56 protein-coding genes and 2 pseudogenes (1 of these 58 only partly in view) are annotated in these 57,671 nt (G+C 26.4%); 50 read left to right on the top strand and 8 right to left on the bottom strand.

The annotated features are described in order from the left end of the window. Window positions 1-275: 275 nt before the first annotated feature. On the bottom strand, window positions 276-602 hold the full coding sequence (locus tag ACEXNK_RS09125; RefSeq protein WP_373599336.1) for a hypothetical protein: 327 nt from the start codon (window positions 600-602) through the stop codon (window positions 276-278). A gap of 153 nt (window positions 603-755) precedes the next feature. Here ACEXNK_RS09125 and ACEXNK_RS09130 point away from each other — a divergent pair, with 153 nt between their 5' ends. The 6 genes from ACEXNK_RS09130 to ACEXNK_RS09155 all read left to right on the top strand — a co-directional run bounded on the left by ACEXNK_RS09130 (window position 756) and on the right by ACEXNK_RS09155 (window position 6,666). Next, window positions 756-1,523: a sugar phosphate isomerase/epimerase family protein gene (locus ACEXNK_RS09130; RefSeq protein WP_373599335.1), complete on the top strand. Its 768-nt coding sequence runs from the start codon at window positions 756-758 to the stop codon at window positions 1,521-1,523. Window positions 1,524-1,911: 388 nt separating this feature from the next. Next, the gene (locus ACEXNK_RS09135) at window positions 1,912-2,493 is read left to right on the top strand and encodes a PepSY domain-containing protein (RefSeq protein WP_373599334.1); all 582 of its coding nucleotides are present in this window, start codon (window positions 1,912-1,914) and stop codon (window positions 2,491-2,493) included. 163 nt (window positions 2,494-2,656) lie between these two features. Beyond that, window positions 2,657-3,850: a S41 family peptidase gene (locus ACEXNK_RS09140; RefSeq protein WP_373599333.1), complete on the top strand. Its 1,194-nt coding sequence runs from the start codon at window positions 2,657-2,659 to the stop codon at window positions 3,848-3,850. Window positions 3,851-4,171: 321 nt separating this feature from the next. Continuing rightward, the gene (gene cysK / locus ACEXNK_RS09145) at window positions 4,172-5,071 is read left to right on the top strand and encodes a cysteine synthase A (RefSeq protein WP_373599332.1); all 900 of its coding nucleotides are present in this window, start codon (window positions 4,172-4,174) and stop codon (window positions 5,069-5,071) included. Between the two features lie 43 nt (window positions 5,072-5,114). Next, window positions 5,115-5,630 carry a serine O-acetyltransferase EpsC gene (gene epsC / locus ACEXNK_RS09150; protein WP_373599331.1) on the top strand — a complete coding sequence of 172 codons (516 nt, stop codon included), beginning with the start codon at window positions 5,115-5,117 and terminating at the stop codon, window positions 5,628-5,630. 148 nt (window positions 5,631-5,778) lie between these two features. After that, entirely contained in the window at window positions 5,779-6,666 is an 888-nt protein-coding gene (locus ACEXNK_RS09155; protein WP_373599330.1) for a polysaccharide deacetylase family protein, read from the top strand. A 55-nt stretch (window positions 6,667-6,721) separates the two neighbouring features. Here the strand turns inward: ACEXNK_RS09155 and ACEXNK_RS09160 are convergent, their stop codons facing one another. Further along, entirely contained in the window at window positions 6,722-7,354 is a 633-nt protein-coding gene (locus ACEXNK_RS09160) for a biliverdin-producing heme oxygenase (protein ID WP_373601584.1), read from the bottom strand. A gap of 173 nt (window positions 7,355-7,527) precedes the next feature. Between ACEXNK_RS09160 and ACEXNK_RS09165 the strand changes: the two genes are divergently transcribed. The 10 genes and pseudogenes from ACEXNK_RS09165 to ACEXNK_RS09210 all read left to right on the top strand — a co-directional run bounded on the left by ACEXNK_RS09165 (window position 7,528) and on the right by ACEXNK_RS09210 (window position 17,800). Continuing rightward, window positions 7,528-8,328: an EcsC family protein gene (locus ACEXNK_RS09165; protein ID WP_373599328.1), complete on the top strand. Its 801-nt coding sequence runs from the start codon at window positions 7,528-7,530 to the stop codon at window positions 8,326-8,328. A gap of 80 nt (window positions 8,329-8,408) precedes the next feature. After that, window positions 8,409-8,819 (top strand): PH domain-containing protein, encoded by a 411-nt coding sequence (locus tag ACEXNK_RS09170; protein WP_373599327.1) that lies wholly within the window; start codon window positions 8,409-8,411, stop codon window positions 8,817-8,819. A gap of 115 nt (window positions 8,820-8,934) precedes the next feature. Next, on the top strand, window positions 8,935-9,504 hold the full coding sequence (locus ACEXNK_RS09175) for a GNAT family N-acetyltransferase (RefSeq protein WP_373599326.1): 570 nt from the start codon (window positions 8,935-8,937) through the stop codon (window positions 9,502-9,504). A 265-nt stretch (window positions 9,505-9,769) separates the two neighbouring features. Beyond that, window positions 9,770-10,447, top strand: a pseudogene (locus ACEXNK_RS09180) (ABC transporter ATP-binding protein); the annotation flags it as partial. Further along, a complete protein-coding gene (locus tag ACEXNK_RS09185; RefSeq protein ID WP_373599324.1) occupies window positions 10,437-12,491 on the top strand; it encodes an ABC transporter permease subunit/CPBP intramembrane protease in 2,055 nt (684 codons plus the stop codon). The pseudogene ACEXNK_RS09180 and the gene ACEXNK_RS09185, both read left to right, overlap by 11 nt. 283 nt (window positions 12,492-12,774) lie before the next feature. Beyond that, a complete protein-coding gene (locus ACEXNK_RS09190) occupies window positions 12,775-14,196 on the top strand; it encodes an NAD(P)/FAD-dependent oxidoreductase (RefSeq protein ID WP_373599323.1) in 1,422 nt (473 codons plus the stop codon). 2 nt (window positions 14,197-14,198) lie between these two features. Beyond that, the gene (locus tag ACEXNK_RS09195) at window positions 14,199-15,083 is read left to right on the top strand and encodes an FAD-dependent oxidoreductase (RefSeq protein ID WP_373599322.1); all 885 of its coding nucleotides are present in this window, start codon (window positions 14,199-14,201) and stop codon (window positions 15,081-15,083) included. Between the two features lie 74 nt (window positions 15,084-15,157). Next, window positions 15,158-15,637 (top strand): deoxyuridine 5'-triphosphate nucleotidohydrolase, encoded by a 480-nt coding sequence (locus ACEXNK_RS09200; RefSeq protein WP_373599321.1) that lies wholly within the window; start codon window positions 15,158-15,160, stop codon window positions 15,635-15,637. A gap of 263 nt (window positions 15,638-15,900) precedes the next feature. Continuing rightward, entirely contained in the window at window positions 15,901-17,061 is a 1,161-nt protein-coding gene (locus ACEXNK_RS09205; protein ID WP_373599320.1) for an iron-containing alcohol dehydrogenase, read from the top strand. Window positions 17,062-17,176: 115 nt separating this feature from the next. After that, window positions 17,177-17,800 carry a hypothetical protein gene (locus ACEXNK_RS09210; protein ID WP_373599319.1) on the top strand — a complete coding sequence of 208 codons (624 nt, stop codon included), beginning with the start codon at window positions 17,177-17,179 and terminating at the stop codon, window positions 17,798-17,800. Between the two features lie 163 nt (window positions 17,801-17,963). On the opposite strand, the gene ACEXNK_RS09215 is transcribed toward ACEXNK_RS09210, so the two are convergent. Next, the gene (locus ACEXNK_RS09215; protein ID WP_373599318.1) at window positions 17,964-18,377 is read right to left on the bottom strand and encodes a universal stress protein; all 414 of its coding nucleotides are present in this window, start codon (window positions 18,375-18,377) and stop codon (window positions 17,964-17,966) included. Between the two features lie 174 nt (window positions 18,378-18,551). Here ACEXNK_RS09215 and ACEXNK_RS09220 point away from each other — a divergent pair, with 174 nt between their 5' ends. The 29 genes and pseudogenes from ACEXNK_RS09220 to pelG all read left to right on the top strand — a co-directional run bounded on the left by ACEXNK_RS09220 (window position 18,552) and on the right by pelG (window position 49,450). Beyond that, on the top strand, window positions 18,552-19,058 hold the full coding sequence (locus ACEXNK_RS09220) for a DNA topology modulation protein (protein ID WP_373599317.1): 507 nt from the start codon (window positions 18,552-18,554) through the stop codon (window positions 19,056-19,058). Between the two features lie 252 nt (window positions 19,059-19,310). Continuing rightward, on the top strand, window positions 19,311-19,631 hold the full coding sequence (locus tag ACEXNK_RS09225) for a CD3324 family protein (protein WP_373599316.1): 321 nt from the start codon (window positions 19,311-19,313) through the stop codon (window positions 19,629-19,631). Then, window positions 19,624-21,522, top strand: a complete 1,899-nt coding sequence (locus tag ACEXNK_RS09230; protein WP_373599315.1) for an endonuclease MutS2 — start codon at window positions 19,624-19,626, stop codon at window positions 21,520-21,522. Before ACEXNK_RS09225 ends, ACEXNK_RS09230 begins: the two co-directional genes overlap by 8 nt. Before the next feature lie 529 nt (window positions 21,523-22,051). Further along, entirely contained in the window at window positions 22,052-23,944 is a 1,893-nt protein-coding gene (gene abc-f, locus ACEXNK_RS09235) for a ribosomal protection-like ABC-F family protein (RefSeq protein WP_373599314.1), read from the top strand. A gap of 139 nt (window positions 23,945-24,083) precedes the next feature. After that, window positions 24,084-24,323, top strand: coding sequence for a hypothetical protein (locus tag ACEXNK_RS09240; protein ID WP_373599313.1), 240 nt, complete (start codon window positions 24,084-24,086; stop codon window positions 24,321-24,323). 249 nt (window positions 24,324-24,572) lie between these two features. Continuing rightward, window positions 24,573-24,902 carry a PadR family transcriptional regulator gene (locus ACEXNK_RS09245; protein ID WP_373599312.1) on the top strand — a complete coding sequence of 110 codons (330 nt, stop codon included), beginning with the start codon at window positions 24,573-24,575 and terminating at the stop codon, window positions 24,900-24,902. A gap of 2 nt (window positions 24,903-24,904) precedes the next feature. Continuing rightward, complete coding sequence (locus tag ACEXNK_RS09250; protein ID WP_373599311.1) at window positions 24,905-25,345, top strand: permease prefix domain 1-containing protein; 441 nt, start codon at window positions 24,905-24,907, stop codon at window positions 25,343-25,345. 41 nt (window positions 25,346-25,386) lie between these two features. Next, window positions 25,387-25,719: a DNA polymerase III subunit delta gene (locus ACEXNK_RS09255; protein WP_373599310.1), complete on the top strand. Its 333-nt coding sequence runs from the start codon at window positions 25,387-25,389 to the stop codon at window positions 25,717-25,719. Between the two features lie 314 nt (window positions 25,720-26,033). After that, window positions 26,034-26,609, top strand: coding sequence for a sigma-70 family RNA polymerase sigma factor (locus ACEXNK_RS09260; protein ID WP_373599309.1), 576 nt, complete (start codon window positions 26,034-26,036; stop codon window positions 26,607-26,609). Beyond that, entirely contained in the window at window positions 26,602-27,645 is a 1,044-nt protein-coding gene (locus ACEXNK_RS09265) for a DUF4179 domain-containing protein (RefSeq protein ID WP_373599308.1), read from the top strand. The genes ACEXNK_RS09260 and ACEXNK_RS09265 overlap by 8 nt, the downstream gene beginning before the upstream one ends. 130 nt (window positions 27,646-27,775) lie before the next feature. Further along, window positions 27,776-29,248 (top strand): annotated as a pseudogene (locus ACEXNK_RS09270) ([FeFe] hydrogenase, group A); the annotation flags it as partial. Window positions 29,249-29,266: 18 nt separating this feature from the next. Further along, window positions 29,267-29,836, top strand: coding sequence for a rubrerythrin (gene rbr, locus ACEXNK_RS09275; RefSeq protein ID WP_373599514.1), 570 nt, complete (start codon window positions 29,267-29,269; stop codon window positions 29,834-29,836). 173 nt (window positions 29,837-30,009) lie between these two features. Further along, complete coding sequence (locus tag ACEXNK_RS09280) at window positions 30,010-30,654, top strand: dUTP diphosphatase (protein WP_373599307.1); 645 nt, start codon at window positions 30,010-30,012, stop codon at window positions 30,652-30,654. Between the two features lie 218 nt (window positions 30,655-30,872). Beyond that, window positions 30,873-31,574 (top strand): ABC transporter ATP-binding protein, encoded by a 702-nt coding sequence (locus tag ACEXNK_RS09285; protein WP_373599306.1) that lies wholly within the window; start codon window positions 30,873-30,875, stop codon window positions 31,572-31,574. Further along, window positions 31,565-33,976 carry an ABC transporter permease gene (locus tag ACEXNK_RS09290; RefSeq protein ID WP_373601585.1) on the top strand — a complete coding sequence of 804 codons (2,412 nt, stop codon included), beginning with the start codon at window positions 31,565-31,567 and terminating at the stop codon, window positions 33,974-33,976. The genes ACEXNK_RS09285 and ACEXNK_RS09290 overlap by 10 nt, the downstream gene beginning before the upstream one ends. Window positions 33,977-34,058: 82 nt before the next feature. After that, a complete protein-coding gene (locus ACEXNK_RS09295; RefSeq protein WP_373599304.1) occupies window positions 34,059-34,385 on the top strand; it encodes a hypothetical protein in 327 nt (108 codons plus the stop codon). Window positions 34,386-34,545: 160 nt separating this feature from the next. Then, window positions 34,546-35,226, top strand: coding sequence for a ferric reductase-like transmembrane domain-containing protein (locus ACEXNK_RS09300; RefSeq protein WP_373599303.1), 681 nt, complete (start codon window positions 34,546-34,548; stop codon window positions 35,224-35,226). Between the two features lie 114 nt (window positions 35,227-35,340). Continuing rightward, on the top strand, window positions 35,341-35,613 hold the full coding sequence (locus tag ACEXNK_RS09305; RefSeq protein ID WP_373599302.1) for a hypothetical protein: 273 nt from the start codon (window positions 35,341-35,343) through the stop codon (window positions 35,611-35,613). A gap of 77 nt (window positions 35,614-35,690) precedes the next feature. Beyond that, window positions 35,691-35,909, top strand: a complete 219-nt coding sequence (locus tag ACEXNK_RS09310) for a hypothetical protein (RefSeq protein WP_373599301.1) — start codon at window positions 35,691-35,693, stop codon at window positions 35,907-35,909. 74 nt (window positions 35,910-35,983) lie between these two features. Beyond that, the gene (locus tag ACEXNK_RS09315) at window positions 35,984-37,000 is read left to right on the top strand and encodes a hypothetical protein (protein ID WP_373601586.1); all 1,017 of its coding nucleotides are present in this window, start codon (window positions 35,984-35,986) and stop codon (window positions 36,998-37,000) included. A 28-nt stretch (window positions 37,001-37,028) separates the two neighbouring features. Continuing rightward, window positions 37,029-38,060, top strand: coding sequence for an aldo/keto reductase (locus tag ACEXNK_RS09320; RefSeq protein WP_373599299.1), 1,032 nt, complete (start codon window positions 37,029-37,031; stop codon window positions 38,058-38,060). 23 nt (window positions 38,061-38,083) lie between these two features. Further along, a complete protein-coding gene (locus ACEXNK_RS09325) occupies window positions 38,084-39,133 on the top strand; it encodes a hypothetical protein (RefSeq protein WP_373599298.1) in 1,050 nt (349 codons plus the stop codon). Between the two features lie 71 nt (window positions 39,134-39,204). Then, complete coding sequence (locus tag ACEXNK_RS09330; RefSeq protein ID WP_373599297.1) at window positions 39,205-40,065, top strand: tetratricopeptide repeat protein; 861 nt, start codon at window positions 39,205-39,207, stop codon at window positions 40,063-40,065. A 363-nt stretch (window positions 40,066-40,428) separates the two neighbouring features. After that, a complete protein-coding gene (locus ACEXNK_RS09335; RefSeq protein ID WP_373599296.1) occupies window positions 40,429-41,673 on the top strand; it encodes a S41 family peptidase in 1,245 nt (414 codons plus the stop codon). Between the two features lie 211 nt (window positions 41,674-41,884). Then, window positions 41,885-43,894 (top strand): hypothetical protein, encoded by a 2,010-nt coding sequence (locus ACEXNK_RS09340; protein WP_373601587.1) that lies wholly within the window; start codon window positions 41,885-41,887, stop codon window positions 43,892-43,894. Next, window positions 43,887-44,783 (top strand): hypothetical protein, encoded by an 897-nt coding sequence (locus tag ACEXNK_RS09345; RefSeq protein WP_373600728.1) that lies wholly within the window; start codon window positions 43,887-43,889, stop codon window positions 44,781-44,783. The genes ACEXNK_RS09340 and ACEXNK_RS09345 overlap by 8 nt, the downstream gene beginning before the upstream one ends. Further along, complete coding sequence (locus tag ACEXNK_RS09350; protein ID WP_373600727.1) at window positions 44,776-46,596, top strand: DUF2194 domain-containing protein; 1,821 nt, start codon at window positions 44,776-44,778, stop codon at window positions 46,594-46,596. Before ACEXNK_RS09345 ends, ACEXNK_RS09350 begins: the two co-directional genes overlap by 8 nt. A gap of 2 nt (window positions 46,597-46,598) precedes the next feature. Then, window positions 46,599-48,005, top strand: coding sequence for a GT4 family glycosyltransferase PelF (gene pelF, locus ACEXNK_RS09355; protein WP_373600726.1), 1,407 nt, complete (start codon window positions 46,599-46,601; stop codon window positions 48,003-48,005). Between the two features lie 2 nt (window positions 48,006-48,007). Beyond that, a complete protein-coding gene (gene pelG, locus ACEXNK_RS09360) occupies window positions 48,008-49,450 on the top strand; it encodes an exopolysaccharide Pel transporter PelG (RefSeq protein ID WP_373600725.1) in 1,443 nt (480 codons plus the stop codon). A 42-nt stretch (window positions 49,451-49,492) separates the two neighbouring features. On the opposite strand, the gene ACEXNK_RS09365 is transcribed toward pelG, so the two are convergent. From ACEXNK_RS09365 to ACEXNK_RS09375, 3 genes are all read right to left on the bottom strand, one after another. Continuing rightward, complete coding sequence (locus ACEXNK_RS09365) at window positions 49,493-50,872, bottom strand: DUF4832 domain-containing protein (protein WP_373600724.1); 1,380 nt, start codon at window positions 50,870-50,872, stop codon at window positions 49,493-49,495. 145 nt (window positions 50,873-51,017) lie between these two features. Further along, the gene (sstT, locus tag ACEXNK_RS09370; protein WP_373600723.1) at window positions 51,018-52,232 is read right to left on the bottom strand and encodes a serine/threonine transporter SstT; all 1,215 of its coding nucleotides are present in this window, start codon (window positions 52,230-52,232) and stop codon (window positions 51,018-51,020) included. Window positions 52,233-52,436: 204 nt separating this feature from the next. Continuing rightward, window positions 52,437-52,820, bottom strand: coding sequence for a helix-turn-helix domain-containing protein (locus ACEXNK_RS09375; RefSeq protein ID WP_373601588.1), 384 nt, complete (start codon window positions 52,818-52,820; stop codon window positions 52,437-52,439). A gap of 166 nt (window positions 52,821-52,986) precedes the next feature. On the opposite strand from ACEXNK_RS09375, the gene ACEXNK_RS09380 reads away from it, so the two are divergent. Genes ACEXNK_RS09380 through ACEXNK_RS09390 form a run of 3 tightly spaced genes read left to right on the top strand, consistent with a single transcriptional unit; the run spans window position 52,987 to window position 54,505 of the window. Continuing rightward, window positions 52,987-53,184, top strand: coding sequence for a helix-turn-helix transcriptional regulator (locus ACEXNK_RS09380; protein WP_373600721.1), 198 nt, complete (start codon window positions 52,987-52,989; stop codon window positions 53,182-53,184). Window position 53,185: 1 nt separating this feature from the next. Continuing rightward, complete coding sequence (locus tag ACEXNK_RS09385) at window positions 53,186-53,605, top strand: hypothetical protein (RefSeq protein WP_373600720.1); 420 nt, start codon at window positions 53,186-53,188, stop codon at window positions 53,603-53,605. Window positions 53,606-53,638: 33 nt separating this feature from the next. Further along, window positions 53,639-54,505 (top strand): pentapeptide repeat-containing protein, encoded by an 867-nt coding sequence (locus ACEXNK_RS09390; RefSeq protein ID WP_373600719.1) that lies wholly within the window; start codon window positions 53,639-53,641, stop codon window positions 54,503-54,505. Between the two features lie 13 nt (window positions 54,506-54,518). On the opposite strand, the gene ACEXNK_RS09395 is transcribed toward ACEXNK_RS09390, so the two are convergent. Both ACEXNK_RS09395 and ACEXNK_RS09400 read right to left on the bottom strand, forming a co-directional pair. Continuing rightward, window positions 54,519-55,457, bottom strand: coding sequence for a SpoIVB peptidase S55 domain-containing protein (locus tag ACEXNK_RS09395; RefSeq protein ID WP_373600718.1), 939 nt, complete (start codon window positions 55,455-55,457; stop codon window positions 54,519-54,521). A 158-nt stretch (window positions 55,458-55,615) separates the two neighbouring features. Further along, the gene (locus ACEXNK_RS09400; protein ID WP_373600717.1) at window positions 55,616-56,041 is read right to left on the bottom strand and encodes a helix-turn-helix domain-containing protein; all 426 of its coding nucleotides are present in this window, start codon (window positions 56,039-56,041) and stop codon (window positions 55,616-55,618) included. Window positions 56,042-56,434: 393 nt separating this feature from the next. Here ACEXNK_RS09400 and ACEXNK_RS09405 point away from each other — a divergent pair, with 393 nt between their 5' ends. Together ACEXNK_RS09405 and ACEXNK_RS09410 are read left to right on the top strand one after the other, a co-directional pair. Beyond that, entirely contained in the window at window positions 56,435-57,217 is a 783-nt protein-coding gene (locus tag ACEXNK_RS09405) for a LamB/YcsF family protein (protein ID WP_373600716.1), read from the top strand. Next, window positions 57,217-57,671 carry the start of an NRAMP family divalent metal transporter gene (locus ACEXNK_RS09410; RefSeq protein ID WP_373600715.1) on the top strand. 766 nt of this gene lie beyond the right edge of the window, so only the first 455 of its 1,221 coding nucleotides appear in the window; it begins with the start codon at window positions 57,217-57,219; the stop codon falls past the right edge of the window. Before ACEXNK_RS09405 ends, ACEXNK_RS09410 begins: the two co-directional genes overlap by 1 nt.

Genomic DNA, 57,671 nt, shown 5'->3' on the forward strand with positions numbered 1-57,671 from the left:
ATTTATATATAATATTTTTTCAGAGAAAACTTTTTTAAAATTAATTATTACTTATGCTTTTTAACATATTCATAAGCATCATCTATACCTTTAATAAAGTTTACATAATCTTGTTAAAGTGAAATTTATGGTTTATAACCACCTTCGTAGCCTGGAATATGATTTATATTTACGTCAGTTTCCTTTTTTATAAATAAAGGACTTAATCTTTCTTTCAAATGTAGATTCAATTAAAGTAATAGAGACGAAAAATACTTAATGATTTTTTTCATAACTTAAAAAAAGTAATCCCAGTAAATATATAGAGTAATTATAAATGATATTATTGTGTATATAAGAGATATGCAAAATGGAATGCTATTTAGAAATTTAAGAGTATATTTTTTGCTTAAATCCCAATCTATAACTAAGTATGCCCATGAATCACCTAAAAATCTATTGTGAATATTGTCGTCGGTAGAGAAAAAACCTATTAAAGCAGTAAAGAATAAACCTGTCATAAATGATAAATCAATAAAGCTAGCATTTATTAAATTACTTAAAAAATGATTTGAAAATATTAGTACAATTAAAGTTATAATAGCTACTAAAGCTTTTTTCAATATAAAACCTCCTTAAATTAATTTAATATAATTGTATTTATTTAAATATGTTTTTGCAACATAAAAAAGGTTACGAGTTTGCAAAGGTGAAATATACTAATATAACTTTAAATTGAGATATTAAAATAGATAATTTAGGGGGAGAAATAAAATATGAAAGATATTAAATTACTAAAAAATATAGTAGATATTTACAATATGAACGTAGATGAAATAAAAAAATTAAATATTGGTATTGAGCTTCAAATATTTCCGCAACATATACTAGATGATGATTATAGCGGTATAATAAAAGAATGCAAAGAGAAGTTAAGTAATATAAATAATATAATATCAATTCATGGCTCATCATTTGACTTAAACCCAGGAAGTACAGATAAAAAAGTATTAGAATTAACTAAGTATAGATATATGCAATCTATAAATATTGCAAAAGAAGTAGGGGCTAAGTTTGTTGTTTTTCATAGCCAACTAAATCCGTTAATAAGTGTTGATAAAATTAGAAAACTCAAACTTAATAATCAAATAAACTTTTGGAAAGAATTTTTAAATGACATCAGTGATGTAGATATAGTTATTTTATTAGAAAATGAATATGATGATAACTATGAAGAATTACTGAGTATAATAAAAGAAGTGAATTCAGAAAAGCTTAGAATATGCTTAGATACTGGACATACATTAGCATATTCCAGTATAAATTTAAAAGAGTGGGTAAGTGGGTTAAGTGATTATATAGAATATATTCATTTACATTATAATGATAGCAGCTTTGACAGTCACAATGAACCTAGTATTAAACAATTGATAGAGTTTAACGATATACTTAACAATGCCAACATAAATCCATATATATGTCTAGAATATGGAGTAGATGATTTAGAAGGTGGTATTAATAGAATTAAAAAATATTTGATATAAAATATAACAGGCTGTCTTAATAATACAATGTAATTTATTTATAGGTTACATATATCATTAAGACAGCCTATTTTTACGATAAAGGAATTTATGATTAACGAATATATATGAATAACTTATCGAGTATAGTCATACTAAGATATTACTGAAAGTAAAAAATGACATTTTGATCAACGTATGAAGTCGTTGGCGAAAGAAAGTAGTTCGTACACGTAGTGGATCAAGTGAAGTGACTTTTTTATAATAAATTATATTTTATTGTGAAAATAATGAAAACTTAGAATTATAGGTTACATATAGAATATTATGTAAATTGTTTTAGTTATTAAAAAGATGGTATATATAATATTGTTAAGAAAAATTAATTACTTGTACGGGAGGTATCATCATGAAGTTTAATAAATCATTAATAATAGGATTAGGGATTGTAATAGTATGTGGAGCTGGAGTAAGTTACTCTTTAGTTAAACATGATAAAGCAGAATACATAACAAAGGAACAAGCTAAAACTGTAATGTTAGAAAAAGTTCCAGATGGAAAAATATTAGAGTTTTCATATGATAATAATGATAGTTCACCAAAATATGAATCTCAAATAGTAAAAGATAATATAAAATATGAAGTAGATGTAGATGCGGAAACTGGAGATGTAATAAACTTTGAGCAAGAAGTTCTTAAAGAGAAAGATGCAAATGCACAAGCACAAAAAACTACAGATAAATTAATTAGTGAAGACAAAGCTATGGATGTAATGCTTAATAAAGTTCCAAAAGCAACAGTTAAGAGTTTTCATTTAGATAAAGATGGAAAAGATCCAGAATACGAAGGAGAACTTATAAAAGCAGATACAAAATATGAAATAACAGTAGATGCAAAAACAGGAGATATAAAAGAATTTAGTCATGAAAAAATGAAAGATAATTATGACGTAAATGATGATAAATATGGAGACATGGAATTTAATGACTAAGTAAAAAAAGTGTAGGTATCTAAAAATTTAGATGGTTACACTTTTTTTACTTACATATATAATTCTTTTTATTTGTATTTATATATATTATAATATTTAATTGTAATCATAATAATATGAAACAATTAACAAAGAATAATAGAATTATATAGGACGTAATAATATGCAAAAAAGGATAATAGTTTTGACAATTATATTTTTAATTGCACCGATATTAGGAACTTATAGTTATAGTGAAACAAAACAATTAACTAAAGAAGAAAAAATTGAAGATTTTAATTGTATGTACAATACTATAAAAAATGGATATCCATATTTAGGAGTAATAAAAAGGTGTAATAATTTAGATTGGTTAGCGAAAAAAGATATTTACATGAAAAGAATAGAAAATACTAAAAATGATGAGGAATTTACGGAAGAGTTATCTTCAATATTAGGAGAATTAGGAAATAGGCATACAGAATTAATTAACAATAGAAATAGGTATAAGCTTTTTAAAAAAGCGTACTCTAAAAATAATTGGTATGAATTTCTTGATGATGAAAAAGTAGTAAACAGATATAAACATATACAAAATGAAATAAAAATACCTGAAAATATGCTTTTGAAAAAAGAACTAATTTTAAAAGATGTAGTAAAGGGAGATATAGGATACATATATTTACCAGTTATGGCTTCGAAAAATGGGTCTATAAAGAAAGATTTAAGCATTATAAGTGACTATATTGATACACTTAACAAGCATAAAGCTCTAATAATTGATATAAGAGGTAATAAGGGTGGTAGTGATAGCTATTGGAAAGGTATCGTATCTAAACTTATAGAAAATGATATTGAAATAAATGGATATAGAATTTATAGAAATAATTGTAAACTAGTAAAAGATTATACGAAAAAAAGAGATCGAAAGTTATCACCTATTAAAAATTTACCTGAGAATGTAGTTGAAAATGCTCCCAAAGAAATATTAAGAGATTTTAGTGATTTTGAACATGTAAACTATGTTATAAAATCTGATAAAAACACAAAATTTAAAGGAAATATATATTTACTAACAGATGAAGACGTATATTCATCATCTGAAACATTTGCCATGTTTTGTAAAGATTATAAATTTGCAACAATAATAGGACAAACCACTGGAGGGGATGGTGGTGGATTAGATCCTATTTTAATTAAATTAAAAAATAGTGGATTAATCTTTAGAATGGCTAGTGGGATGTATTTAAATAAAGACGGAATTTGCAATGAAGAATACAAAACCACTCCTGATTTTAAAATAAAAAAGTATGAAAGAACACAGAATTTTAAAGGTGATAAGTGTATAAAAAAGGTTTTAGAGATAGAAGAAATATAACATAAAAAAAGTGTAATTATTTAATATTAAGTAATTACACTTTTTTTATATTTTAGCAATTATATTAAAGTGTAAATTCATAGATATACTTATTATATAAAGTTTAAAACTTAAATTCTGAAAAAATAAAAAATAAAGAAAATATAGACTATTACTATCCTTGAAGTTAATGATATAGAAAATATCTATATTTATTGAAATAGTATATTTAATTTAGTAGTATTAAAAAAATAAATTATATGGATTTTATGTGTTTTTTAGCATAAATATCTAATAATATTTATAAAATATAAAATTAACTAAAATAATACGGAGGTAAAAATGATATACAACAACATATTAGAACTTATAGGGAAAACTCCAATACTAAAATTAAATAATATACAATCAAATAGTAATAATATATATTTAAAGCTAGAAAAATATAATTCAGGTGGAAGTATAAAAGATAGAGCGGTCCTTGGTATGATTGAAGATTTAATAGAAAGAGGAGAGTTAAAAGAAGGAGATACAGTAGTAGAGGCAACTAGCGGGAATACAGGAATTGCATTATCTATGATAGGAAAAATTAAAGGACTTAATATAATAATAGTGATGCCTAGTTCTATGAGTAAAGAACGTATAGATTTAATGAAAGCATATGGGTCAGAGGTTGTTTTAACTGGTGAAGGGGGAATGAAAGCTTCTATAGATAAAGCATTAGAACTTGTAAATGAAAATGAAGACTATAAGTCATTAAAACAATTTGAGAATGAAAGTAACCCTAAAAAACACTATAATACAACTGCTATTGAAATATATGAAGATATAAAAGATATTGATATATTAGTATGTGGTATAGGAACTGGAGGAACGATAAGCGGAATTGGAAGGTATTTAAAAGAAATAAATAAAGATATTAAAGTTATTGGAGTAGAACCTGAAAGTTCACCTTTAATATCAAAGGGATATAGTGGAGGACATAAAATACAAGGGATAGGTGCAAATTTTATTCCAAAGAATTTAGATATGAATGTAGTAGATGAAATTGTTACTGTAAGAGATGAAGATGCTATGAATACTGTTAAATTACTAGGGGAAAAAGAAGGAGTTTTAGTTGGAATATCTTCAGGAGCAAATGTATTTGCAAGTATGGAAATAGCAAGAAAATATACAAATAAAAATATAGTAACAATAGCTCCAGATGGAATAGAAAAATATTTATCTATGAACATATTTTAATAAAGTATATACAATAATAGAAGTCTAAAAATAGGAGGGAAATATGTTTAAAAAGATAAATGATGACATAGAGTATATATTAGAAAATGACCCAGCTGCAAGAAGTAAATTAGAAGTATTTTTATTATATCCTTCGATACATGCGCTTATATCACATAGAATAGCACATTCTTTTTATAAACATAATATGTTTTTTATAGCAAGATTGATATCTCAAATCAATAGATTTATAACAGGTATAGAAATACATCCAGGAGCAACTATAGGAAGTGGAATACTTATAGACCATGGTATGGGAGTTGTTATAGGAGAAACTGCTATCGTTGGCAATAAGGTAACTATTTATCATGGAACAACTCTAGGTGGAACAGGTAAAGAAAGTGGTAAAAGACATCCTACAGTTGGAAATAATGTAATAATTGGAGCGGGAGCTAAAGTTTTAGGACCTATAACTATAGGTGATAATTCAAAAGTAGGTGCAAATTCGGTAGTTTTAAAAAATGTACCAAATGATAGCACTGTAGTCGGTATACCAGGAAAGATAATAAGTAAAAAGTAAGTTTAATTTGTAATTTGTGCAAAGAGATGACTATTAATTTAATAGTCATCTCTTTTTGTTAAGAAATTGTTACTCATAATTTAAAGTAGATAACATAGGTATAAAGTATATAGAGTTAAAATTTAATATTTAGTGGGAGCTAGTTAAAATGAAGTTAAATAAATATGATACAAACTATAAAAGTAAAAGACTACGTTTTTTAGTTTGTATATTATCGGTATTAGTTTTAATTTTAAGTTTTAAAATAATTAAATTAAAAACGATAGAAGAGCTTATGTGTTTTGAAACTAAAGAAAACACAGAAGATACTAAAGATAAAGAAACAAAGCCTGTCATGGGGATAAAAGAAGACTTTGTAAAATACTCATACAATGCATCTGAAGTTTTTAAAAAATTAGATACATATGATTACAGGAATCATGGAGAAAAAATAGTATTTCTAACTTTTGATGATGGAACATCTACAACAAATACACCAAAAATTTTAGATGTACTGGAAGCTGAAGGTGTAAAAGCTACTTTCTTTATAACAGGACAAACAATAGAAAAAGGAGGAGAAGAAGCTAAAAATTTGGTGAAAAGACAATTTGAAAGTGGGCATGCAATAGGTAACCACTCTTGGTCTCATAGCTATAAAAAGTTATATCCTAATAGAAAGTTAGATTTAGAAGCTTTTAAAGAAGATTTTGAGAAAACTGACAAGCTTCTAAAAGAGATACTGGGAGAAAATTTTGAAACAAGGGTCATTAGATGTCCTGGAGGAACTATGTCTTGGAAAGGAATGGATGAATTAAAAGGTTATTTACAAGAAAATAACAAAGTAGCAATAGATTGGAATGCTTTAAATAAAGATGCAGAAGGAAAACAAAAGAATGCAAGGGAACTTTATCAGGAAGCAGTTAAGACTTCAGAAGGAAAGGAAATTGTTGTTTTGTTGATGCATGATACTTATGGGAAGGAAGAAACTGTAAAAGCACTACCTAGTATAATAAAACATTTTAAAGACAATGGCTATATTTTTAAAACTTTATCATAAAAAAATAAGCTCTAGTAAATTAAATATACTAGAGCTTATTTACATTTATATAAGATTAAAATCTTATGTATTCTAATTCATTGGATATACTTATATTAAATATATATGAAAGAGAAACTTCGTTTAAGAATCTGTCTTTTTCTTCATCTGTTAGATTTATTAAATTAAGTTTTTGATGATAATACATAACAAATGCTTTTAAGTCGGATATATCATCAAACATATAATAGTTAAGACCATCATCTTCTATATTATATTTTTCTTTTACTATATTAAATATTGTTCTACCACCAAATAAATCTGCTAAATATCGAGTGTAAGCATGAGCTACTAATAAGTTTGGATCTGTTTTAGATATTTCATTCAATCTATTAACAAAAACTTTTGTTGAATCACAGATTTCTATAGAGTCTAAATTACCCTCTAGTAAAAATTTAGAATCTTTTAATAAAGATTCAGCTCTAAAAACTTCTGGAGTTATAAATTCTTTTAAAACTTCATTATCCTTATGTTTTTCTAAGTTTTCTTCAATTGCTTTGTAAACAAAATAGAGGTTATATATATACTCTCCATAAGTTTGTGTAGTGGCTTCTCCACTAATTAGTCTTTTTATGAACCCTGTATTTTCAGCCATACTATGTAATCTTTTAGTATTATTTTGAATGGCTTTTAAGAAATTCATATCCATAAAATCATCTTCTTTCTTTTAAATTGTGATTACATATTAAAAGAAATACCCAGCGTTATTGATTATAAACGTATAAGTGTGTTACAAATTTGAAATATCATATTAAGCAGGAATAATAGTATAATAAATATACTATAATCATTATAGAGTTAAATTAAAAGATAGGTGATAATGTGCAAGATTATAAATATATTAAAGTAAAGGAATTGGATAAATGGAAGGATAAGATGAAAAAAAAGCCTTCTATTGTAAATAAGGTATCAAAAGGAACTCAAAATAAAATAAATTCTATACTACCAGAAAACTATCACAATATAATTACTTCTGCTATTAAAAATATGACTAAGGTTGTTTTATTCGGATCTAAATATACTACTAAGAAGCCTATACTAGATATGTCATTAGAAGAAAGAGATAATTTAGCCTATGAAAAGATAAGGTTATATAAAAAGACTGCTATGATAGAAGGGGCGGGAACTGGTGCAGGAGGAATAATTATAGGGCTTGCGGATTTTCCGTTACTTCTTAGTATAAAGATAAAGTTATTATATGATATAGCGAGTATATATGGGTTTGATACAAAAGATTATAAAGAAAGATTATACATTTTAAATATATTTCAATTAGCTTTTTCTAGTCAAGATCATGTAAATTATATATTTAATAAAATGGAACATTTTGATGATTATAAAGATACTTTATCTAATGATATAAACGAATTTGATTGGAGAAACTTTCAGCAAGAATATAGAGATTATATAGATTTGGCAAAACTTCTTCAGCTAGTACCAGGAATAGGAGCTTTTGTAGGAGCATATGTCAACAATAAGTTAGTAGATAAACTAGGGGAGTATGCTATTTATTCATATCATATGAGATTATTAAATCCTAAAAATTATATTGTAGAAAAAGAAAGTTGGTTATCTAAACAATATAAATTTATTATTAATAGAAGCAGATTAAATAAAGAATAAAAGTTTTGAGTTTATATTTGAAAAATTTAAAAAATTATGATAATGTGTATTTAAAATTAAAATTTGGAGGAGATTATAATATGTCTTTTTTAAACAAGTTAGCTGGATATGGTTCAGTAGATAATTCTGCTGGAGATAAAATAAAAGAATATTTAATAGATGGAGAAGAAGTAATACAAGCATTTACTTTTATAAGAGATTCTGTAATATTAACAAACTATGGTATATACTTAATCGATGTTCAAGGTGTTAGTGGAAAGAAAGTAGAAGTTAAATTTTTCCCATCTAAAAATGTAAAAAGTATATCATTTGAAACTGCATCTACATTTGATTTAGATGTTGATATAAAAATAGGTGTAGATGGAAATACTACTGTAGGTCAAAATGGAATAGCATATAATGCACCTATATCATTTAAAGTTCCAAAAACACAATCTAGTGAAGCTAAAGAAATTGTAAAATTAGTAAAACAATATTATTTATCAAGATAATATGAGCTGTCTTAGTTAAGACAGCTTTTTACTTGCTCAAAAATAAAAGGATATTTATCATCTACATAGAATTAAACTTGTTTAATAATAATTTAAACAAAGGGATGTGAACTATATGAATCACAAGGGAACTAAAAGAATAGAAACAGAAAGGTTAATTTTGAGAAAATATACAATAGATGATACAAGTGATATGTTTAAAAACTGGGGTTGTGATGAAAAGGTAACTAAGTTTTTAACATGGGAGAATCATAAAGGAATAGAGGATACAAGAAAAATACTTAATATGTGGATAAATGAATATGAAAATATAGATAAATATCAATGGGCAATAGAATTAAAAAATATTAAAGAGGTTGTTGGAGATATTACGGTATTTAATTTAAAGAATAAGCGATTTTCATGCGAAATAGGATACTGCTTATCAAGTAAATTTTGGAATAGCGGAATTATGACAGAAGCACTCATAGGTGTTATAGGATATTTATTTGATGAAATTGGGTTAAATAGGATTGAAGCAAGACACAATGTTGATAATATTGCTTCTGGAAAGGTTATGATAAAAAGTAATATGAAGTATGAGGGCACTTTAAGAGAAGCAGGAAAAATGAAAGGTGAAAATCAATTTTATGATTTAGCAGTTTATTCAATTTTAAAATCAGAATGGAAAAGTTTAAAATTATAAAATTTTAATATATATTATAGTGCATTTTTAAACTATTTTAATCCATTTATAATTTTAGATGTATTATTTATGATACAATTATCATGGTAAAAAATGTATTTTTAAAATATGCAAATATAGAATTAAATAGGAGGGGCAGATGATTGAGGTTAGTAATTTATCTAAATCTTTCACTAGAGTAGTAAAAGATGATACAGATGGCAAAAAGAAAAGATTTACTAAGATAAAAACAAAGAAAGAAGACTTCTTAGCTGTAAACAATATAAGCTTTACTGCTAGAGAAGGGGAGATATTAGGTATATTAGGACCTAATGGAGCAGGGAAAACAACACTACTTAGAATGCTTGGAGGAATACTAACTCCTACATCAGGAAGTATAAAAGTAGCTGGATATGATTATTCTATTGATAAAAATGCAGCGAAAAAAGAAATAGGATATTTATCAGGAAATACGAAACTATATAAGAGATTATCACCAAGAGAGTTATTAACTACTTTTGCAAATCTTTATGAAATGCCAAAAGAGGATATAGAAAAATCTATAGATGAGGTCATAAAGATAATGGATATGGAAAAGTTTATAGATAATAGGATAGAAAATTTATCTACTGGTCAAACTCAAAGAACTTCAATAGCAAGATGCCTTGTACATTCACCCAAAATATATATATTTGATGAACCAACATTAGGACTAGATGTTATAAGTAGTAAGTCTATAATAGACTTTATGAAAAATGAAAAACAAAAAGGAAAAACAGTCCTATATTCAACTCATTACATGGAAGAGGCTGAAACTTTATGTGATAGAATAATGATGATACATCAAGGTGAAGTGATTGCTATGGGTACACCAAAAGAGTTAAAAGAAAGGACTAATACAGATAACTTAAGAGATGTATTTATAACTCTAGCAAGTGAAAGAGGTGATATCTTTGAGGACTAAGATAATAAATCAAATATTTAAGAAAGAAATTTTAGATATATTAAGAGATAAAAAGACTGTATTTATGATGATAGTACTACCTATAATTTTATATCCTGTACTTATGGTCGGTATGAGTCAAGTTATGATGATGTCAATGAATAGTATGCAACAAGAAGATATAAATATAGCTTTTAATCAAAAACCAGATAAAGTGCTATTACAGGTTATAAAAGAAAATAATGAAGCAAAAAAAGAAGATAATAGTGAAGCTGGAGATTTAAAGATAGTAGAAACTAAAGATTATAAAAAAGATTTAGATGATGGAAAAATAAATGCATATATTGAAATCCTAGAAAAAGGAAAAACTAAGGAATTCAAGGTATATATAGATTCTTCAGAAGACTCTTCATCAATGGCAACAGGAGAAGTTGAAGATGTACTAAACACATATAAAGAAGATTTAGTGAAAACTAATATTCAAAATAGTGGTCTAGATGTTAAAGCTACATTAGAACCTATTACATATGAAACTGTAGATATTGCTAAAAATGAAGAAGTAGCAGGTCAACTTTTAGGTCAAATCCTTCCATTTGTATTGATAATAGGACTTTTAACTGGAGCTATGTATCCTGCAATTGATGTTATGGCTGGAGAAAAAGAAAGAGGAACATTAGAAACATTGTTTACTTTACCTATAACAAACTTAGAACTTGTAATGGGTAAATATATGGCTGTTTCAGCTTGTGCAATAGCATCAGCAATATTAAATGTTTTTTCAATAGCTATAACAATTGGTTTCTTAGTTACATCACAAGGTATGACAAGTGAAATGGGTATGATGAATTTTAACTTATCACAAATGATATTACCATTTATTATAACTATGATATGTGTATGTTTATTTGCAATGGTAGTTTCAGCTGTAAGTATGTGTGTTTGCTCATTAGCTAAAAGTTTTAAAGATGCACAAAACTATATAACACCAGTAAGTTTATTTGTTATGATACCTTCATATGTATCTATGATACCTAATGTAAGCTTAAATAGTTTTACAGCTACAATACCAGTAGTTAATATATCTTTACTTATAAAGAGTGTACTTACATTTAATAGTGATATAAGTTTAATAGCCTTAGTATTATTTTCAAATCTTGTATTTGTTATAATATCAGTTTTATTACTTTCTAAAATGTTTAATTCAGAAGAAATATTATTTGGAAGTAGTAAAAGTTTTGCGTTACTTGAAAAAAGAAGTAATATAAAACCTGGAACTATACCATCAGTTGCAGATGGAGTTACTTTATACTCTTTAGGGGTAGTTTTATTAATATATGTAGGCAGTTTAGTTCAGGTGAAATTTGGTATGGGTGGATTAGCGCTTACTCAAGTTATGATTATAGCATTACCTTTAATATTTGCATGGTATATGAAAACTGACTTTAAAAGCACATTTAGTATAAAAGCTCCTAAGATAAGTCAAGTATTAGGCGGTATAGTGCTTTGGGCAGGTATATTTATAATAGTTAATCTTATAACTCAGTTAATACTTTACTTATTCCCTCAAAATATGAAGATAGTTGAAGGATTAAATGATGTTTTAAAACTAGACAATAATTTTATACTAAACCTATTAGTTGTTGCAGTTATGCCAGCTATATGTGAAGAAATGTTCTTTAGAGGGTTTGTATTTAAATCATTTAGTAATAATAGACAAAAGAAATCTCAAATATTAGCCGTGGTATTTAGTGGTATATTATTTGGATTTATGCATATAGACTTTATAAGAGTTATACCTACTAGTATTTTAGGGATAGGTCTTGGATATGCAGTTTATAAGAGTGGATCAATATTTATACCTATGCTTATGCATTTTATAAACAATGCTATAGCAGTTATATCAATGCATAGTACCGGTAATGACAACTTAATGGTTAAATTAGGTAATTTATTAACTTTAGATTTTAACAACTTAGACGTAGTAAAATTAATTTTAATAATAGTTACAAGTGTAGTATTGGTATTTATAGGTGCAAGATTATTAGATAGAAAAAAAGAAAAATAAAATTAAAATAATAAAGTGATGTATCAAAGTGGTTTTACTTTGATACATCTTTTTTTGTATTTAATATATTTATTAAATCAAAACTTGAATATACTTTATATGATGTATTACACTGGTATTAGACGTAATTAGACAATAATCATCAAAAAAATAAATGGATTTCATTAAATTAAAATATTTTACTTATGATTATATTCAATATATAATATATTTGAAATTGAATTTGTTAAAAAACTTACTATTAATAATAGATATTATCTCTATATTTAAGGGAGGAAATTTTATGAGAGACATTACTGTAATAGGAGCTGGCGTTGTAGGGTGCGCTATAGCACGAGAATTGTCAAAATATGATTTAGATGTAGTTGTAATTGAAAAAAATTCAGATGTAGCAGAAGGGATATCAAAAGCTAATAGTGGCATTATCCATGGAGGTTACAATGAAAAGAAGGGAACATTAAAAGCTAAGTTAAATTTAGAAGGAAATAAGATGATGGATGAACTATCAAAAGATTTGCAATTTCCTTTTAAGAGAAATGGAGCTTTAGTACTTGCATTTAATAAAATTGAACTTGAAAAAATAGAAAAATTAAAATCTAATGGAGAAGAACTTGGAGTTGAAGGGTTAGAACTTTTAAGTAAAGAAGAAGTATTAAATTTAGAACCTAATGTAAATAAAGATGTAATAGGAGCGTTACATGTAAAAAATTCAGGAATTGTAAGTCCCTATGAAATGACTTTAGCATTTGGAGAAAATGCAGTAGAAAATGGAGTAGAATTTATTCTAGGCAAAGCTGTTGAAGATATAAAAAAGGAAGAAAATAGTTATAGAATAATATTAGAAGATAGAAGAATAATAGAAAGCAAAATAGTTATAAATGCATCAGGATTAGGTGGAGAACATATAAATGACTTAGTAAGTGATGTGGAATATGAGTTAGATCCTGTAAAAGGTGAATACTGCTTGTTTGATAAAGTAGCTGGAAGCTTATATGAAAAAACTTTATTTCAAGTTCCAAGTGAGTTAAGTAAAGGCGTATTAGTTACTCCAACAGTAGATGGAAATCTTTTAATTGGACCGAATGCGACTATCAGTGATACTTTAGATACTTCAAAAGAAGGTATAGATGAAATATTAAAAAAAGCTAAAAAGAGTATACCAAATATACCTGTAGCAAGGGTATTAAATACATTCTGTGGATTAAGACCTAAAGTTTGTGGTGGAGATTTTATAATTGAAGAAATTAGAGATGCTAAAAACTTTATAAATGTAATAGGAATAGATTCTCCAGGATTAACTGCAGCGCCTGCTATCGGAGTTTATGTAGTTGATATTGTTAAAAATTTAATTAATTTAAAGAAAAAAGAAAATTTTAAGAAAATTAGAAACAAAATAGTTAGAATGAGTGAATTAAGTATAGAAGAAAAAAATAAATTAATAAAACAAAATCCAGCTTATGGAAAAATGGTATGTAAATGTGAATTTGTTACAGAAGGTGAAATTGTAGATGCTATAAAAAGACCTTTAGGAGCAACAACAGTAGATGGAGTAAAAAGAAGAACTCGTGCTATGATGGGTGGATGTCAAGGAACAGGATGTATGTTACCTATAAGTATGATATTAAGTAGAGAATTGAAAATAGATATAAGTAAAGTTAAGAAAAACTCTAAAACATCTACAGTTGTTGGATACAGGGAGGTATAGATATGAGAGAGTATGAATTAGTGATAGTTGGTGGAGGAGCAGCAGGTATACTATGTGCTATAGATGCTTACCAAAAAGGAATAGAAAACATTCTAATAATAGAAAAAGATCCAGTATTAGGAGGAGCTTTAAACTTAGGTGATTATAATATAAGTAAAAATAAAGCCATGACAGGAAAAGAGTATAAGCAAATTCTAATTGATAAATTAGATAAATGTAAAATAGATATACAATTAAATACTATGGTGTTAAAAATCGAAGATAACAATGAAGTGCTTTGCACAAGTCCTGAATATGGAATTGAAAAAATAAAGGCTAAGTATGTAATATTAGCGAATGGTGGAAAAGAAAGTTCAAGAAAGGCTTTAACTATGGTAGGTGATAGATGTTCTGGAATACTTACTGTAGGAATGGCTAAAAAAATATTTAACATGGATGTTATACCAGGAAAGAATGTTCTTATAATAGGTGACTCTACTTTATATATGATAGAAAAAGATCTAAAAAATCATAATATAGAAGTAGTAGGAATAATCAGCGATAATGCACATGTAAATGCATATGGATTAACTGATAAAGTTTATAAAGATTATAAAATAGAAGGTATATATGGAGATGGAAGAGTAAGTAGAGTTAAAATATCTAAAGGGGATGAAGAAGAAAATATAAGTTGTGATACTTTAATATTTGCAAATCCTATACTTTCAGATGGCGTAGTAGCTATGAGAAGTAATATAAAATTAAATCTACATACCACTGGACCAGAAGTTGACGATAAATTTATGACGTCTAGAGAAAATATATATGCTTGTGGTAATGGTATATACCCACACGACTTTATAGAAGATATAGAAAAAGAATGTGCCGAATTAATAAATAATTTATAAGTTTGCTTTTTATTGTTATAAAAATTTCGTTATGGTATTATAATTACTAAAGAAATTTTAAAAGGAGCAACAAAATGAAAATAAGAGGATTTGAATTAGTAAGTAAAAAAGAATTTGAAAAAGTAAACACAGATGTAAAATATGAAGAATTAGAATTACCTAAAAGAGCAACAAAATTTGCTGCTGGGTATGATATAAAGAGTACATTAAACTTTACATTAGAGCCAGGTGAAGATATAGTTATACCAACAGGATTCAAAGCATATATGCAAGTTGGAGAAATGTTAGCTTTATTTCCAAGAAGCGGTATGGGATTTAAGTATCAAATACAACTAGCAAACACTGTAGGTATAGGAGATGGAGACTACTATAACTGTGAATCTAATGAAGGTCATTATTTTATAAAGTTAGTTAATAGAGGTAAAAAAGCTTGGGAAGTTAAAGTTGGAGATGGTATAGGGCAAGCTATATTTATGCCAATACTTTTAGCTGATGGTGATGACTTTGAAAATGGTGAATTAAGAACTGGTGGATTTGGATCAACTGGTAAATAATATTTAACAAAAGCTACTGTATATTATATATAGTAGCTTTTTTACGCTTAAGGAATTTATGATTAACGAATATTTGTTGATAACTTATAGAGTATAGGCATATCAACATGTTGCTGAAAGTAAAAAAGGACACTTTTGAGCAACTGACGAAGTCGTTGGCGACAGGAGCGAAGCGACTTTTGATTATTGTCAATTTAATGTTACAAAGTTAGTTGTCTAAATATGGTATTATAGATACATATATAAATTAAGGAGTGAATTAAATGTTAGATTTTACTTTTCATAATCCAACTAAGATAGTATTTGGAAAAAATAAGATAGAAGAATTAAATAACCTTATACCAAAGGATGCAAGAGTATTAATACTTTACGGTGGTGGAAGTATTAAAAAGTTTGGGACACTAGATAATGTAAAAGAAGCTTTAAAAGATCGTGCAATATTTGAGTTTGGAGGAATTGAACCAAACCCTAGATATGAAACATTAATAAAAGCAGCAGAAGTTGTAAAAAAAGAAAATATAGACTTTTTATTAGCTGTTGGTGGTGGATCTGTAATGGATGGAACTAAATTTGTAAATTTAGCTGCAAACTATGATGGTGAAGATAAAACAGATTTATTAAAATTTGGATTTAAGCCAGTTCCAGTAACTAAAGGATTACCTATAGGAACGGTAGTTACATTACCAGCAACAGGTTCAGAAATGAATGGAGGAGCTGTAATTACATATAATGGAGGAAAATTCTCTACAAGAAGTCCACTATCTTTCCCGACTTTCTCAATATTAGATCCAACACTTACATATACTCTACCTAAAACACAAGTTGCAAATGGTGTAGTTGATACATTTATACATGTACTTGAACAATATGCAACATACCCTATAGATGCAAGATTCCAAGATAGAACAGCAGAAGGTATATTAAAAACATTAATAGAAATAGGAAAAGGAACAATTGATAATCCTACAGACTATGATCTAAGAGCTAACTTAATGTGGTGTGCTACTATGGGGCTTAATGGGCTTATAGCAGCAGGAGTAGTTCAAGATTGGACAACTCATAAAATAGGACATGAACTAACTGCTTTATATGGAATAGACCATGCTAAGACTTTAGCTACAGTACTTCCTGCATTATGGGAAGTTAGAAGAAATGAAAAAGGTGGTAAGTTAGTTCAATATGCTGAGTGTGTATGGGATATAACTGATGGAACTGATGATGAGAAAATAGATTTAGCTATAAATAAAACTCGTGAGTTTTTTGAAAGCTTAGGAATACCTACTCACTTATCCGCTTATGGACTTAAAGAAACTGATGTAGACACTGTAGTAAATGCACTTGAAAGTCATGGAATGACTAACTTAGGAGAAACAAGAGATATAACACTTGATATAAGCCGTAAGATAATAGAAAAAGCATTATAATATTATATGAAAAAGAACTATATATTTTTATAGTTCTTTTTTGTATAAAAGGATATTAGTATGCATAAGTAGAAGTAGATGAAAAGTTTGAGATAGCTACAAGGAGGTAAGGTTTTTGAAAAAAGGGCTATTGTTATTTATACTTATAGGTATATTAGGGGGAGTAGGTTGCAAAAGTGAAAAAGAAATAACCTTAAACAAAGAAGTTTTAACTCAAAAAGAAGAAATAAGGGATAGATTGAATGGTAATTCTATGGGAATTTATAGTGTTGGCAATTTAGAAAAAGGTGAATATAAAGTTAGCATTACATATGAAGAATACAATAAAGGCAAGCTTAAAAAGTCTGAAGCGATAATAATAACTGAAATCGAAATAATGGAAAATAATGAAATAGTAACAATAGGAATTAATAAAAATAACAGTGATAAAATGATATTTGATATAAGTCAACATAATAAAGATAGATTTATAGCATCATCTACATCAGCTTGGGTAGATTCAGATAATATAGATATCAAAGAAAATGGGTTCTCCTGGAATATGTTAGACGGATCATCTGAATATAATCATATTATAAAACTAGATGAAGAAATAGCTATAGCATGTTTAAATATGGGAGATGGATATGCTACATATGGAATGAACCTAGGAAATAGTTTTGTGAAACCGAATATAAATGATGATATTTTAGATAATAAAAGAGATATAATATTTTATTTAAAAATAAGTAAAATTTAAAAATAAGGAGATGTATAATGGGAATATGGAATGAAGTTAAAAAATTTGATGCACATATTCATATAATACCTAATGAGAAAAGAGAAGAGATAATATACTAGAGCATAATATAGAAAAGAACTGTTATTTTAAAACAGTCCTTTTTACATGCTATATATTAAATTTATTCAGGAACTATAATAACTGTACATTTAGATTTTTTAACCACGTGTAAAGTTACAGATCCTATTGCATCTATAAAATTATTTTTTGTTGATTTAGTCATAACTATTAAGTCAAAGTTGTCGTCTTTTGATTTTTTTATAATTTCTACGCCTGCATCTCCGAATAGAGAGTGTGTAGTTACATTATATCCTGAAAGTTTATTTTTAAAAGATTCTAAAGTCTCTTTTATTCTTTTTTCAGATTCTTTTATTTTCATATCAATAATCATTGGGTTGGTTATATTTGTTAAGCTAACATCATTTACACACATAAGTGTTATATCAATGTTATCTTTAGGAAAATTGTTTAATATAAAATCTAATGATTTTTGACTTCTATCGCTTCCATCAATAGGTACTAATATTTTTTTCATATAAACACATCCTTTTATTTTAATAATATCATATAGTAAAATATATTTAAAGATTTTTGTAAGTAAAAGGTTACTAAGTAAAAATATTGAATCTAAATAGTAATTAATTATTTTTACTTAGTATATGATTTTGAATAAATTTTGTTAAAAGTATTAATACATAGGGGTGAAGTAATGAAAATAGCTATACTTGGATTTAGTGGAAGTGGAAAATCAACAATGGCTAAAAATTTTGGCAAATACTATGATATACCTGTTTTACATCTTGATACTGTTAAGTTCTTACCTAACTGGGTTGATAGAGATAGGGAAGAAGGAAGATCTATAGTTTGGGATTTTATGAAAAATGATTCATGGGTAATAGATGGTAATTATAGTGATTTTTATCAAAAAGAGAGATTAGAACAAGCTGATAAAATAATATTTTTAGATTTTCCACGAAGAGTTTGTATGTATAGAGCATTAAAGAGGTATTTTAAAAATAGAAATACTACAAGAGAAGATATGGCTAAGGGATGTATAGAAAAAATGGACTTGGAATTTATATGGTGGATTTTACATGAAGGAAGAACTAAAGAAAAGAAAGACAGTTATAAACAAATGCAAAATGACTTTCAAGATAAAATAACTGTATTAAGAAATCCAAAAGAAGTTGAGTTGTTTATAAAAGCATTTAGCTAAAGCTAAGTGCTTTTATATTTATTACAAAATGGAAAAAATAATTATAATAGTTTTTTACATTGAACTAATAATGCTTATATGAAATAATATAAATTAAAGAAATTATGTAAAAGGAGAGTAGTTTATGAAAAATACTAATTATAGAGAGCTGGGAGTTGTACTTCTTAACAAATAAGGAGTTATACATTAGGAAAACTCCTTATTTGTTAAGTTTGTAATCATACAACTTATAAATAAAGGAGAATTAAAAAATTGAAATATAAAAATGCAAAAAATATATTACCACAAGAATTATTAGAACAAGTTCAAAAATACATCCAAGGGGATGCTATATATATTCCAAGATCAAAAGATGAAAAAATACCTTGGGGTCAAAAAAATGGAGCTAGAAAAGCTATTTATACAAGAAATAAGGATATATTTAACTTATATAAGCAAGGATATTCAATAGAGGAGATAGTAAGTATATACAATTTATCAGAATCGAGTATAAGAAAAATAATATCTAAAATAAAAAAAGAAATGAAAACTACTAAAGAAGAGTTAAATATAGGAGGACTTGCACATGAATAATACTACATTTGAAAAATTACAACTAGATGAATTAAAAGAATTAATAAAATTACACTGTGTAAGTTCACTTGGAAAAGATCTTATAGATAAGTTAACTCCTAGTAAAAGCTTAACCGTAGTTAAAAGAAAATTAAAAGAAAATGAAGAAGCTAGAAATATTTTATCAAATAGTAATCATATACCACTAGAGGGACTTTTCAATATACATTCTACAATAGAAAAAGTTGAAAAAGGTATGATATTAGACCCTATGGAACTTGTAAAGGTTCAAGATTTTTTAAGGGGATGTAAAAAGATAAAAAAATTTATGATAGATAAGGAGTTTTACGCACAAACCTTAAGTTCATATGCGCTAAATATAACTGAATGTGATTATATAGAAGATGAGATAAGCTATGCTATAAAAAACAATAAGGTAGATTCAAATGCATCTAAAGAATTAAAGAAAATAAGAAGAAATATAGAAGTTTGTGAAAGTAAAATAAAAGAAAGATTAAATAAGTTTTTAACTTCAAGTGGTAACAAAAAGTATATACAAGAATTTATAATAAGTAAAAGAGGCGATAGATACGTAATACCTATAAAAGCTTCTTATAAAAATGAGGTAGATGGAACTGTTCTTGATACTTCATCAAAAGGAACAACAGCATTTATAGAACCAAATAATGTATCTAAATTTAGTTTAGAACTTGTCAGTTTAAAATCAGAAGAGAGTATAGAAGAATATAAGATACTATCGTATTTAACTGAATTAATATTTGAAAAGATATCTAATATTAAATTAAACATAGAAATAATAGCAGAGTATGATATGGTATTTGCTAAAGCTAAGTATAGCCTAAATAATAAATGTATAACACCTAGTGTAAATAATAGAGGATATATAAAAATAGTAAATGGTAAGCATCCTCTTTTAAAGGGAAAAGTAGTTCCTCTTAATTTTGAAATAGGGAAAGACTATAGAAGCTTAATAATAACAGGTCCTAATGCAGGTGGTAAGACTTTATCATTAAAAGCAGTAGGATTATTAACTTTAATGGTTCAATGTGGATTTGACATATGTGCAGAAGAAGGTAGCCAAATTAGTGTGTTTGAAAATGTATTTGTAGATATTGGAGATAATCAAAGTATTGAAAATGCACTTAGTACTTTTTCATCACATATAAAAAACATTGCAGACATTATGAATAAAAGCAATAAATCTACACTTGTATTATTTGATGAAATAGGAAGTGGTACAGAGCCTAATGAAGGAGCATCACTTGCTATTGCAATATTAGAAGAATTTTACCAAATGGGATGTATAACAATTGCATCTACTCATTATGGAGAAATAAAAAATTTCGCAAGTATGCATAAAGACTTTGAAAATGCAGGAATGTTATTTGATAAAGAAACTTTAGAGCCACTTTATAAATTGGTTATAGGTACATCAGAAGATAGCAATGCATTGTTTATATCTAAAAAAATGGGTATAAGAGATAAAGTTTTAAAAAGAGCTAAAAAATATATGACTAATAAAGAATATAATTTAGACTTAGTAAAAACTCAAAAAGTAGAAGTAATTGAAGATTTAGAAGAAGTTGTAAAGGACATAGTTAACTTCCAAGTTGGAGATAAAGTAAAATTATTAGACCAAAATGACTATGGTATAGTTTATAAAGAAATTGATAAATTCAACAATATTGAGGTTTTATACAAAGATGAGTTTGTAAAAGTTAATGTTAAGAGAGTAGAACTTTATTTAAGCAAAGATGAATTATATCCAACAGGATATGATATTGATAGTTTATTTACTTCTTATGAAGAAAGAAAACTAGAAAAAGATATTAAAAGAGGTTCTAAAAAGGCTTTAAAAAAGATTCAAAAAGAAATAAAAAATAATAAGTAAAAGTTAAAAAATACTCCTAGGTACGTGAAATAATACTTAGGAGTATTTTTATTAATTGTTTGTTTAAAATTTGAATAAAATGACAATAATATATTAAATGGTAACTTATATACTTTATTAATATTAGAAAAATTATTTAAAATAGAATTTTGATGAAAAGGTTTTGAAATGATTTTAATATTAGGTTGAATTTTCAGAAAAATAGTACTATACTTTACTTGAAATACTATATAAAGGAGGGTTAAAAATGAAAAATTACTTTGTTGATAAAATGTTAAAAATTAGACAGTATTCATTCAATATTTCAGCATATAAAGCTGTTAATGGGATAAGTGCGTCTAAAATTCAATATTTGAGTCAATAGAGTAAGTTATAAATTTTAATCCTGATATAAATTTAATTAGAAAAAATATATCCGGGCAGGTTTATTCTTGCTCGGATTTTTTAGTATACAAATTTATAGATTAATTTGTCATGCCTCTAAACCCGAGTAAGAATTTGCTTGACGGATTTTATGGAGGTTTTAAATATGATAGAATTAGAAATAAAAAATTTAGAGAAGAGTTATGGATCAAATTTGATTTTTAAAGATATTAATTTTGATGTTAAAAGCAAAGAAAGAGTAGCCATAGTAGGAAGAAACGGGTGTGGGAAAAGTAGTATCTTCAAAATAATAGTTAACAAAGAAAATAAGGACAGTGGAGATATACTAATAAGAAAAGGTTTGAGGATAGGTTATTTAGAACAAATTCCAGAATTTGAAAATTACAAAGTAAAGGAAATATTAAACCTAGGATTTCCAGAGTTAATAGAAATAGAAGATAAATTAAGGAAATTAGAATCAAAGATGCAAAATATAGATTGTGATATGAATAATGTTCTTAAGAAATATAGTCAGTTGCAAGTAGAGTATGAAAATTTAGGTGGTTATGAAAAAGAAACAACTATAGCAAAAGTATGTACAGGATTAAATATAACTGAGGATTTTCTAGAATCCGAATTTAAAACATTAAGTGGTGGCGAAAAAACTAGAGTGATGCTTGGTAAGATTCTAGTAGAAAAGCCAGATATACTTTTACTAGATGAGCCAACAAACCACCTTGATATGAAATCTGTAGAATGGCTTGAAAATTATTTAAATGATTACTTAGGAAGTGTAATAATAATTTCTCATGATAGATACTTTTTAGATAGAGTTGTTAATAAAGTTGTTGAGATAGAGAATTTAAAATCAAAAGTTTATATAGGCAATTACTCAAGCTATCAGGTTCAAAAAGAAGAGGATTTAATATTAAAACAACATCATTATAAAGAACAGCAAAAGAAAATAAGCTCTATGGAAGAATCTATAAAAAGACTTAAAGTATTTTCACGAAATGGAGATAACGAAAAGTTTGTAAAAAGAGCACAAAATATGCAAAAAAGACTAGATAAGATGGATAAGTTAGAAAATCCTAATAAGAAAAAAGATAATATGAAAATAAACATAACAAATAGTACAAAACAATCACAAGATGTAATATTAATAAAAGATGGTAAAAAGTCATTTGAAGGTAAGTTGTTATTCGAAAATGCAGATATTTTAATTAGAAAAGGGGAAAATGTAGCATTAATAGGAGAAAATGGATGTGGAAAATCAACACTTATAAATATAATTTTGCAAAGTGAACAACTAGATAGTGGAGAATTACAAGTTGCAAATAGTTCTAAAATAGGATATCTTCCACAATATATAAAATTTGAAAATGAAGATAAAACTATATTAGATTGGTTTAGAGAAGATATAAATATATTAGAAGGAAAAGCAAGAGAATACTTAGCTAAATATATGTTTTATAAAGATGATGTATTTAAAAAAGTAAAATCTCTTTCAGGTGGAGAAAAATCAAGACTTAAGCTTAGTAAGATACTTTACTATGATATAAATTTATTGATACTTGATGAACCAACAAATCATTTAGATATTGAAAGCATAAATAATTTAGAGGATGTATTAAAAGATTTTACAGGAAGCATATTTTTTGTATCTCACGATAGATATTTCATAAATAAAATAAGTGATAGGGTATTATCTATGGAAGATAATTCAATTTATAATTGGAATGGAAATTATGATTATTATAAAGAAAAAAGAGAAGAGCTAAACTTTAAAAATAAGATATGTGAAGAAAAACAAAAAAAGAAAAGCGAAGATAAGAATACATCTCAAATAGAGTATAAATCTCAAATAGAGTATAAATCTAAGTGTAATAAAAGTAAAATAGAAAAAGAAATAGAAGATTTAGAAATAAAAATAAAAGAATTAGATATTAAAATTGAAAATATAAGTTCAGATTATGAAAAACTACAAAGTTTATATGAAGAGCAAAATAATCTTGAAAAAAGTTTAAATAAGTTACTAAATCAATGGGTAGAAATTTAATATTTAGAAAATTTGCATATATTAGAAAATTAAATGGTATTCATAGAAAATTGTAATTTAAAAAGGTGAAATTTTAGTGCTAAAATATAATTAAATAGGGAAAAGGAAGTTCTTTAATAATTTTAAGGGGGCAAAAGTTATGAATGAACTAAAGGAATGGATGGATTTTATAGATACTGAATGTGAAATTGAATTTACTTACAAAGAAGATATGTATGTAGTTAAATCTTTTAATGGAAAAAGGTATATAGCTAAAGGTGAAGACATTTTATCAAAATATTATAATAATACAGCCATATTAGAAGCATTTAATTTAAATAACACCTGCTTAAAAAAGCTTATAAAGTCTAATGAGGTAAAGATAATGACTATTTTCTAGAAATGTTAATATTTGTATAAAAAAGAGTATGTATGTTGATTGTAACTATTCAAAATACATACTTTTTTTACGTTTAAGGAATTTATGATTAACGAATATTTATAGATAGTTTATGAAGAATAGGCATACCAAAACTTTATTGAAAGTAAAAATGAGATTTTGCTTGTAACATTATAAAGTATATACTACTATTATAATATAAACTACCTCATATAATAAGGTAAGTCATAAAGCAAGGTAGGTGAACTTGTGGAATTAAATAAGGAGTTACTAAAAGGGCATATAGATACATTGATACTATCTATATTGAACAATGAAGATTCATATGGATATGAAATTGCAAAAATAGTAAGAGATAAAACTACATTTGAGTTAAAAGATAGTACTATGTATGTGTCTCTTAAGAGATTAGAATCTAAGGGTTTAATAAAATCATACTGGGGAAACAATCAAGACGCAGGTGGAAGAAGAAAGTACTACAATATAACAGAAGATGGGAAAGAGAATTTTAAGGTTAAAGTTCAAGAGTGGAATTTTATACAAGAAGTCATGAATAAATTTTTAGATGGAGGTAACTAATTATGAAAATAATTGAAGATTATTTAAATAGGATATACAAAGATGACGACAGTAAAGAAGCTCAAGAATCAAAAGAAGAGTTAAGGCAACATTTAACAACCTGTGCAAATGAGTTTATAGAACAAGGTTATAAGATAGAGGATGCACAAAACAAAGCTATTGAACAATTTGATGGAGATAGCGAATTATCAACAGAGGTAAACTCTATTTATAAGCCTAAAATAGATATAAGAAAAGAAAGAGTAAGAAAATTATCAAAATTAAGATGGAAATTTATAAATATATTTGGATGGCTTTTTGGAGCTGCTATGTTTACTGGATATATGAACGTTGAAAGTTATATCCCAACGTGGTTAATTTCATTGTTAGTATTTTTAATCAGTATATTATTAGTTTTAAGTATAGTTATATATGGACTAAATAAAAATATAGAAAAAAACTAAAGTAAATAGAATAATGATAGTATTATAAAAGGGGTGTTTATATGAGTGATTTTAAAAAATCAGTTAATCTATTTAAAGAAACAAAATGGGTATCGTATGGGACTTATATAATGACTGTTGAAGGATTTGGATATACAGAAGGGGTAGAGGAATATTCTCCTATTATGAATACCTTTAATTATAAATCAGATGCATATATAGTTAATGCAAAATATAATGATCAAAGCTATTTAATTGGAAGCAAGGAGCTATACAATAATGTATCTAAAGGCGATAAGATAGTAGTAACAATTAAATATTTTTATGATAAGGATGAAAATCTTATTCAATCTAATATCCATAAGTATCATACTTATCCAATATCTAATGATTAAATATATACTTTGTCAAAAGAACTAAAACTAGTGAAATAAGGAGAAATATTATCAATTTGTATTTCAATAATTATTGGAGAAAATTTATAGAATAAAATGAAGGCCAACAGATTGGACTAAAGAATCTATTGATTTTTTAGAAAAGTATAGTTAATTTAATACTATTAAATCTACAAATTTAATATGTTACGAACCAAAAGGGTGAGAGCTATGCTCTCATTTTTTTATAAAAAATAAAAAAATTTGCAACTAAATCTATCTTTTGTGTTTCTAATATATATAATCTAGATTGTACTAAAATAAAGGAGAATGAAATGGCAAATGTAACAATAAGAAAATACATAAATTTATTTAATAAAAATTTAAAATCTTTGTCTGAAGATGAACTAATCAAATTATCTCAAAAAGGGAATGATGATTCATTTGAAGAGCTAATGAAAATATACAAAGATTATATATATAAGATGGCATTTTTATATGTAAAAAATGAGCATGATGCACTAGATGTATGCCAAGAAACTATTCTAAATGCATATCTTGGAATATCTAAACTTAACAATACAGAATACTTTAAAACCTGGATAACAAAAATTTTAATAAATATTGTTCACAATAAAAATAGATACGATAATAGATTTCAAAATATTAGTGTAGAAGATATAACATTAGAAATACCATATGAAGATATTGAGGCAAAGTTAGATTTATATGATGTAATTGACACTTTAGAAGATAAGTATAAAACACCAATAATTTTACAATATTTCTATGACCTACCCATATCTAATATTGCAAAGATAATGGAATGTAATGAAAATACAATTAAATCTAATATAAGGCGTGGAAAAAAGAAAATGTATGAACAGCTTAAGGAGGATAAGTATGAGTAAATTTGATAATATAGAAACTTCAAATAAAATGGACAAAGTTATATCAGATGCTATAAAACAGGGGAAAAAAATAAAGGCTAAGAAAAAAAAGAAAGTTTTACTGGTTGCGTCTGCGGCATCGCTATTATTAATATCGGGAGCAACTGTTGTTGGAGTAAAAAATCCATCATTTGCAGAAAAGCTACCTATAATAGGAGATATGGTTGATTTAATACAGAATTCAATGCAAGCTGGAAATTTAACTGATAGTTATACTGATGTTAATAAATCCTATACTAAAAATGGTCTTACAATAGCTGTTGAAAGAGTAGTATATAGTAAAAATCAAATGTATATGGAATTGGAGCTTAAAACAGACAAGCCATTTGATGAAAGTGAGTATAAAGATATAATTTCGCCAGTTAAGTCAACTGATAAAAATCCAACTAATAAGTATCTTAATATGGTTAACCCAGTATTTTGGATAAATAATAAAAAAGTAGAAAGTTATGGATTTGATGCACCTGAGTTTAACTATGTGGATGATTATACTTTAAAGGGAACTATGTTAATAGATTTTAAGTCTCCCATAAAGGAAAATAATACATATGATATATTTAAAATGGAATTTGGGTTAGAGGCTTTTGTAGGATATGATGGTGACAAGAATAAGTATGAATATATAAAGCCTATAGATGGCATATGGACATTAGAATTTCCAGTGAAGTCTAATAAAGAAAAGACAAAAGAAATAAAAGTTAATAAAAAACAAGACAATATAACAGTTAAAGAAGTTACATTATCTCAAACATCGCTAAATATAATACTATCTTCAAAAAAGAGCAGTATTATAGAAGGTGTAGAAGTTAAAGATGATAGTGGTAAATTTTTAAATGGTGCTGGTGTAGCTACCTCTGATGGTGATAAATATGATGGTGACTATCATTTAAATAGTATAAACCAAAATATGGAATCTATAACGGTTGTAGTTTATACTCTTAATACTGAAGATCAAAATAAAAAAGAAGTAAAAGAGATTAAAGTTGATTTAAAATAACATAGTAAAAATAAATTAGATTTAATAAAAATTGGAAAGGTTTTACAAATGATATTAAGGGTATACATATTAAAGTCAGTATAAAACAATTAAATTATATTGACCAAATATTAAAAGAAAGGAGCTAAAGATGAGTAAACATTTATCTACAAGTATTCGTGTAGCTATAGAAAAGGACAATCCTTCAATTTGTAGAGATGAAGAAAAATGTATAAAGTGTGGTATGTGTAAAAATATATGCACTGATTACATAGGTGTAAACGGAAATTATTCACTAGAAGATACTAAGGATATTGCTGTATGTATAAACTGTGGTCAATGTGCTAACGTTTGTCCGCAATCGAGTATTACAGAAGTTTATGATTATGAAAAAGTAAAATCAGAAATAAAAGATAATGATAAAATAGTCATATTTTCAACATCACCAGCAGTTAGAGTATCACTAGGTGAAGAATTTAATATGCAAGATGGTAGCTTTGTTGAAGGTAAAATGGTTTCTCTAATTAGAAAATTAGGCGCTAATTATGTACTTGATACAAATTTTGCAGCAGACTTAACAATAGTTGAAGAAGCTAGTGAATTAATAGAGAGAATAGCTGAAAAGAATAAACCATTGCCTCAATTTACAAGTTGCTGTCCTTCATGGGTAAAATATGCTGAAACATTTCACCCAGATATATTAGATAATATTTCGTCTGTTAAGAGTCCAATTGGAATGCAAGGACCAACTATAAAAACCTATTTTGCAAATAAAATGGGAATAGATGCATTAAAAATTGTAAATGTAGCTGTAACACCATGTACTGCTAAAAAGTTTGAAATAAAAAGAGATGAAATGAATTCATCTGGAAAATATCATAATTCAGAAGATATACGTGATATGGATTATGTTATAACTACAAGAGAACTTGCACTTTGGGCAAAAGAAGAAAACATTGACTTTGAATCATTAGAAGATAGTTGCTATGATAAGTTAATGGGAGAGTCTTCTGGAGCAGGTGTCATATTTGCAAATACAGGAGGAGTTATGGAAGCAGCTCTTAGAACTGCATATTCATATCTTACAAAAGAAAAACCACCAAGATTATTTTATGAATTAGAAACAGTAAGAGGACTAGAAGAAGTTCGTGAAGCAACTTTGAAAATTAATGGAATGGAAATTAATATTGCTGTTGTTTATGGAACTGAAAATGCATCTAAGTTTATCGAAAAAATGAAAAATGGAGATAAACAATATCACTTTGTAGAAGTTATGACTTGTCCAGGTGGATGTATTGGTGGTGGTGGACAACCAAAGGATACTCAATTTAAAGGAGATTCTCTTAGAGAAAAACGTATAAAAGGACTTTATAAAAGAGATTCAGGTATGGAAGTTCGACTAAGCCATGAAAATGAAGAAATAAAAACGCTTTATGAAGAATTTTATTACAAGCCTTTAAGTAAGCTTGCAAAACAAATGTTACATACAACTTATTATGATAGAAGTGAAGACTTAGGAGGTAAAAAAATGAGTACATCAGTTAAATATCGTTGTTCAGTGTGTGGTTATATACATGAAGGAGAATTACCAGAAGGATTTACATGCCCTATATGTAAAAACCCAGCATCAGTATTTGTGAAAATAGAAGGTGAAGGATCTAAGGATAGTGAAACTACTAATAAATACAAAGGAACAAAAACAGAGAAGAACTTAATGGAAGCATTAGCAGGAGAATCTATAGCTAGAAATAAATATACTTTCTTTGCAGATGTTGCTAAAAATGAAGGATATCAACAAATTCATGATATATTCTTAAAAACAGCTGGAAATGAAAGAGAACACTCTAAGTTATGGTTTAAAGAACTGGGATATCTAGGAGATACAGATCAAAACCTACTTCATGCAGCTGAAGGTGAAAATTATGAGTGGACAGATATGTATGCTAGATTTGCAAAAGATGCAGAAGCTGAAGGATTTTTTGATTTAGCAGAAAAATTTATATCAGTTGCAAAAATAGAAAAATCTCATGAAGATAGATATCGTAAACTTTTAAATAATGTTCAAATGAAAGAAGTATTTGAAAAAGCAGAAGAAACTATGTGGGAATGCTTAAACTGTGGACATCTTGTAATGGGTAAAAAAGCTCCAGAAGTTTGTCCAGTATGCTATTATGCACAAGGATTCTTTGAAGTTAGATCAGAAAATTATTAAAATAATGACACTATTGAATAAGTATTGAGTTTGTTCAGTGGTTTTATTATTTTAATAAAATTAATATTAATAAAAAATATAGCTAGTATAAAAGCTAGCTATATTTTTACGCTTAATAAAATTATATTTAAGAGATAAAGTAATTATTTAAAATCAAATATGGAGATGATTTTATGAATGGTAGTAAAAATGTAGATGTATATATAGAATATGGTGAAGATGCAACTATACCAAAGTATGAAACTCCTTTAGCATCAGGAGCAGATTTATTTGCAGCTAGAGATATGGTTATAAGACCATTTGAAAAAGTTGCAATTCCTTTGAATATAAAATTTGCTATACCGGATAATATGGAAATTCAGATAAGAGCTAGAAGTGGATTATCACTAAATACAAACTTAAAAATATCAAACTCTGTTGGAACTATAGATGCTGATTCAGTAAGTGAAATTTGTGTAATATTAGAAAATAATTATAACATAGCTAATTTACCTTATGAAATTGCAGCAGATATAAGTAAGTTAAAAGATTTAAAAGAAAACTATAGGGAAGTTTTATTAAGAGACTATTTAGAAGAACAAGGACATGATATACAAGAGTACAAAGAATGTGAAAAAGCATATAGAAAACTTATTAAGAACTATATATATTTAGATAAAAATGGCAACCCATATGGAAGTATATATATAAAAAAAGGTAATAGAATAGCTCAAATGGTGCTTGCTAAGTATTATAGAGCTAACTTTATACACGTTTATGATGTTGAGGAAATAAAAGGTATAAACAGAGGCGGAGGATTTGGACATACTGGTTTTTAAATTAATAAAGAGTATATGTATTAATACATATACTCTTTTAAATTTACGAATATAATTAAAGTGTCAACTAGTTATGATTAATAGCATATAAATTTTAGTTCCAAATAAAATTTTATTATAAAATAAATATAGTTTTATAACTTATTTATATAGTATATAATTAAATAAATCATATATATTACATATATAAATACATACTAAATATTTAAGGAGGTATTATGTCTATAATATTAAAAAATGTAGAAAAAGTTTATAAAAGTGGGGAAGTTGAAACGAAAGCTTTAGAAAATATAAATTTAGAAATTTATGATGGTGAATTTATAGTTATATTAGGACCTAGTGGAAGTGGAAAAAGTACATTGCTAAATGTTATAAGTGGATTAGATACGCCAAGTAGTGGAGAAATATTCTACAATAATGAAAAAATAAGTGATTATAATGAAGATAAACTAACATTATTTAGAAGAAAGAACTTAGGATTTATATTTCAGCAGTATAACTTACTTCAAAACTTAACAGTAAAGGGTAATATAGAAATTGGTTCGGCTATATCTGAAACTCCACTAGATATAGATGAAGTATTAGAAGCTGTAAATATGACTAGTGAAAAAGATAAATACCCATATCAACTATCAGGAGGACAACAACAAAGAGTATCTATAGCTAGAAGTATTGCAAAAAACCCGAAGATACTATTTTGTGATGAACCTACTGGAGCACTTGATGAAAACACAGGTAGACAGGTACTTGAACTGATACAAAATATGAATGAAAAATATAAAACTACAACTGTAGTTATAACTCACAACCCAAATATAGCTCAAATGGCAAATAGAGTAGTAAAAATGAACTCGGCTAAAATAGTAGAAGTTAGTACAAATACGACTAAGAGAAAGGCAAGTGAAATAAAATGGGCGTAAGGGTACTTTTTGAGAACACTTTAAACTCTTTTAAGAAAAAGAAGTTACAACTAATAGCAATTGGAATAATTATTGCACTTAGCTCATTTTTGTATACTACTATGTTTTATGCTATAGATAGCTTAAAAACTCCACTTGAAGAATTTGTAAAAGAAACTAATCAAGAAGACTTCTCTATAAATATGATAAATGGACTTACAAAATTTGATATCAATAATATTGATGACAAATATAAAAATGATATAAGTCAAGTCTTAAATTATAAGTTAACAGATATAAAAAATTATAATAAAGAATTGTACAATGAAATAATAAATAATAGAATAGAAGCTTTTGAAAAGGAATATAAAAACTTTAATTTAGAAAGCAGAGAATTTAAAGAAATCAATTTTAAAAATAGTGGAGTAAGCAATAAGATAACGTTATTTAAAGATAATAAAGATATAAATTTATCTTATATAGAAGAAGGAAGCAAGCCTGTTAAAGATGATGAAATAGCTGTATCTAAAATATATGCAAAACACAACAATTTAAATATAGGAAGTAAGTTAAAGATAAACGGTAAGCTATATACAGTAACAGGATATGTATTATTTCCGGATAACACACTACCTGTTAGTGGAAGTGATTTTGTAATAGATAACTCAAAAATAACTATAGGCTTAGTTAATGATAAGGAATATGAAAATATAGAAGCTAAAGAAGATTTTTACCTATCAGGTGAAGCTAAAGACAATAAAGATTTAGATAACTTTACAGATGATGTTACAAAAACATATAAAGATAATGATGATTTAGATTTTATAACTAATATTACACTTACTAAAAATCAAATGAGAAGTGGTGCTATATATGAGGAATTAAAGGGTGGTCAGGCAATGACTATCGGAATTAGTGTTATTATATCCACTATAGCTGTTTTAATAGTTCTTATGATAACTTATAAGATAGTTAAAAATGAAAAAACACAAATCGGTGTTTTAAAGGCTATGGGTTATTCTAATAAAGAAATATTAAAGCCATATATCATGCTTTTAACTATAATGTCACTTCCGATGCTAATAATAGGATATTTTTTAGGTAAGTATAGTGCTTCATTTATGAAAGATTTTTATCTGGAATTTTATTTAATACCAGATGGAGTAATCAAAAGTAAAATATCAGTAATGCTTATAGCTATAGGTATTCCTATGCTTGTTATAATAGGACTTAGTTATATACTTATAAATAAAATGTTATCTAAAAAAGTTACAAGTCTTATGAAAGTAAGCGACAAAGAAAAAGTAGGATTTTTAACAAAAGGATTAAATAAACTATTACAAAATGCAAAACCTCAAACTAAGTTTAAATATTCATTTATATTAGCCAACACAAATAAATTTATAGTATTTTTTATAGGGATAGTATTTTCATCTATGTTAATAACTATGGGACTTATGATGAGTGGATTTTTTGATAAATTAATAGTTGATTATTATAATTCTACAGAATATGTTTATGAAGGTATAGTAGATTTTAGTAAAGGATATCCAAAACTTAAAGATGACCAAGAAGTATTTATAAGTTTACCTAACTCTATGTATAAAGACGAAAACATAAATGTAGTAGGTATTGATTATAATAACAAACTTCACAAGCTATATGACAATAAAGGCAATGACATAACTAATAAGATAAAGGATGGAGTAGTTATTAATCAAAGCTTTGCAAAAACTTATGATGTAAATGTAAATGATGAGATAAAGATAAATATAAATGATAAAGACTACAATAAAAAAGTAGTAGGTATCAATGAAGAATATGGTGAAAATAAGGTATATATGAATAGAAGTGTTCTAAATAACATAGTTGTAGATGGTGAAGGAGAAATTGTTTTAGATGATGGTAATTTTTATAATGGAGTATATTCTAAAGAATCTTTAGATAAAGATGATTATTTAACTGTTATTAATAAAAATGATATACTTGAACAAACTGAGCTTATGCAAGGATTTACAACAGTTAGTATATACTCTATGATTGCATCTGCAATAGGTATAGCCGTTATAGTACTTTATGTACTTACTACTATGACTATTGAGGATAATTACTATTCAATATCACTTCTTAAGGTTATGGGATATAACAAAGGAGAAGTTAATTCTATGATGTTAAGCAGTTATTTTGTATATTCAATAATATCTTATTTAATAAGTATACCTATTACTATATTTGGCTTTGGATACATGATAGATTATTTAGCTAAAGAATTTAATATGGTTATGCCTTTTGAATTTGAATTTAAGTATATGTTTATAGGTCTTTTAATAGTAGTTGTTATATTCATGTTAGGATCTTATGCTGCTAAAAAGAAAATAGAGAAAATATCACTTCAAGAAGTATTAAAAGCTTATAGAGAATAAGAAAAGAGGATGTTACCTTAGGGTAGCATCCTTTTTATTTTGAATTCTAATGTGTGTTATAATAACATTGAGGAGGATTGGGATGTTAAATATATTAGTTATATTTTTAGGGATGATGTGTTTTTACAGGGGATTGATGTTAACTAAGACCGAGAATATAGACAAGTACGGAAATGATGATCCTAAAATGGTAAAAGATAAACAAGGATATATAAATCTGTTTTCCAAAGTGTATTTTTCTAAAAGTGCTAAATTAATTTTTTTAGGAATATTTTTCACATTAGATGATTTTTATATAAATGTTTCAATAGGAGCTTTAATAATAGTGCCGAGTATATTAATTGTTTTATTTTTAGTAGAGTTTTTTATAGCAAATGAAAAAAGAAAAAAATTTATAGAGCTAAGTTAACTCTAAGAACTATCTATTTTATAGGTAGTTCTTTTTTATGATTTAAAAGTAAATTTTACATAAAAAACTAAATTTGTAAAAAATAGTTGACTTTGTTAAAAAGTTAATATAATATATATTTGAAAATAATTATCATTATAAAATGAAAAGGAGAATTGTTATGCTTTTGGTTTATTCATTAATATTTGCAGTGGTAATGTCACTGTTACTTACATCTAGCATAAGAAAAAATTCAAAATTATATTATGCAATAGCTTTAATAATAGCTTTATTAACAAGTTTTTATAAACTTTATGGAGATACATTTGGTATAGAGCTTACAGGATTTTTACTAGCATTTGAGAAAGCTTCGATGAAAGGAATTTTATCAGTAGCATTTTTTGTTTTAGTAATGTTTGCAGGTGCACTTAATAGAAAATGGGATATTACTAAAAAATTATTAAGTATAAGAGCACAATTAGCTATAATAGGTTCTATATTGATACTTCCACACGGGTTAATATATACATATTTTATATTTGGAGATTTTATTAAAAACTTTACAATACCAGGGTTATCAATGATTCATTTGACTATAGGATTGATAGCATTTATTGTTATGATTCCATTGTTTATTACATCATTTAAATTTGTGAGAAGTAAGATGAAGTATGCTAAGTGGAAAAGTATTCAAAGATGGTCTTATTTATTTTATGGTCTAACTTATTTACATATAATACTTATTCTTTTAAAGAAAGATAATATAGATACGCTAAAGATTAGCATATACACTATAGTTTTTGGTGTTTATACTATACTAAGAGTATTAAAAGAATTTAATAGTAGAAAAGCAAAATCCTAAGCTTTATAAAATCTAGTTTTCTAATTTAGAGAACTAGATTTTTTACTATTATAAAGGTTATTTTACTTAAATGTAAAATATAAATAGAATATAGAGAATAAGGGAGGGAATTTATTGGATAAATTTATAAAGCCACTAATGGGATTTATAAGTGGAGTTTCACTTATGTTAGTATTTAGTTTTTCTATGCCAATAATAGACAATATAGCAGCTAAGCTATATTCTAATGGATTTAGTTCTTTTGGGATATTGATTACTGGTATTATTAGTGATGGACTATTGGCAGTATCTTTATTAGGCATTATTATAACTATTATTTTTTCATTTAATATACTTAGATTAGTATTAAGAAAGAAATCAGAAAATAGTGATGATAAAAATAAGTGAAATATTTAAAGTAGCAAAATAGATATAAATATAATGGTTTTGTAAATTAATAAAGTTTATAAGGAGTATTATTTAAGGTGAAAAAATATATATTGATTGGATCTATGATATTAATTACTTTACTTGTAATAAATAGCTTTAAATACGATGAAAAAACAAGAGAAATTTCTATAGATTCATGGAAAGAAGATATTTCGTATTTAGATGAGACTTTAAAAGAAACACATCCTGATTTATTTAGAAATATTTCTGAAAAAGAGTGGAATAAAGATATAAGTTCTTTAAAAAAGATATAAAGAAATTATCAGATACTGAAATTTTACTAAGATTATCAGATATAATTTCAAATATAGAAGATGGACATACACTATTGCCAATGAATGAAGCGCTAACATCATTAAATAATCTAGATAATGGTAATATATTATCTTTTCCTATAATAATAGAAGAATTTAAAGATGGATATAGAGTTGTAAAATCTGATAAAGAATATAAAAATATTTTAGGATATAATTTAATTTCTATAAATAATACTAAAATAGATGATGTATTAACTAAAGTAGGTAATATAATGAGTGCTGATAATGAGCAAGGTGAAAAATCAAAATCTATAATGTGTTTTAATTCATTGGACATTTTAAAATTTCTTGAGATTATAGATAATGAAACTGCTTCATTTGAATTTGAAACAGATAAAAAAGAAAAAGTTATTATTAAAATTAATTCTAAAAAAATAAAAGATATAGAGTTTATAAGTATTGAAAGAAAAAGTTATATTACAGAAAAACGAACAGAAGGAAGAGATAAATTCTACTGGTTTGAAAATTTTAAGGATGATAATATACTTTATTTTCAATACAATCAATGCATTTCTAATAATACTATGTTTATTAATGAGGCTGAAAGAAATAGGCTTCCTAGCTTCTCGCAATTTATTCAAAGTTTAATAGATGAAATTAACAATAATGAATTCGATAAATTTATTATTGATTTAAGATATAACACAGGAGGAAGTATAGGGTTAACTCAAGCTTTATTAAGTAGCTTAGAAAATAGGACTAATATAGAAGATAAAGATATATATGTTCTTATTGGAAAAAATACATTTTCAGCAGGCGTAGTATCTGCTTACTTAATAAATGAATGCTTAGATGTAATTACAGTAGGAGAAGAAACAGGTGGAAATATAAATTTATTTACAACATTACCTAACGAGGACATAATAGAGTTACCTAATTCAAAGAAAAAAGTTCTACATCCATCTGATTTTACAAATTATACAAGTGATGAAGTCAAAGGGGTAAAATCTGACATTAATATTGTTCAAAGCTTTGAAAATTATATAAGTGGTATAGATGATTTATATGAATACGTGAGAATGAATTAGTAGTGATTAAATTTAGGGGGGAATAAATATGATAAAGGGGTTTGCAGATTTAAAGGGAAGTAGTCAGTATTTTAGCAATATAGATAAAAAGAATTGGATTTTAGAAAATGATAGGTACAAGTATTCAAAATTAGGATTAGGAACTTTTATTGGTAATTTCAGTGATGAAGATTCACAGTTATTTAGAGAAGCTATTGAATATGCATTATTGAATGGGGTAAATTTTATTGACACAGCGATAAATTATAGAGGAATGATATCAGAAAGAGATATAGGATTTGTAATTACAAAACTGATACAAGAAGGTAAAATTAAGAGAAATCAATTTATAATATCATCAAAGGCAGGCATAATTCCAGGGGATGGAGCAATTATGTTTAGACCTATTAACTATATGCAAGAAAAACTTATAGATACAGGAATACTTAATAAAGAAGATGTATATATTGAAGATACACTTTGGCTTACTATGAATCCAAGATACTTTGAATATGCATTAGAAATTAGTAGAAATCATTTAAACTTAGAAACAATAGATATATATTACATGCATGAATTAGAATTATCGATGAGGCATTACGGGCCTGATGAATTTTATAAAAAGCTTAAAGAGATTGTAAAAGTATATGAAAATATGGTAAGCGAGGGTAAAATCAGAGAATATGGAATGGCAACTTGGGATGCATTTCAATTAGATCCTAGTGATGAAATGTATATATCACTAGAAAAGGTAATGGAAGTTGTTGAAAGTGTAAGTAAGAATCATAATTTTAAGCATCTAATGATTCCTATTAATTCAAACAAGAGAGAATGTGTAGAAAATAAGAATCAAAATTATAAAGGTGAGAAACTAAGCATAGTTGAATGTACAAAAAAATATAAGATAGATGTTCATGTTAGTGGACCATTAGGACAATGGGAAGATAAAGATTATAATAAAGTTGAAAAATATTTAGAGTATTTGATTAAAGAAAGTGGATGTAATTCTTACTTTGTTGGGACGAAAAGAATTAAACATTTAAAAGAAAATATGGGTATAGTTGAAAACTTGATTAAGTAGATTATATCTTATGGAGGATAAATATGAAGAAAATAATAAGTATATTTCTAATATTTACTGTATGTTTAATTTCAGGATGTACAAGTACAAATGGAAAAGATTCAGAAATGGAAGTTAGAGGATTGACATCAAAAATTTCATTAATTACAACTGCATCTGATGTTTATAAAATAAATGTATCAATGCCTGAAACTTTTAGTGAAGAGATGTATAAAAAATCAGGAGAAGACTCACTAGATTATTACAAATGGGCAAAAGATACCTATAACTCTATGGATGATAGTCTAAAATTTAGATTAAGAAATATATTTGAAATTTATGGAGAATGGCAATTTGTAAATGAAACTATCTCTTTAGAAGATGATGCTAGTGTAGATGAAATAATAGAAAGTATTAATACTAGTGAAAATCTAACGATAAGTGAAAATCTTAAAAAAGATATAGAACTTTTCTTTAAATGTTTTTATAAAGACTATTTCAAAGAGCTAATAGATAAAAATACATCTAAGATAGACCAGTCAGTTAAAGAATTGAATGAGCTCATAAAAGAAAATGATATAGATGTATTTTCTTTTATGGAGGAAAATTCAGGAATTAAATTCTCAAATAATTATAAAGCTTTGTTTTACTATGATATAGTACCTATAGGAGCAATGGGATTTGAATATGATGGAAACAAGGTATCTACAATTCAGCCTAATACGGATAGTAATATCTTATTAAGAACACCTTTTCATGAATATTCACATGAATTATTTAGAAGTTTTACACTAGATGAAGAATTTAAAAAAATATGTGAAGAGCTTACAAAGGATGAAAAACTTTTAGACTCATATAATTCAATAGGAAGAAATGCTTATGATTGGGTAGGGTGGTGTGAAGAGAATCTAGTAAATGGATTTTCAGAATATTTATCTCATAAATATTACGGTAAAAAATCAAAACAACCTATATATGCTTATGATTTAGAGTTTTGTAATTACCTGATAGAAGAAAATTTTAATCCTAAAAATATTTCATTAAAAGATATAAGTATAGAGTTTTACAAAAACAAAATTGATAGTATAAAATAATGGGTATAAAGATGAAAATAAAAATAGTATTAAATTAATATGTGTAAATAAGGGTTAAACGAGGTGAATAAATGGAATATAAAAATTCTTTAGAACAGATAAAAGAGTTATTATGGTCAACTTGGGATACAAAAGAGATTGGAGATTCTGAGTTCAATATTATAAAAAGTAAATTAAAACAATTATATGAACAAAGTAACGATCCAGAATGTTTAGCTATAATATCAGAACTACATATACATAAGTCGAACTCGAATAAAAGGGATGCTAAAAGATATGCATTAGAAGGACTAAAACAAGATTGTAATAGTACTTTTATGCATGATAATTACAATATAGCTTCAAATGGTGTTTGGGTCGACTTTATAAAAAATAATCACAATGACATAATAGAGTATTATTATGATTTTATAAAAGATAATCCAGATGTATTTATAGCTAGAATTATTTTAGTTGAAAACTTAATAGATAATTATCGATTTGATGAAGCAAATATAGAAATAGAAAAAGCATTAAAGTTAGAAACTGAAAAAACATACTTAATGGAAATTTATAAAGGTGAGATACTTTATAAAAAGGGAAAAATAGATGAAGCTATAGAGCTATGGAATAAAATATGTGATAAAAATAAAGATAACTATAAATGTTTTATTTCTATTGCAAATCAATATGCCAATTTTGCTAGATATAAAGAAGCTATAGAATTTTATAAAATTGCTTTTGATATGCAAGAAGCTCCAAGGAAACTAGATTCTTTAGTTGCTATGGTGAAAATATTTGAAATAATTAAAGACTATAAAAGTGCCTTAGAAGTTACTAACTTTATATTAAAAACTTATGAAAGTGATTATAATATCACAGATGGAGAAGATTTAAAGCCTTATTTAGAGGATAAGAGGAAATTTGAATATCTTATAAGTGAAAACGTTTAGGAATAAATATTGATAATGCTTTTTAAAAGTGGTATGATTGTAAATATAAATAACTACATTAAAATACCTTGTTGTATCAATATGTTAGTTATGTCGTAACCTTCTATTTTGAATCGATTTTGTATTACAAAAATAACATCTTGGGATTACAAGATGTTATTTTTTTACGCTTAATGAATTTATGATTAACGAATATCTGTGAATAACTTATAGAGTATAGTCATAACAAGATCTTGCTGAGAGTAAAAAAGACATTTTGAGCAACGGACGAAGTCGTTGGAGACATGAAGTAGTTTGCACACGTAGTGGCTCAAGCGAAGCGAATTTTTTATGCTTAAGAAAATTATTTGAGGGGGATTTGTGATGAAGAAGTTAACTCTTAATGAAAGAATATATGGGGTTTCTATATTATGGAAAGAAGCAGAGTACAATTTTGCTTATTGGGATAAAGTAAAAAACTTAAATTGGGATGAGGTTTATAGAAAATACATAGATTTAGCAATCAATACAGAAGATTTTATAGAGTATTATAAGTTATTAAAAAGTATGTATGCTTTATTAAAAGATGCACATACCTGTGTGGACTTAGAGGATTATGAGAATTATGTATTTGCTCCAAAATTAGTAATAGACAATATAGATAAAAACTTATATATTAGCAAAAACTTAGGTGAGTATAATGACATAGAAGTAGGAAGTAAAATTTTAAAGATTAATGACATAGATGTTAGTGATTACTTGAAAGAATATGTATTTCCATATACATCAGCATCAACAAACCATTACTTGTGGGCTAAGGGAGCTAAAGAACTATTACTTGGATATAAAAATGATTATGTTAATCTTAAAGTATTAACACCTGATAATATAACCAAAGAAGTCAACCTAGAACGAATTATGTTAACTAGAACTGATTTGAAATTAATTAAATATAATAATTTACATAGTATAGAGTTTAAAAAATTAAATAAAGATATTGAATATGTAAAGATAAATCACTTTATGGATAAGACTATCGTAGAAAAGTTAAAAAAATATATAGAGGGGATAGTTTACTGTAATGGAATTATTATTGATATAAGAGGTAATAGAGGTGGAAACTCTAATATAGCTATGGATATTATTAAAATTTTAGCTAAGAAACCATTTAAAGAAGCGAAGTGGAAAAGTTATAAATATATACCGGCATTAAAATCTTGGGGGATTACCTGTGATTTTGAAGAAGGGGAGTTTGAGGAAATTAGTCCTATAGATTGTAAAAAAATAGATGTACAAATAGCTATATTAATAGATAATCTAACATTTTCTTCAGCTGAAGACTTTTTAATAGCATTAGATTCAATAAGCTTAGGAACTTTTATAGGAGATATAACTGCTGGAAGTTCTGGAAATTCCATTTACATTAACTTGCCAGGAAAAATGTATGCTCAAGTATGTAGTATGGTTGATTTATATCCAGATGGAAGTGAGTTTGTAGGAAGTGGAATAAAGCCACACATATATATTAAAAAAGGTATGTCAGATATAATGGGAATTAAAGATTCAATTTTAGATAAAGCTATAAATTTTATATTAAATAATAGAGAGTATAAAGATAAAACTAAATAATTATTTTGCACTTAAAGAATAAGGGGTATATAACATTTAACTGATATGTTATATACCCCTTAATTAATATTTAGATATAATTCGAAAATTTGAAATATATAGTTAATATGAAGTTTACATGAAATATATAGTAATTAGGGAGAAACAAACAAAAAGCGACTAAATGGTGATAGAATGATAAGATGGAATATATGTAGAAAGGTTGATAATAATGAAAATACTCATTGTAGGAAGAGAAGATTCTTTAATAAAGTCGATAGCTCATAGATTTTATAAAGAAGGACATAAAGTATTTATACTAAGTGAAAACAATGTAGATGAACAATATTATAAAAACTATCAATTAAACTCTGATAGTTATAAATATGATTATATATTTAAAAATACTCAATTTAATATAATCATCTATATAAACTACAGAATAAAAAGTAATATATTATTAAATATCTTAGACTCAGGTAAAAAATACAATACTTCCCAGTTTATAGTAGTAAACCTAAATGAGCGAACTAAAGAAACCTCATTAAGTCAAAGTATTTGTAAAGAATATCAAAAGCTATATGGTTTAAGTATACCTATTATAAATGTAGACAAAGTATATGGAGATATTGATAATGATAAACACTTTTTATTAAATATGCTAAGTGACATAAAAGAAGATAAGCAAAGAACTTATGATGACACTTTAAAAAGCGGATACACCCATATTTTAGATTTATCAGAAATTATATACTTAGTATCTAAAACCAAAATAGATAAAGAATATAATATTTATGGATGTGAAATAGCTACGCAAAAAGATATATACAATTTGGCAATAAGTATTAAAAACAATAAAGAAGATTATAAAATACAAAAAAATAATTCAAAAGAATTTAAAGAATTTTTAGATGATACTAGATTTAAAGAAAAGTTTAATCTAAGTAAAGAAGTAAAGAGCTTATATGGGATAAAGACTGATAAAAATTTAAATAGGAAAAGAAAAAGTAAAATAAAAGATAAAAATGAATTTATAAAGATAACAAAACCTTATGTAGAGAACATAGGGATGTTTTTAATTGTTGCTTTTATTTCTTCATTTTTAGAAAATACCAACTCAGTATTTACTATAGTAGACTTAAAGCTTATATATGTAATTATAATTGGTATGATGCATGGAATGAGACAGTCTATAATAGCAGCTACTTTATCTTGTCTATTATTAATATCAAGTCAGATGCATCAAGGAATATCAATAATATCAATATTTGTACTTAGCCAATCTTTAGTTCAAATATTAATGTATTTATTAGTAGGAATATATACAGGATATGCTAGTGATTTTAAAAATGCTCAGATAAAAGAATTAAAAAGAATAAACAATGAACAAAACAGTAAGTATGAGTTTTTAGATGATATATATAACTCAACTTATGAAGAGAAAAAAGAATTAGAACAAAAGTTCATAAGTTCTAAAGATAGCTTTGGCAAAATACACTCTTATATAAAAGAATTAGACAGCTTAAAACCACAATATATACTTAAATCATCTATAGATATTATGGAAGAATTTTTAGAAAACAAAAATATATCTATATATACTTTAAATAATAACTATTTAAGACTCAATGTAAAGTCTAGTAATAACAACTTTAATCCTGCAAAAAGTATAAAACTAGACAATTTAGGAGAAGCGAGAGAAATCTTATTAAATCAAGAAATTTATATAAACAAAAGCTTAAATCCTAATCTACCATCTATGATAGCTCCTATATTTAAAGAAGGAAAAGTAATAAGTATCATAATGGTAGATAATGTGGAGTTTTCAAAGATGAATTTATATTATCAAAACTTATTTAAAATTATAGTAAGCTTGATAGAATCTGCAATAATAAAGGCGTACAGTTATAAACAACTAACACGTAAAGAAAGATATATAAATGACACTTTAGTTTTAAAATCTAAATATTTTAAAAGTAATTTAGAAATATGTGAAGCATCTAGGAAAGAAAAAAAATCAGAGTATACTCTTTTAAAAGTAGAAGCAGATGGAAATTTAAATGATTTATCTAGTAAGATATACAGATGTATAAGAATGACTGATTTACTTGGAATTTACAATGGTAGTTTATATATAATACTTAATAATACAAATAAAGAAGAAAGTAGTATTGTAATAAATAGGTTATTAAATCAAGGCTTAGAAGCTGATATAGTAGATGGGGTAGAAGAATATGCTTAAACTATATGTAATTAACTTTATTATAAGTTTACTTATATTAATAGTTATGAAAATTTTTAGAGTAAAAAGTTCATATACAAACTTTTTATTAATGATAACTATTCCTTTTATAGGGATTATATATACACTATCAATATTTATCTTTAAAACTTTTATAAAAAGTGAAAACGGTAAAAATGCAATAGAAAAAGAGAGTGAATACGATAAGGATATAAGCTTACTTATAAGAGAGGCAGAACTTAAAAATAAAAGAGATTTGGTTCCAATAGAAGATGCATTAAATTTAAATACACATACTGTAAAAAGAAATTTAGTTATAGAAATGTTAAAAGAAGATCCATATAAATACCTAGAGTTTTTACTTAAAGCTCTTAGAGATGAAGACAGTGAAACATCACACTATGCAGCAACGGCTATAACCCAGATAAAAAGTAAACTTACTATTGCTATGCAAAGTATGGAAGTTGAATACGATAAAAATAAAAATAACAAATATATAAGTGACAGATATATAAAATCTATAAAAGATAGTATCGACAGTAAACTAATGGATGAAAAAGAAAACTTAAGATTAACTTATTCATATAAAATAGCTTTGGAAAAACATATAAAAAATATTGAAGTTAAAGAAAGCTATTTAAATGAGTTAATAAAAATATATATTCAAATTAAAGATTATGATAAGGCTATATATTTTTCACACAAATATATAAAAACCTTTAAAAAAACATATAAACCATATATGTTTTTATTAGAGGTTTACTATAACTTAGACGATAAGAAAAACTTTGATGTAGCTTTAAATTCATTAAGAAACTCTAGTATTAAATTAGATAAAGATGCATTAGATATAGTAAGATTTTGGATAGGAGGTGGCAATAATGTTTAATAAAAGATTTATAATAACTTTTACAGCATTAATCTTAGCTTTAGGATTTGCTATCTCTCTTATGAAAAATAATTATGTATTTGATAAGGTTCAAAATACTAAAATTGAGAAGTTAGATAAGAAAGTATACACATCAAGTAAATATGAAGAAGCAAGCAAAAAATATACTGAGAAGTTTTTAATTCTAAGTGATAAAAGTGAAGAATCTCAAAAAATTAAATCTAATTTTGATGAAGTTATAAAATCTATGGATAAGCAAGTTATAAATCAAAACATAAAAGAATTTAATGGAGATACAAATGGATATAGAGCTATTATAATAAACTCAGAGGAATTACAAGAATTTACTCAACTAGAAAGCCTTATAAGCTATGCAAAGTCAGGTGGAAATCTTATATTTTCACAAAGACCATTAAATAGTATAAACTTATCAAAATACTCCGATGAATTAGGAATAGAAAAAATGGGAGATTTAGTAGATGCACAAAATATGTATGTAGATTCTAACATACTTATAAAAGGAGAAGGATTAAAAAGAACTCAAGACACAGAAAATAGTTCTTTAGATATAAAATTAAGTAAAGATGCTAAAGTGCATATAAGTGCAGATGATGATATACCTTTACTTTGGGAAGAAAAACTGGGTAGTGGAAAGGTAATAGTCGCAAATGGACAATTTTTAGGTGAAAAATCTAATAGAGGCATACTAACAGGCATACTTTATAGGACTTCTGATAAATTTATATATCCTATTATAAACTCTAAAGTACTAGACATAGATGACTTTCCGTCACCAATGCCTAAAGGAAATTCTGATATAGTTTATAAATATTATCATGTAAATGATGAAAAATTCTTTGTTGATATATGGTGGCCAGATATTGTTAAAATGTGTAAGAAATATAATGCAGTTCCAACAGGATTTTTAATATACAACTACGAAGACATAACTAACAATATAGAAGATTTTAATGGAAAATCATACTCTGAAAGTTTGGTAACATTAGGTAGAAATTTACTTAAAGTTGGAGGAGAGATAGGAATACATGGATTTAATCATCAGCCTCTTACTACAAAAGAGTATACAGAAGGTAAAGAATTAGGATATAAACCATGGAAGAGCTATAGTGAAATGTTAGAAGCACAAATTGCTCTAAATAGATTTATACACAGTGTATATCCAAATTATAAAATAAAAGGTTATGTACCACCATCTAATATAATAACTGAAGAAGGTATAAAAGCATTAAAAGAAGGTATACCGAGTATAAATGTTATAGCATCATTATATGTAGCAGGTAATGATAAACTGGCTTATGAACAAGAGTTTTCAAAAGATAGTGATGGAATGTATAATTTTCCAAGATATAGTTCTGGATACGATTATGAAGAGTTTGAAAAGTGGATGATTTATAATGGAATAACTATAAATGGAGTATTTTCACACTTTATACACCCAGATGATATATTAGACCCAGAAAGAAATCATGGTATGAGTTGGCAAGAACTTAAAAAAGATTTTGAAAAACTTATGAAAGAGGTTTACCAAGATTTTAGATGGTTAGAAGCAGATACAATATCTCAAGGAGTAGAAGCTTTAGATACTTATTTAAAAACGGAAAGTGTATTTTCATATGATAAAAATACAATAAACGGATATCTAAAAAATACTTCAAAAGATGATTACTTTATATTAAGAAGTGAGAGTGATATTGTAAAAACAAATGGATGTAGCTATAAAAAAATAGATAAAGATATTTACCTTATACATGCTACTAATACTGATTTTAGTATAACGACGGGAGGTAAATAATTATGAGAATATGTTTAATAGCAGAAGGGAGTTACCCTTATGTAACTGGTGGGGTTTCAAGTTGGATTCAAATGTTGGTAAGTAACATGAAAGAACATGAATTTGTAATATATGCAATAAGTGCAAAAGAGGATGATACTCTTACTTATAAATATGAGATTCCACAAAATGTTGTAGAAATAAAAAAAATATATTTAGAAATACCAGATGACAAAAAAATAAAAGGAAAGTCTAAAGTTACACTTACAGATTATGAAAAAGAAGTAATAGGCAAGTTTATACTAGGTGATTACTTTGAGTGGGAAGATTTATTTAACTGCATCAATAGAATAAAAAATATAAATACAGTAGATATATTAATGAGTGAAGATTTTTTTGATATAGTAAGTCATGTAGCAAGCAACTATTATCCTCATATAATATTTAATCATTTTTTCTGGACTATAAGATCTATGATGATGACAGTATTTGAAGTTTTAAAAAGTGACATACCAAAGTGTGATATATATCATAGTGTATCTACCGGATATGCAGGATTAGTTGGAGCTTTGGGAAAATATTACTACAAAGATTCAAGATATATATTAACTGAACATGGTATATACACAAGAGAAAGAGAAGAAGAAATAATAAAAGCAGACTGGGTTAAAGGTTACTTTAAAGACAACTGGATAAAGTATTTTTACAGTTTATCAAGAGCAGCTTATACTTATACTGATGAAGTTTATAGCTTATTTGAAAAAAACAAAGAACTTCAAATTGAATTAGGTTGTGATAAGAACAAGATAAAAGTTGTTCCAAATGGTGTTAACATAGAAAGATTTAAAAACTTAGATACAAAAAAAGAAGATGAAAATACTATATATGTAGGAGCGATAGTAAGAGTTGTTCCTATAAAAGACGTAAAAACTATAATACATGGATTTGTAAATGCAAATGAAGAAATTGAAAATATGAAGTTATTTATTATAGGTCCTATGGATGAAGATGAAGATTACACAAAAGAATGTCTTGATTTAGTAGAATCGCTAGGTAATGAAAATATAGAATTTACAGACAGAGTAGATATATCAAAATATATAGGTAAAATGGACATGTTAGTTCTTGGTAGTATAAGTGAGGGACAACCATTATCTGTACTTGAAGGAATGGCTGCTAAAAAGCCTTATATAACTACTAATGTAGGAGCATGTAAGGAACTTTTATACGGAAATGATGATAATATAGGTGATTGTGGAATAGTAGTTCCTGTTATGGGATATGGTCAAATGGCAGATGCAATAATAAAGTTGGCAAAGGATGAGGCGCTAAGAAAAGAGATGGGCGAAAAAGGATATAAACGAGCATCGAGTTTTTACACTCAAGAGCAGTTTATAGAAAACTATAGAAAGATATATGGAGAAGTATAGTTATGGCAGGAATCGGATTTCAACTTAAAAAAATAATAGACAAAGATGGATACTTTGCAAAAACTAGAACCTATTTTATGTCGGCCTTAATCACTGTAGGACCTATGATTATATCTATATTATTGTTTTTATCAATGCAATATATATTAAAAAAGATGGGAGAAACATATTTAAATGTACAATTATTTAGCGCAGTAATAATCTATACATTCTTTATATCATATATATTTTCTAATGGTATAAGTATGTTTATATCAAGGTTTGTTTCTGATTGTATATACAAAAAAGATACAGAAGATGTATTTCCATCACTAATAGGAAGTATAATCTTATATAGTGTTTTTGCTTTGATAGTAACTAACTTATTATTTATAAATTCAAATATAGATATATATATAAAACTTTTTACTATTAGTATTACTTTAGTAATAGGAATAATATGGATAGAGATAGTATATTTATCAGCTATAAAAGATTATTTAAAAATAGTAATGGGATTTATAATCGGAACAGCGATTATAATATTTGGAACTATAATTGGGATAAAGTTTATAAACTTACCTCAAATATATATAGCATTAATCTTTACTTTAACAGGATACGTGTTTATATCAATATTATTTATGGGGTTACTTTATAAAGATTTTGGATATGAAAACTTGAATCTATCAAAATGTATGAGTTTTATACCTAGCTTAGATAAGTACCATGAGTTATTCTTAATAGGATTATTTTTAGCATTAGGAGCATATTGTCATAATCTTATAATATGGTTAACAGATAATGCAACAGTAGTTGAAGATACATTTAGAATAGCATCTTTTTACGACGTACCAAGCTTTTACGCTTTTTTAAGTGTAATACCAGCAGTTGTAATATTTACAGTAAAAGTTGAAACTTTGATATTTCCAAAATATAAAGAGTTTTATAATTTTGTAAAAGATACTGGAAGTATAAATGAAATAAAAAGAGCTAAAAAAGAACTCATTGATTCAGTTGTAATGCACATGACGCACATGATGGAATTACAATTTATAGGAAGTTTTACATTTATAGTATTTGGATTTAAAATACTTCCATATATGGGATTTATGAGTGACTCTATAGAGATATTTGGAATGCTTACACTAGGGGCACTTGCATACATTTGTATGAGTTTCTTAATTATAATGTTACTTTATTTTGATGCAAGACGTGAAAGCTTAAAAATAGCAACAGTATTTTTTATAAGTACTTTAATACTATCATTAATTACAGTATTATTAGGTAAACCATATTATGGATATGGATTCTTCTTTTCAAGTATAATATCTATGATTTACGCTTTTAGACAAATAAATAGATTCTTTAAAAGGATAGAATATCATATATTTGCAGATCAACCTATGTTTGATATTCAGAAAAAAGGTATATTTACAAAGATATATTATTTCTTCAATAAATAAAAATAAAAAACTACCTATTTCTAGGTAGTTTTTTATTATATATTATTTAATATTTATATCACAAAGTTTGAAGTAGTTTGGAATTATTTCACAATCATTTGCAAACTTTATACTAGGATTACTAGTAGCAGGATCTATTATACTTATAGCTACACTATAATCACCGCTTGATAAATCATTTGGTAAATTTATAGATGTATTAAAGTTTATATCACCAGGAAGCCAAGTTGTAATGTCTTGGTTTATATTTGTGTTATAAACTATTTTTTTATCTTTACTTATTAAAGCTATATTAACAGGCCATTTGTAATAAAATGGAGCAACACCTTCGTTTTTCATATTAATATCAAGTTCAAGAGTATCTCCTGGATTTAGTGAATCATTAAATTTTACACTATCTATAACATATCTATAACCTACAGTTTTTAAAACTTTATCAAAGTTTTCTTGAAGACGCCCTTTTCTATCAGCGGGACAGTTAGGGCCTATATAAGTTACATGAGTATCTTTTATTTGATTTAAAGTAGTTTCTATATTAGAATCTTTTAAAAATCCCATACCGCCATTTCCATTTGCAAACTCTCCACCAGAAGGAGCTGTTTTCCAAAAGTCGGGCATTGCAGGTTGATTAACTTTAGTTAACCAGTCTGTATATCCATTATTTATCCAAGATATATATTCTTTTGTTGAACGCTTATTACCAAGCATATCATTAAATAGACCCATGTTATTTTCTTTAGCAACTGTAAAAGGTCTTCTCATTAATAACTTTTTACTATCAAAGTATTCTACATAATGAGATGCATAAATGTCAGCTACTTCTTGAGAAGGAAATGGTATGAAAAAGTCATCTGCTTGATAAGTATGCCATTCACCCCAATGACCGATACTTCCTAAAGCTATAAATGCAATATCTGATGAATTATTATATCTTTTAGCAAGAGCTTCTACAGCTTCTTCGTGATACTTGATGAGTGTTTTATTTTCATAATTTGGACTAAACCCACTGCCATAAGAAATATTATACCAAGTTCCATCTTCATTCATTTCTTTATACAGCCAATCTGGTATATACTTTTTATTCTCAGTGTTTGGACGATCCAATACAAGCCTTAATATTATTTTTACGTCTTTGCTTTTCCAATAGTCAAAGTTATATTTTTTTTCGATAAAATCAAAGTCATATATTCCTTTTTGAGGTTCTAGTTCGCTTAAATATATATTAGCGTAAACTAGCTTATGAGGCTGTGTATAGTCTGTGTACATGGCATCTGGAGCCCATCCCATTAAAGGGTTGTTTAATACTATATCACTTTTAGGTGGAGTATACGTAGCTTTTGAGTCAGCTTTACATGCAACTGTAGTAACTGATATAAATAGCAATGACAATGATGCTATAATTGTTTTTAGTTTTGCGTTCATAAAGACCTCCGAAATCTATCTTTTAATTATGTTAAATATAGCATAGTTTTGATTGTAATTATAGTGGTATATTGTAAATTTACTTTGTATAAAATAATAAAGATAGTCACTAACACGTTAATGACTATCTTTATTATTTTATATGTTAATTCTTTTCTTTTCTTCTTTTTGTAAGCTCTGCAACTGCTGTAAATAATACGTCAGTTGATGAATTAAGAGCAGTTTCACAAGAATCTTGTATAACTCCTACTATAAAACCAACTCCTACAACTTGCATTGCAATATCATTTGGAATACCAAATAAACTACAAGCTAGAGGAACTAATAAAAGTGAACCACCTGCTACACCAGAAGCGCCACATGCACTTACAGCAGATAATAAACTAAGAAGTAGAGCCATTCCGATATCTACTTGAATTCCAAGGGTATGAACTGCTGATAATGTAAGTATAGATATTGTAATAGCTGCTCCTGCCATATTTATAGTAGCACCTAGAGGGATAGATACAGAGTAAGTATCTTTATCTAATCCTAACTCTTCACACAATTCCATGTTTACAGGTATATTAGCAGCAGAACTACGAGTGAAAAAAGCTGTTATACCACTAGATTTTAAACACTTAAATACAAGCGGATATGGATTTTTACGAATACCTAAAAATACTATAATTGGATTTACAACAAGAGCTATAAATGCCATACATCCAACTAATAATAATATCAATTGACCATAGCTAAGTAATGATTCAAGTCCTTGAGTTGCAATACTATTAAATACAAGCCCCATAATTCCTAGTGGTGCAAAATTTATTACCCATTTTACTACTTGTGAAAGTGAATCTGAAGCATTAAGAATTAGTGTTTTCGTAGACTCAGCTGCGTTTTTAAGTGCGAATCCAAGTATTATTGCCCAAGATAAAATACCTATATAGTTTGCATTTAAAAGTGCTGAAACAGGATTGTCAACAATATTCATAAGAAGTGATTTTAAAACTTCTACAATACCACCTGGAGGAGCTACATTTTCAGCACCTGCACCAAGTGTTAGAGTAACTTTAAATATAAAACTTGCTATAACTGCAACTAATCCAGCTAAAAAAGTTCCTAAAAGATAAAGCAGTATTATGGATTTCATATTGGTTTGTTTTCCGCTTTTATGCTGAGATATTGCAGACATTACTAAGAAAAATACAAGTATTGGTGCCACAGCTTTTAAAGCTCCAACAAATAATGACCCCAAAATCGTAATTGGACTAGCTATATCTGGTATTGTTAAAGCTAATATGATACCAATTATAAGACCTATTAATATTCTTTTTACCAAACTAAGCTGATTCCATTTGTTAAAAATTTTTTTCATATAACACCCCCAAAAGTTATTACATAAATAGAAAAATTTAGTACAAGTATTGAATCTACTAAAGTTTAACTATGATATATAATATTAAAAAAATATATTTTCTATGTTTGTCCGTACGATAAAAATATATTTTTAAATCACAAAGAGACTGCCTTAAATCTGACAGTCTTTTTTTATAATCATTACAGTTTAAAAAATATTAATTTAATCTTCTAACACTACTAATAATCCTATTCTTAAAGCTTTTAATATACTATCGATAACTTCTTTAGATGCAGGTAATCCATTAAAGGTAAGTTCATCTTTATCAAGTAATTGTCGAGTATTTTTTAATATATTTTCAACTGAATTTAAATCTTCCTCATAATGAGGGTATTCAAAATTTGTTAAACCTAGCAAATAATCTGTAGAAACGTTTAATGAAGTAGCTAATCTAGCTAAAATTGTAGCCTTGGGCTCTCGTTGGCCACTTTCGTAACGAGATAAAGCAGAAACTGTTATACCCGCTTTTTCGCAAAGCTCTCTTTGATTCAACCCTAATTGAATTCTTGAATTATGAATTCTTTCTCCAATTGTATCCACATACATCACCCCATATTATAAGTATAAGACAAATTTACCCAAAATTAAACTTAAAATAACATTATTAAGTTAGGTATATACAAATGGAAAGCACACTTGACATTGAATTTGAATATGATACCATTATATGTAAAGTTAACTTTCCGTAAAAGATAAAAGGAGTATATAGGTAATGAAAAATAGACTGGAAGAAATCAGAAAAGAAAAAAATATAACTCAAGAAGAGTTGGCAAGTGTTTTAAGTGTTTCAAGACAAACGATAAGCTCTCTAGAAAAAGGAAGATATAACCCATCTATTATACTTGCTTTTAAAATTTCTAGATACTTTGACATGTCCATTGAAGATATATTTATATATGAGGAGGAGTAAAATGAGAAATAATATTTTGTACACAGGTATAGGGTGCTTAGTAGTAGGAGCTATATATGTTTTATTAGGAATGTTTAAACAAAATTCTCCATATATATGTGGATTTGGAGGAGGATTTATAGGTTCTGGAATTATGATGATTAAAAATTATTTACATTGGTCTAAACCAGAAAACAAAGAGGCTTGTGAATTAAAGTTAAAAAAAGAATCTATAGATAGAAATGATGAAAGAAAGGTAATGCTAAGAGATAAATCAGGAAGAATTACTTATATAATTACGTTAGTTCTATTACTTATTATAAATATAATATTTAGTATAATGAATGTGGACTTATTTGTTTTAAAGACATTAGGATTATTATGGATTTCTATGTATATATGCGGAATTGTTGTTTTTAAAATCTTAAGTAATAAGTTTTAATATTTAATAAATATAAAAATAGGGGAGAAGATTATGAAACAAAAAATTAGAACATCATATAACGAAAAGATTTTTGAAAAATTAAAAATAGATTGTGAAAAGTGTTTTGGAATTTGCTGTGTTGCTTTATATTTTTCAAAAACAGAAGGATTTCCCAATGATAAAGTAGCAGGAAAGCCATGCATAAATTTACAAGAAGATTTTGGATGTAAAGTACATGCAAGTCTTAAAGATAAGGGATTAAAAGGATGTATGACATATGATTGTTTTGGAGCAGGTCAAAAAGTAGCACAACTAACATTTAAAGGTGAAGATTGGAGAAAGTCTAAAGAACAAGCAAATAAAATATTTGATGTATTTTTAGTAATGAGACAACTTCATGAAATGTTATGGTATTTATATGATGCAAAAACATTTATATGTAGCGATAACATAAAAGAAGAAATAGATTTTATGATTAAGGAAACTAATAAGCTTACAAATCTTGATACTAAGTCAATAATAAATATTGATATTGAAAATCATAGAATTAAAGTTAATTCAACTTTAAAAAAAGTAATTGAAGTTGTTAAAAATAATGTTTCTCATGATAAAAAAATTAACTCAAAGAATAAGAAAAATTTAAAAATAGGTTATGATTTTATAGGTGCTGATTTAAAAAATACAAATTTAATTGGAGCTAATTTTGCAGGTGTATTTCTTATAGCAGCAGATATGAGAAATACAAATCTAAAAGGAGCGAACTTAATAGGAGCAGATTTAAGAGATGCAGATATTAGAGGAGCGAATCTTGAAGAAGCTATGTTTATTACACAGACTCAAATTAATAGTGCAAAAGGAGACTCTAAAACAAAATTACCAAATAGCATAGATAGACCAGAGTATTGGGAAAAGGGCTAAAAATAGCCCTTTTTTAATTAATCATATTTTTTATATATATCGCAAATCCTATTGTAGGATCATTTACAGTTGAATGAGAAATTGCTCCTATTAATTGGTTATTCTGTATTATGGGAGTACCGCTCATTCCTTGTATAATGCCACCATTTTCTTTTAAAAACTCTTTATCTATAATCTTTATCATCATAGATTTATCTTTATTTTTAGATTTTTTATTTATTTTAACTATTTCAGCTTCTATATAATCAAATTCATTATTTTTATTTTTTACAACTAAATAAGCTTTAGCTTTTTTTATATCTTCAAACTCTCCTATTGTACATTTTTTACGGCCATTATTAATATAATTTGAATTAATTATGTTACCTCTAATTCCAAAATTATTGCAATTCTTTAAAATACCTACTTTCGTATTTTTATCATAGTTTTTAATTTTACCTGTTTTAGAGCGTGTAGAGAATATCTCTCCACTTTTTACTATACAATAAGGATTTTTAGGAGTTACTGTATGAGCTAGTGCACCAAAGGTACTGTCATCTTTTATATAGGTTAATGTTCCTACACTTTCCATCTGATCAGAGTATTTTAATCCAGCTAGTTCAAATTTACTAGAGTGTATTGTTAGCTCTTTTCCCTGTCTATTTACTTTAACTAATACGGTATCGTTATCAGTTAAATAGTGTGTATAAACTAACAGCATGTATGATTTAATTATTTTTTTATAGGGTTCATAGTTTTTAGATATTTTAAGTATTATATCACCTTGTTTAAAACTTTTTGTATGCTTTGGGGTCTCGTAAATTATAGGAGTATCAAAAGCTACATGTATATCTATCATATCGCCACCTAGGTATACTGATTCATTGTGTGAGTATGTAGTGTTTAAAGGTAGTAAAAATAATATCAAGGAAATTATGAGCGTTTTAACATATAATTTTAATTGCTTAGTCATTATGCATCTCCTCTATAATATATTAAAGATTTATATAATATAGTTTATGTTTTTAATTGATAATTATTAGATATGTAAATAGGTATTTATTTGAAGAAATGTTTTTTGAATTATTTTAAGGGTAGTTTTTAGATAAATATCTAAAAACTACCCAATTTTTACAATCTAATATTAGTTTTTTTTAACTTTACAAATTTTTTCTTTATATGTATTTCTTTAGCAAATCTATGGCCAACCTCTAAAGCTTGAAGCATACCAAGTAGAGATTCATCACAAGCTTGATCCCCGTCAATAAATATAGTTTTAGAGTCTAACAGCCTATCTTTTAATAAGTTTATTAACTTATCTAACTCTATATCGTTATATACATTATTTGCATTTCTTACATGACTATTACATAGTAAATAATCTACGGAAACATTAAAATAATGTGCAATTTTTACTAGCATTTCTTTATCTGGAAATCTATCATTAGTTTCATATTTAGATAAAGATGAATACGTTATACCAAACTCATCAGCTAGTTCATATCTGTTTAAATTTAACTCTTCCCTTAGTTGTTTAACTCTAGTTCCAAAATCCATAAAACCACCCTTTCGGTATAATAATAGCACAAATTGTATCAATATGGAGAATTTATTTGAAAAATTACTATTAAATTGTATAAATAACTTTATTTGAGTAAAATTAATGTATTTATTCTAGTGATTACTACGTCTATCGATATTTATGATTTGAAGAGTATTTTAAACATTTAGGTAATGAAATTTATTATTTATAATCTTGCAGTATATCCATCTGGAAATTTCATAAAATATACCTCCGGAAATATGCTATTAGTAATAAATATTAAGATGTACAAGCTTTTAGAACAGCTTGAATTGTTAAAAAATAAATATTCAGAAAAATGAAGGGCATAAAAAATTAATGTAGAAAATAGTATTTATAGATAAGCTAAATTTCAAGGGGGGATAATTGTGTTTAAAGTTGATTTAAATTGTGATATGGGAGAGAGTTTTGGAAGCTATAAAATTGGTATGGATGAAGAAATATTAAAATACATAACTTCAGCTAATATTGCTTGTGGATGGCATGCAGGGGATGCTATGTGTATGAGTAAAACTGTGGAAAGCGCAGTGAAAAATAATGTTGAGATAGGTGCGCATCCTGGGTTTATGGATATTGAAGGATTTGGAAGACGAGAGATGGTTGTTAGCAAAGAAGAAGCTAAGGCTTATGTTAAGTATCAACTTGGAGCATTAATAGCATTTGCAAACTCTAATAATATAAAAATTCAACATGTGAAAGCACATGGAGCCCTTTATAATATGGCGGCTAAAAATAAAGATTTAGCAATTGCAATTGCACAAGCTATTTATGAAGTTGATAAAGATATAATACTTTTAGGACTAGCAAATAGCGAGATGATAAATGCAGGGAAAGAAGTAGGGATAAAGATAGCAAGTGAAGTTTTTGCAGATAGAGCATATAATCCAGATGGAACTTTGGTTTCAAGAAAATTAAAAGGATCAGTAATTCATGATACAGACCTTGCTATAAAAAGAGTTGTTAGAATGGTTAAGGAAGGAAAAGTTGAAGCTATAAATGGAGAAGATATAGATATAAAAGTAGATTCCATTTGTGTTCATGGAGATAATCCTAAAGCTTTAGAATTTGTAGATAAGATAAAACAAACACTTATAGATGAAAATATAGAAATAGTTCCTATAAAAGAAGTTATAAGTGGAGGTGATATATAATGAGCTCAAAACAAGATATTAAAAAAGGTAAAAATAGTAAAAATATGACTGCACTTTTAGGGGCAGCATTCATAATGGCTACTTCTGCAATTGGACCAGGTTTTTTAACTCAAACTGCTACCTTTACAGAAACTTACAAAGCTAATTTTGGGTTTGTTGTACTTATGACAACTATATTATTTATAGGAGCGCAACTTAATGTATGGAGAGTAATAGGAGTATCGGGACTTAGAGGACAAGATATTGCCAATAAGATATTACCAGGTCTTGGATACTTTATAGCGATTTTAGTAGGACTTGGAGGTCTTGCTTTTAATATAGGGAACGTTGGTGGAGCAGCATTAGGACTTAATGTAATGTTTAATATAGATGTTACATTTGCTACAGTTGTTTGTGGAATATTAGGGATAGTTATATTCTTATTTAAAGATTCAGGCCCTATAATAGATAAATT

This window comes from Paraclostridium bifermentans (genome assembly GCF_964259345.1).
Lineage (GTDB): Bacteria > Bacillota > Clostridia > Peptostreptococcales > Peptostreptococcaceae > Paraclostridium > Paraclostridium bifermentans_B.

Coding starts and splice junctions, on each gene's coding strand:
- ACEXNK_RS09345 (WP_373600728.1), top strand. CDS start 43,887: ATGCTTAAACTATATGTAATTAACTTTATTATAAGTTTACTTATATTA.
- ACEXNK_RS09280 (WP_373599307.1), top strand. CDS start 30,010: ATGAATGGTAGTAAAAATGTAGATGTATATATAGAATATGGTGAAGAT.
- pelF (WP_373600726.1), top strand. CDS start 46,599: ATGAGAATATGTTTAATAGCAGAAGGGAGTTACCCTTATGTAACTGGT.
- ACEXNK_RS09290 (WP_373601585.1), top strand. CDS start 31,565: ATGGGCGTAAGGGTACTTTTTGAGAACACTTTAAACTCTTTTAAGAAA.
- ACEXNK_RS09265 (WP_373599308.1), top strand. CDS start 26,602: ATGAGTAAATTTGATAATATAGAAACTTCAAATAAAATGGACAAAGTT.
- ACEXNK_RS09285 (WP_373599306.1), top strand. CDS start 30,873: ATGTCTATAATATTAAAAAATGTAGAAAAAGTTTATAAAAGTGGGGAA.
- ACEXNK_RS09240 (WP_373599313.1), top strand. CDS start 24,084: ATGAATGAACTAAAGGAATGGATGGATTTTATAGATACTGAATGTGAA.
- ACEXNK_RS09320 (WP_373599299.1), top strand. CDS start 37,029: ATGATAAAGGGGTTTGCAGATTTAAAGGGAAGTAGTCAGTATTTTAGC.
- ACEXNK_RS09190 (WP_373599323.1), top strand. CDS start 12,775: ATGAGAGACATTACTGTAATAGGAGCTGGCGTTGTAGGGTGCGCTATA.
- ACEXNK_RS09330 (WP_373599297.1), top strand. CDS start 39,205: ATGGAATATAAAAATTCTTTAGAACAGATAAAAGAGTTATTATGGTCA.
- ACEXNK_RS09205 (WP_373599320.1), top strand. CDS start 15,901: ATGTTAGATTTTACTTTTCATAATCCAACTAAGATAGTATTTGGAAAA.
- ACEXNK_RS09155 (WP_373599330.1), top strand. CDS start 5,779: ATGAAGTTAAATAAATATGATACAAACTATAAAAGTAAAAGACTACGT.
- ACEXNK_RS09260 (WP_373599309.1), top strand. CDS start 26,034: ATGGCAAATGTAACAATAAGAAAATACATAAATTTATTTAATAAAAAT.
- ACEXNK_RS09400 (WP_373600717.1), bottom strand. CDS start 56,041: ATGGATTTTGGAACTAGAGTTAAACAACTAAGGGAAGAGTTAAATTTA.
- ACEXNK_RS09160 (WP_373601584.1), bottom strand. CDS start 7,354: ATGGATATGAATTTCTTAAAAGCCATTCAAAATAATACTAAAAGATTA.
- ACEXNK_RS09335 (WP_373599296.1), top strand. CDS start 40,429: ATGAAGAAGTTAACTCTTAATGAAAGAATATATGGGGTTTCTATATTA.
- ACEXNK_RS09380 (WP_373600721.1), top strand. CDS start 52,987: ATGAAAAATAGACTGGAAGAAATCAGAAAAGAAAAAAATATAACTCAA.
- epsC (WP_373599331.1), top strand. CDS start 5,115: ATGTTTAAAAAGATAAATGATGACATAGAGTATATATTAGAAAATGAC.
- ACEXNK_RS09295 (WP_373599304.1), top strand. CDS start 34,059: ATGTTAAATATATTAGTTATATTTTTAGGGATGATGTGTTTTTACAGG.
- ACEXNK_RS09220 (WP_373599317.1), top strand. CDS start 18,552: ATGAAAATAGCTATACTTGGATTTAGTGGAAGTGGAAAATCAACAATG.
- ACEXNK_RS09385 (WP_373600720.1), top strand. CDS start 53,186: ATGAGAAATAATATTTTGTACACAGGTATAGGGTGCTTAGTAGTAGGA.
- ACEXNK_RS09230 (WP_373599315.1), top strand. CDS start 19,624: ATGAATAATACTACATTTGAAAAATTACAACTAGATGAATTAAAAGAA.
- ACEXNK_RS09140 (WP_373599333.1), top strand. CDS start 2,657: ATGCAAAAAAGGATAATAGTTTTGACAATTATATTTTTAATTGCACCG.
- ACEXNK_RS09325 (WP_373599298.1), top strand. CDS start 38,084: ATGAAGAAAATAATAAGTATATTTCTAATATTTACTGTATGTTTAATT.
- pelG (WP_373600725.1), top strand. CDS start 48,008: ATGGCAGGAATCGGATTTCAACTTAAAAAAATAATAGACAAAGATGGA.
- ACEXNK_RS09390 (WP_373600719.1), top strand. CDS start 53,639: ATGAAACAAAAAATTAGAACATCATATAACGAAAAGATTTTTGAAAAA.
- ACEXNK_RS09195 (WP_373599322.1), top strand. CDS start 14,199: ATGAGAGAGTATGAATTAGTGATAGTTGGTGGAGGAGCAGCAGGTATA.
- ACEXNK_RS09350 (WP_373600727.1), top strand. CDS start 44,776: ATGTTTAATAAAAGATTTATAATAACTTTTACAGCATTAATCTTAGCT.
- ACEXNK_RS09130 (WP_373599335.1), top strand. CDS start 756: ATGAAAGATATTAAATTACTAAAAAATATAGTAGATATTTACAATATG.
- ACEXNK_RS09365 (WP_373600724.1), bottom strand. CDS start 50,872: ATGAACGCAAAACTAAAAACAATTATAGCATCATTGTCATTGCTATTT.
- ACEXNK_RS09255 (WP_373599310.1), top strand. CDS start 25,387: ATGAGTGATTTTAAAAAATCAGTTAATCTATTTAAAGAAACAAAATGG.
- ACEXNK_RS09395 (WP_373600718.1), bottom strand. CDS start 55,457: ATGACTAAGCAATTAAAATTATATGTTAAAACGCTCATAATTTCCTTG.
- ACEXNK_RS09175 (WP_373599326.1), top strand. CDS start 8,935: ATGAATCACAAGGGAACTAAAAGAATAGAAACAGAAAGGTTAATTTTG.
- ACEXNK_RS09200 (WP_373599321.1), top strand. CDS start 15,158: ATGAAAATAAGAGGATTTGAATTAGTAAGTAAAAAAGAATTTGAAAAA.
- sstT (WP_373600723.1), bottom strand. CDS start 52,232: ATGAAAAAAATTTTTAACAAATGGAATCAGCTTAGTTTGGTAAAAAGA.
- ACEXNK_RS09375 (WP_373601588.1), bottom strand. CDS start 52,820: ATGTATGTGGATACAATTGGAGAAAGAATTCATAATTCAAGAATTCAA.
- ACEXNK_RS09135 (WP_373599334.1), top strand. CDS start 1,912: ATGAAGTTTAATAAATCATTAATAATAGGATTAGGGATTGTAATAGTA.
- ACEXNK_RS09340 (WP_373601587.1), top strand. CDS start 41,885: ATGAAAATACTCATTGTAGGAAGAGAAGATTCTTTAATAAAGTCGATA.
- ACEXNK_RS09300 (WP_373599303.1), top strand. CDS start 34,546: ATGCTTTTGGTTTATTCATTAATATTTGCAGTGGTAATGTCACTGTTA.
- ACEXNK_RS09250 (WP_373599311.1), top strand. CDS start 24,905: ATGAAAATAATTGAAGATTATTTAAATAGGATATACAAAGATGACGAC.
- abc-f (WP_373599314.1), top strand. CDS start 22,052: ATGATAGAATTAGAAATAAAAAATTTAGAGAAGAGTTATGGATCAAAT.
- ACEXNK_RS09215 (WP_373599318.1), bottom strand. CDS start 18,377: ATGAAAAAAATATTAGTACCTATTGATGGAAGCGATAGAAGTCAAAAA.
- ACEXNK_RS09170 (WP_373599327.1), top strand. CDS start 8,409: ATGTCTTTTTTAAACAAGTTAGCTGGATATGGTTCAGTAGATAATTCT.
- cysK (WP_373599332.1), top strand. CDS start 4,172: ATGATATACAACAACATATTAGAACTTATAGGGAAAACTCCAATACTA.